This window comes from Microbulbifer maximicatervae (SeqCode) (assembly GCF_052467815.1).
Genome location: NZ_CP174326.1, coordinates 957672 through 1015342 on the forward strand (window position 1 = coordinate 957672; position 57671 = coordinate 1015342).

The 57671-nt window shown below is 51.1% G+C and carries 52 protein-coding genes and 1 tRNA gene (2 of these 53 cut by a window edge); 25 read left to right on the forward strand and 28 right to left on the reverse strand.

The features are described 5' to 3' along the window. Positions 1 to 297, reverse strand: the 5' portion of a protein-coding gene (locus ACJJIW_RS04135) for a helix-turn-helix domain-containing protein (RefSeq protein WP_282934458.1). Its footprint begins 276 nt before the window's first position; only the first 297 of its 573 coding nucleotides appear in the window; it begins with the start codon at positions 295 to 297; its stop codon lies off the left edge, out of view. A 532-nt stretch (positions 298 to 829) separates the two neighbouring features. Here ACJJIW_RS04135 and ACJJIW_RS04140 point away from each other — a divergent pair. The 5 genes from ACJJIW_RS04140 (at position 830) to ACJJIW_RS04160 (ending at position 6067) form a co-directional block, all read left to right on the forward strand. After that, positions 830 to 2050 (forward strand): multifunctional CCA addition/repair protein, encoded by a 1221-nt coding sequence (locus ACJJIW_RS04140; RefSeq protein ID WP_282934459.1) that lies wholly within the window; start codon positions 830 to 832, stop codon positions 2048 to 2050. After that, complete coding sequence (locus tag ACJJIW_RS04145) at positions 2034 to 2771, forward strand: pteridine reductase (RefSeq protein WP_353057061.1); 738 nt, start codon at positions 2034 to 2036, stop codon at positions 2769 to 2771. Before ACJJIW_RS04140 ends, ACJJIW_RS04145 begins: the two co-directional genes overlap by 17 nt. Positions 2772 to 2879: 108 nt before the next feature. Beyond that, positions 2880 to 3575 (forward strand): response regulator transcription factor, encoded by a 696-nt coding sequence (locus tag ACJJIW_RS04150; protein ID WP_282934461.1) that lies wholly within the window; start codon positions 2880 to 2882, stop codon positions 3573 to 3575. Continuing rightward, the gene (locus ACJJIW_RS04155) at positions 3559 to 4806 is read left to right on the forward strand and encodes a sensor histidine kinase (protein WP_282934462.1); all 1248 of its coding nucleotides are present in this window, start codon (positions 3559 to 3561) and stop codon (positions 4804 to 4806) included. The genes ACJJIW_RS04150 and ACJJIW_RS04155 overlap by 17 nt, the downstream gene beginning before the upstream one ends. A gap of 202 nt (positions 4807 to 5008) precedes the next feature. After that, on the forward strand, positions 5009 to 6067 hold the full coding sequence (locus tag ACJJIW_RS04160) for a type 1 glutamine amidotransferase domain-containing protein (protein WP_444936742.1): 1059 nt from the start codon (positions 5009 to 5011) through the stop codon (positions 6065 to 6067). A gap of 21 nt (positions 6068 to 6088) precedes the next feature. Here ACJJIW_RS04160 and ACJJIW_RS04165 read toward each other — a convergent pair whose 3' ends face one another. Next, positions 6089 to 6550 carry a winged helix-turn-helix transcriptional regulator gene (locus ACJJIW_RS04165; protein WP_444936743.1) on the reverse strand — a complete coding sequence of 154 codons (462 nt, stop codon included), beginning with the start codon at positions 6548 to 6550 and terminating at the stop codon, positions 6089 to 6091. Between the two features lie 414 nt (positions 6551 to 6964). On the opposite strand from ACJJIW_RS04165, the gene ACJJIW_RS04170 reads away from it, so the two are divergent. Further along, positions 6965 to 8077 (forward strand): NADH:flavin oxidoreductase, encoded by a 1113-nt coding sequence (locus tag ACJJIW_RS04170; RefSeq protein WP_444936744.1) that lies wholly within the window; start codon positions 6965 to 6967, stop codon positions 8075 to 8077. Between the two features lie 69 nt (positions 8078 to 8146). On the opposite strand, the gene folK is transcribed toward ACJJIW_RS04170, so the two are convergent. Genes folK through tsaD form a run of 3 tightly spaced genes read right to left on the reverse strand, consistent with a single transcriptional unit; the run spans position 8147 to position 10109 of the window. Further along, the gene (gene folK / locus ACJJIW_RS04175) at positions 8147 to 8638 is read right to left on the reverse strand and encodes a 2-amino-4-hydroxy-6-hydroxymethyldihydropteridine diphosphokinase (protein WP_444895330.1); all 492 of its coding nucleotides are present in this window, start codon (positions 8636 to 8638) and stop codon (positions 8147 to 8149) included. Between the two features lie 2 nt (positions 8639 to 8640). Further along, positions 8641 to 9030 carry a dihydroneopterin aldolase gene (gene folB, locus ACJJIW_RS04180; protein WP_020411528.1) on the reverse strand — a complete coding sequence of 130 codons (390 nt, stop codon included), beginning with the start codon at positions 9028 to 9030 and terminating at the stop codon, positions 8641 to 8643. A gap of 44 nt (positions 9031 to 9074) precedes the next feature. Continuing rightward, positions 9075 to 10109, reverse strand: a complete 1035-nt coding sequence (tsaD, locus tag ACJJIW_RS04185; RefSeq protein ID WP_444936745.1) for a tRNA (adenosine(37)-N6)-threonylcarbamoyltransferase complex transferase subunit TsaD — start codon at positions 10107 to 10109, stop codon at positions 9075 to 9077. Positions 10110 to 10282: 173 nt separating this feature from the next. Here tsaD and rpsU point away from each other — a divergent pair, with 173 nt between their 5' ends. From rpsU to ACJJIW_RS04215, 6 genes are all read left to right on the forward strand, one after another. Continuing rightward, entirely contained in the window at positions 10283 to 10498 is a 216-nt protein-coding gene (gene rpsU, locus ACJJIW_RS04190; RefSeq protein WP_020411530.1) for a 30S ribosomal protein S21, read from the forward strand. A gap of 197 nt (positions 10499 to 10695) precedes the next feature. Beyond that, complete coding sequence (locus tag ACJJIW_RS04195) at positions 10696 to 11142, forward strand: GatB/YqeY domain-containing protein (RefSeq protein ID WP_108731584.1); 447 nt, start codon at positions 10696 to 10698, stop codon at positions 11140 to 11142. A gap of 15 nt (positions 11143 to 11157) precedes the next feature. Continuing rightward, positions 11158 to 13122, forward strand: a complete 1965-nt coding sequence (dnaG, locus tag ACJJIW_RS04200; RefSeq protein WP_444936746.1) for a DNA primase — start codon at positions 11158 to 11160, stop codon at positions 13120 to 13122. A gap of 196 nt (positions 13123 to 13318) precedes the next feature. Then, complete coding sequence (gene rpoD / locus ACJJIW_RS04205) at positions 13319 to 15184, forward strand: RNA polymerase sigma factor RpoD (protein ID WP_444936747.1); 1866 nt, start codon at positions 13319 to 13321, stop codon at positions 15182 to 15184. A gap of 90 nt (positions 15185 to 15274) precedes the next feature. Then, complete coding sequence (locus tag ACJJIW_RS04210; RefSeq protein ID WP_282934471.1) at positions 15275 to 15694, forward strand: diacylglycerol kinase; 420 nt, start codon at positions 15275 to 15277, stop codon at positions 15692 to 15694. A 285-nt stretch (positions 15695 to 15979) separates the two neighbouring features. Beyond that, positions 15980 to 16056, forward strand: a tRNA-Ile gene (locus ACJJIW_RS04215). Between the two features lie 368 nt (positions 16057 to 16424). Here the strand turns inward: ACJJIW_RS04215 and ACJJIW_RS04220 are convergent. Next, positions 16425 to 17591 (reverse strand): DUF4268 domain-containing protein, encoded by a 1167-nt coding sequence (locus ACJJIW_RS04220; protein ID WP_282934494.1) that lies wholly within the window; start codon positions 17589 to 17591, stop codon positions 16425 to 16427. 259 nt (positions 17592 to 17850) lie between these two features. On the opposite strand from ACJJIW_RS04220, the gene ACJJIW_RS04225 reads away from it, so the two are divergent. Then, a complete protein-coding gene (locus tag ACJJIW_RS04225) occupies positions 17851 to 18864 on the forward strand; it encodes a zinc-dependent alcohol dehydrogenase family protein (RefSeq protein WP_444936748.1) in 1014 nt (337 codons plus the stop codon). A gap of 58 nt (positions 18865 to 18922) precedes the next feature. Here ACJJIW_RS04225 and ACJJIW_RS04230 read toward each other — a convergent pair whose 3' ends face one another. After that, complete coding sequence (locus ACJJIW_RS04230; protein ID WP_444936749.1) at positions 18923 to 19867, reverse strand: GlxA family transcriptional regulator; 945 nt, start codon at positions 19865 to 19867, stop codon at positions 18923 to 18925. 507 nt (positions 19868 to 20374) lie between these two features. On the opposite strand from ACJJIW_RS04230, the gene ACJJIW_RS04235 reads away from it, so the two are divergent. Then, positions 20375 to 21463: a hypothetical protein gene (locus tag ACJJIW_RS04235; protein ID WP_444936750.1), complete on the forward strand. Its 1089-nt coding sequence runs from the start codon at positions 20375 to 20377 to the stop codon at positions 21461 to 21463. Between the two features lie 128 nt (positions 21464 to 21591). Continuing rightward, a complete protein-coding gene (locus tag ACJJIW_RS04240; RefSeq protein WP_444936751.1) occupies positions 21592 to 21867 on the forward strand; it encodes a hypothetical protein in 276 nt (91 codons plus the stop codon). Between the two features lie 61 nt (positions 21868 to 21928). Here ACJJIW_RS04240 and ACJJIW_RS04245 read toward each other — a convergent pair whose 3' ends face one another. The 4 genes from ACJJIW_RS04245 to pepB form a co-directional block, all read right to left on the reverse strand. Beyond that, entirely contained in the window at positions 21929 to 22654 is a 726-nt protein-coding gene (locus ACJJIW_RS04245) for a CARDB domain-containing protein (protein ID WP_444936752.1), read from the reverse strand. A gap of 446 nt (positions 22655 to 23100) precedes the next feature. After that, positions 23101 to 24267, reverse strand: a complete 1167-nt coding sequence (locus ACJJIW_RS04250; RefSeq protein WP_444936753.1) for a DUF3667 domain-containing protein — start codon at positions 24265 to 24267, stop codon at positions 23101 to 23103. Between the two features lie 233 nt (positions 24268 to 24500). Further along, positions 24501 to 25655 (reverse strand): DUF3667 domain-containing protein, encoded by a 1155-nt coding sequence (locus tag ACJJIW_RS04255; protein WP_444936754.1) that lies wholly within the window; start codon positions 25653 to 25655, stop codon positions 24501 to 24503. A gap of 232 nt (positions 25656 to 25887) precedes the next feature. Further along, on the reverse strand, positions 25888 to 27177 hold the full coding sequence (pepB, locus tag ACJJIW_RS04260) for an aminopeptidase PepB (RefSeq protein WP_282934502.1): 1290 nt from the start codon (positions 27175 to 27177) through the stop codon (positions 25888 to 25890). A 165-nt stretch (positions 27178 to 27342) separates the two neighbouring features. Here pepB and ACJJIW_RS04265 point away from each other — a divergent pair, with 165 nt between their 5' ends. Beyond that, entirely contained in the window at positions 27343 to 28761 is a 1419-nt protein-coding gene (locus ACJJIW_RS04265; protein ID WP_282934503.1) for a hypothetical protein, read from the forward strand. Between the two features lie 57 nt (positions 28762 to 28818). Here the strand turns inward: ACJJIW_RS04265 and ACJJIW_RS04270 are convergent, their stop codons facing one another. The 9 genes from ACJJIW_RS04270 to ACJJIW_RS04310 all read right to left on the reverse strand — a co-directional run bounded on the left by ACJJIW_RS04270 (position 28819) and on the right by ACJJIW_RS04310 (position 40596). Beyond that, positions 28819 to 29184, reverse strand: a complete 366-nt coding sequence (locus ACJJIW_RS04270) for a thiol-disulfide oxidoreductase DCC family protein (protein ID WP_282934504.1) — start codon at positions 29182 to 29184, stop codon at positions 28819 to 28821. Positions 29185 to 29271: 87 nt separating this feature from the next. Next, positions 29272 to 29688 (reverse strand): cupin domain-containing protein, encoded by a 417-nt coding sequence (locus tag ACJJIW_RS04275; protein ID WP_444936755.1) that lies wholly within the window; start codon positions 29686 to 29688, stop codon positions 29272 to 29274. 53 nt (positions 29689 to 29741) lie between these two features. Continuing rightward, entirely contained in the window at positions 29742 to 31145 is a 1404-nt protein-coding gene (locus ACJJIW_RS04280) for a rhomboid family intramembrane serine protease (protein ID WP_444936756.1), read from the reverse strand. Between the two features lie 138 nt (positions 31146 to 31283). Then, positions 31284 to 33446, reverse strand: coding sequence for a mechanosensitive ion channel family protein (locus ACJJIW_RS04285; protein WP_444912014.1), 2163 nt, complete (start codon positions 33444 to 33446; stop codon positions 31284 to 31286). 99 nt (positions 33447 to 33545) lie between these two features. Continuing rightward, positions 33546 to 34118, reverse strand: coding sequence for a DUF6515 family protein (locus ACJJIW_RS04290; protein ID WP_444936757.1), 573 nt, complete (start codon positions 34116 to 34118; stop codon positions 33546 to 33548). 126 nt (positions 34119 to 34244) lie between these two features. Next, on the reverse strand, positions 34245 to 35363 hold the full coding sequence (locus ACJJIW_RS04295; protein ID WP_282934509.1) for an efflux RND transporter periplasmic adaptor subunit: 1119 nt from the start codon (positions 35361 to 35363) through the stop codon (positions 34245 to 34247). Continuing rightward, entirely contained in the window at positions 35360 to 38455 is a 3096-nt protein-coding gene (locus tag ACJJIW_RS04300) for an efflux RND transporter permease subunit (RefSeq protein ID WP_444936758.1), read from the reverse strand. The genes ACJJIW_RS04295 and ACJJIW_RS04300 overlap by 4 nt, the downstream gene beginning before the upstream one ends. A 232-nt stretch (positions 38456 to 38687) precedes the next feature. Then, positions 38688 to 39503, reverse strand: coding sequence for a LytR/AlgR family response regulator transcription factor (locus ACJJIW_RS04305; RefSeq protein ID WP_413664204.1), 816 nt, complete (start codon positions 39501 to 39503; stop codon positions 38688 to 38690). Positions 39504 to 39507: 4 nt separating this feature from the next. Beyond that, complete coding sequence (locus ACJJIW_RS04310; protein WP_282934512.1) at positions 39508 to 40596, reverse strand: sensor histidine kinase; 1089 nt, start codon at positions 40594 to 40596, stop codon at positions 39508 to 39510. A 121-nt stretch (positions 40597 to 40717) separates the two neighbouring features. On the opposite strand from ACJJIW_RS04310, the gene ACJJIW_RS04315 reads away from it, so the two are divergent. Further along, positions 40718 to 41188 carry an EVE domain-containing protein gene (locus tag ACJJIW_RS04315; RefSeq protein ID WP_282934513.1) on the forward strand — a complete coding sequence of 157 codons (471 nt, stop codon included), beginning with the start codon at positions 40718 to 40720 and terminating at the stop codon, positions 41186 to 41188. On the opposite strand, the gene ACJJIW_RS04320 is transcribed toward ACJJIW_RS04315, so the two are convergent. The 3 genes from ACJJIW_RS04320 to bioD all read right to left on the reverse strand — a co-directional run bounded on the left by ACJJIW_RS04320 (position 41185) and on the right by bioD (position 44059). Then, positions 41185 to 41376, reverse strand: coding sequence for a DUF3094 family protein (locus tag ACJJIW_RS04320; protein WP_282934514.1), 192 nt, complete (start codon positions 41374 to 41376; stop codon positions 41185 to 41187). The two genes, ACJJIW_RS04315 and ACJJIW_RS04320, sit on opposite strands and share 4 nt — an antisense overlap. Positions 41377 to 41485: 109 nt before the next feature. Further along, positions 41486 to 43267 (reverse strand): acyl-CoA dehydrogenase C-terminal domain-containing protein, encoded by a 1782-nt coding sequence (locus ACJJIW_RS04325; protein ID WP_413664200.1) that lies wholly within the window; start codon positions 43265 to 43267, stop codon positions 41486 to 41488. Between the two features lie 105 nt (positions 43268 to 43372). Continuing rightward, positions 43373 to 44059 (reverse strand): dethiobiotin synthase, encoded by a 687-nt coding sequence (gene bioD / locus ACJJIW_RS04330; RefSeq protein ID WP_444936759.1) that lies wholly within the window; start codon positions 44057 to 44059, stop codon positions 43373 to 43375. 181 nt (positions 44060 to 44240) lie between these two features. Here bioD and ACJJIW_RS04335 point away from each other — a divergent pair, with 181 nt between their 5' ends. Beyond that, positions 44241 to 44780, forward strand: coding sequence for a L,D-transpeptidase family protein (locus tag ACJJIW_RS04335; RefSeq protein ID WP_413664192.1), 540 nt, complete (start codon positions 44241 to 44243; stop codon positions 44778 to 44780). Between the two features lie 46 nt (positions 44781 to 44826). Here the strand turns inward: ACJJIW_RS04335 and bioC are convergent, their stop codons facing one another. The 3 genes from bioC to bioB are packed head-to-tail and all read right to left on the reverse strand — an operon-like array spanning position 44827 to position 48607. Then, positions 44827 to 46371 carry a malonyl-ACP O-methyltransferase BioC gene (gene bioC / locus ACJJIW_RS04340; RefSeq protein WP_444936760.1) on the reverse strand — a complete coding sequence of 515 codons (1545 nt, stop codon included), beginning with the start codon at positions 46369 to 46371 and terminating at the stop codon, positions 44827 to 44829. Beyond that, positions 46368 to 47561 carry an 8-amino-7-oxononanoate synthase gene (bioF, locus tag ACJJIW_RS04345; RefSeq protein ID WP_444936761.1) on the reverse strand — a complete coding sequence of 398 codons (1194 nt, stop codon included), beginning with the start codon at positions 47559 to 47561 and terminating at the stop codon, positions 46368 to 46370. Before bioF ends, bioC begins: the two co-directional genes overlap by 4 nt. Beyond that, positions 47558 to 48607, reverse strand: a complete 1050-nt coding sequence (gene bioB / locus ACJJIW_RS04350) for a biotin synthase BioB (RefSeq protein WP_444937347.1) — start codon at positions 48605 to 48607, stop codon at positions 47558 to 47560. The genes bioF and bioB overlap by 4 nt, the downstream gene beginning before the upstream one ends. A 180-nt stretch (positions 48608 to 48787) precedes the next feature. Between bioB and ACJJIW_RS04355 the strand changes: the two genes are divergently transcribed. Together ACJJIW_RS04355 and ACJJIW_RS04360 are read left to right on the forward strand one after the other, a co-directional pair. Next, positions 48788 to 49480: a ComFC family protein gene (locus ACJJIW_RS04355; RefSeq protein ID WP_444936762.1), complete on the forward strand. Its 693-nt coding sequence runs from the start codon at positions 48788 to 48790 to the stop codon at positions 49478 to 49480. Between the two features lie 159 nt (positions 49481 to 49639). Further along, positions 49640 to 50785, forward strand: a complete 1146-nt coding sequence (locus ACJJIW_RS04360) for a beta-ketoacyl-ACP synthase III (RefSeq protein ID WP_444936763.1) — start codon at positions 49640 to 49642, stop codon at positions 50783 to 50785. Positions 50786 to 50920: 135 nt separating this feature from the next. Here ACJJIW_RS04360 and ACJJIW_RS04365 read toward each other — a convergent pair whose 3' ends face one another. Continuing rightward, positions 50921 to 51409, reverse strand: a complete 489-nt coding sequence (locus tag ACJJIW_RS04365) for a DUF1203 domain-containing protein (RefSeq protein WP_444936764.1) — start codon at positions 51407 to 51409, stop codon at positions 50921 to 50923. 96 nt (positions 51410 to 51505) lie between these two features. Beyond that, positions 51506 to 52051, reverse strand: coding sequence for a PadR family transcriptional regulator (locus tag ACJJIW_RS04370; protein WP_282934523.1), 546 nt, complete (start codon positions 52049 to 52051; stop codon positions 51506 to 51508). Between the two features lie 242 nt (positions 52052 to 52293). Between ACJJIW_RS04370 and alaE the strand changes: the two genes are divergently transcribed. From alaE to ppc, 5 genes are all read left to right on the forward strand, one after another. Beyond that, positions 52294 to 52791: an L-alanine exporter AlaE gene (gene alaE, locus ACJJIW_RS04375; protein ID WP_282934524.1), complete on the forward strand. Its 498-nt coding sequence runs from the start codon at positions 52294 to 52296 to the stop codon at positions 52789 to 52791. 38 nt (positions 52792 to 52829) lie between these two features. Beyond that, positions 52830 to 53531 carry an aspartate/glutamate racemase family protein gene (locus ACJJIW_RS04380; RefSeq protein ID WP_282934525.1) on the forward strand — a complete coding sequence of 234 codons (702 nt, stop codon included), beginning with the start codon at positions 52830 to 52832 and terminating at the stop codon, positions 53529 to 53531. A gap of 586 nt (positions 53532 to 54117) precedes the next feature. Next, positions 54118 to 55278 (forward strand): response regulator, encoded by a 1161-nt coding sequence (locus ACJJIW_RS04385; RefSeq protein WP_282934526.1) that lies wholly within the window; start codon positions 54118 to 54120, stop codon positions 55276 to 55278. Between the two features lie 169 nt (positions 55279 to 55447). Further along, the gene (locus tag ACJJIW_RS04390; protein ID WP_444895364.1) at positions 55448 to 55801 is read left to right on the forward strand and encodes a DUF4870 family protein; all 354 of its coding nucleotides are present in this window, start codon (positions 55448 to 55450) and stop codon (positions 55799 to 55801) included. 282 nt (positions 55802 to 56083) lie between these two features. Continuing rightward, positions 56084 to 57671 carry the 5' portion of a phosphoenolpyruvate carboxylase gene (ppc, locus tag ACJJIW_RS04395; RefSeq protein ID WP_444936765.1) on the forward strand. 1076 nt of this gene lie beyond the right edge of the window, so 1588 of the gene's 2664 nt are visible here — the first part of the coding sequence; its start codon is at positions 56084 to 56086; its stop codon lies off the right edge, out of view.

The following is a 57671-nucleotide window of genomic DNA, read 5'->3' on the forward strand; positions in this document are numbered from 1 at the left end:
GGCCACTTCAACCTCACACCCCATTTGTTGAAGCGCCTGGCGTCCACCTGAAGTCAGCTCAGGATCGGTCGTTAATAAAAGTACTTTGCGACTGGGAACTGCCAAATCGTTCGGAACTGGCATTGAGTTATCCCGTAGAAACCCCACGAAGTCCTCAACACAGATACGGTGATCACCACGCCCCGGAAGCTTGTATGCCTTGAGTTGCCCACGCTCAATCCAGCGAATCACCGTTCGGAAGTTAACACCGCAGTACCTGGCTGCTTCCCCGGTGGTTAGCACATGTAATTCGCTCATCTTTATTCTCCCCAACAACTGCGATTAAAAGAAGAACAGTTCTATTTCACAAAAGCATCCTCTGCCCCACAGAGTTACACGTGAAATTATCCTGCCCAGCTGAACCGCCCCTATAAATTATGCTGTTTAATGCTGCAAACCCAGCCCGAAATTCGGTCCATGTAGTTTATTAACGAACAGCAGAACAACCCCCTCAAAAAATACTAATAGATATAGTTGACAGGTATGACAGGTTTCTTAGAATGGCACTAGATTCGTGACTCGGGACTTGTCACGGGATCCCTCCCACTGGTGTGGCCCTCAAGTCAGAGACCCCGCAGTTGGCAGAGAAATGTTTGCTAAGCGAATACCCTAAGACCCTGGGCCCCCTTGTTTTTTCGGGGCCTTTTTTTTATCTTGCCGAAGCTTCTTACACTCCTACCGCTCATCCTCCGTCCAGCAGACAAACCTGGAACAACGCCGGAACAAATGGACTTATGGCAGTACAATCACCTATCAGATCACTGGACCCTCCAGCTCTGGAGCAAATGTTTTGAAGATCTACCTTGTTGGCGGCGCAGTGCGCGACAGACTTTTGAATCGTCCAGTCACCGAGCGCGACTGGGTAGTAGTTGGAGCAAGTGCAGATAGAATGCAGGACCTCGGATACAGCCCAGTAGGCAAAGATTTTCCAGTATTCCTACACCCTGAGACCGGAGAAGAATACGCTCTCGCTCGAACTGAAAGAAAGAGCGGCCACGGCTATGGCGGTTTTACCGTTAACGCCGATGCCAATATCACTCTGGAAGAGGATCTCCTGCGGCGAGACCTCACTATTAATGCCATTGCAGAAGACATCGACGGCAAGCTAATAGACCCCTACGGCGGGCAGAAAGATCTGGAGGCACGGCTTTTGCGCCATGTTTCTCCTGCGTTTGCCGAAGACCCCTTAAGAGTACTGCGAGTAGCCCGCTTTGCCGCCCGCTACCATCACCTTGGCTTTAGCGTTGCCCCTGAGACCATGATACTCATGCGCCAGATGGTAGAAGCGGGTGAAGTGGAATATCTGGTGGCCGAGAGGGTCTGGAAAGAGGTAAGCCGGGCACTTACCGAGCCAGACCCCGATATTTTTATTCGGGTACTGCGAGACTGCGGCGCCCTATCAGTACTTTTACCAGAGTTAGAGAATTTGTTTGGTGTTCCTCAGCCGCCCAAACACCATCCCGAAGTGGACACTGGAGAACACGTACTACTAGCCCTGCGCGCCTCACCGGCAGAGCTCCCATTGCGTTTTGCAGTACTGCTACACGACCTGGGCAAAGGACTGACTCCCGAGGAGATTCTCCCCAGCCACCACGGCCACGAGGCCGCAGGCGTACCTCTTGTAAAGGCCGTCTGTGAGCGCTGGCGTACCCCAAAAGACCTGACAGCACTAGCTGTCGGGGTCTGCGAATATCACCTGCATTGCCACAGAGCCTTCGAATTGCGCCCACAGACCATTATGAAGATGATCCGCAGTCTGGATGCCTTGCGACGTCCCGAGCGATTTGAAAACTTTCTTCGCGCCTGTGAGGCTGATGCCCGAGGTCGTGAAGGACTGGAGAATCGAGATTATCCACAGGTGGACTTTTTGCGCGCCGCTCGAAATGGGGCAGCGGCATTAACTGCTGAGGAGTTGATTAAACAGGGCTACCAGGGTGCGAAACTCGGGCAAGCACTGGACCGGGAGCGTATCAAGGCAATCGCCAAAGTAAAGGATGACTACATTGCGTAATGTGCTAATTACCGGTGCCGCTGCACGCCTGGGTCGTGCTATTGCTGAAGAACTACATAGAGATCACAGAGTTGTTATTCACTATCGCAACTCGGCTGATGCTGCCAAGGCCCTGGCAAACGAGCTGAACCAACGTCGTCCCAACTCTGCCATAGCGTTGCACAGTGAGTTGAATAGCGCCGAAGCCTGTTCCAATCTGGCCCAACGTGCACAAGAGGCCTGGGGCGGTATTGATGTTCTGGTCAACAATGCCTCAGCATTTCACCCCACATCTGTGGGAAATGCGACCGAGGAGGACTGGGATCGGCTGGTAGGCAGCAACCTCAAAGCCCCCTTCTTTCTCACTCAGGCCCTGAAAGAAACACTCAGCCAACAGCTGGGTTGCGTTGTTAATATGGCGGATATTCACGCCGAGCGCCCAATGCCCAAGCATACTATCTACTGCGCCGCCAAGGCTGGGCTGGTAATGCTGACAAAAAGCCTCGCTCTGGAGCTGTCTCCCCAGGTCCGGGTCAATGCAGTCGCCCCCGGTGCCATTCTTTGGCCAGAGCAAGAGGCAACTAACGAAGCCAAGAAAGCACAAATCACCCAGCGCATTCCTTTGGCCCGAACCGGTGACCCCAGTGATATCGCCAAGACCGTGCGCTTCCTTGCCTGTGATGCCCCCTATATCAACGGTCAGGTTATTGCCGTTGACGGCGGCCGCAACCTCAATATCTAGAGCAGTCCAACCAATATCTAAAACAGTCCAACAACGGGGCTTCACTTCAATTTCACCGGCACTCTGTCAGAATGTTTTGTAACTTCCTCTGCCACAAGAGATTTGCCGGTGCGCTCACTGAAGATATTGTTGATTGAAGATAACCCCACTATCGCCCGCCAGCTTGCCGAATTCCTACATGCTGAGGGCTGGCAGATAGATTATGCCCACCGGGGTCGCCAGGGCTTACAGCTGGCCCTGGAACAAATCTTCGACCTGATTATTCTCGACCTGGGCCTGCCGGATATGGACGGCTTAGAGGTCTGCGAAAAGATCAAGGCACAAGCGCCAGTTAACATGCCAATTCTGATGTTAACTGCCCGAGATGCTCTCGCAGATAAAGAACGCGGATTTGGTATCGGTGCCGATGACTATTTATGTAAGCCCTTCGAACCAAGGGAACTAATACTGAGATGCCGCGCCCTGGCCCGCAGACACCAGCTGCATACCAGTGAAGAAATTAAGGTCGGTGATTTACAGATAAACCAGCGCCAGCAAACGGCCTACCGGGATAAACAACCTCTGCCCCTGACAACTATCGGTTTTCGCATTCTCACTATGCTCGCCCAGGCGTCGCCAGCACCAGTAAGCCGCTCGGCAATAATCCACCATATTTGGGGTGATGAACCCCCAGAAACAGACGCCTTAAAATCCCACATTTATAGTCTTCGCCAAACACTGGATAAGCCTTTCCAGGCCCCTATGTTGAAAACCATCACCAATCTCGGTTATCAGTTGGAAACTCCCAATGCGCGAAACCAGTAATTTACAGAGGAAGGTCTTCGCTATTTTTGGCAGTTTTACCCTGCTACTTTGCTTGGTGTTTTTTGCCATTTGTATGATGGTGGCCTATGTAGTTGAAGACCATTTACTCGATAACTTATTGGCCGGAGAAGTCCGCTACCTCGAACAGCAGGCAAGACTGACTAATACGACCCCAGAGCCACGCCTACCCTATTTAACGCTATACACTGAAAACAAAATAATACCGGCCGAACTGCGCACTGCCTTACCAAGCTATGCGGAAAAGGCTGAGTGGTTTAGTGATACTGAACATCACTTCCATTTACGCAGAGTACATTTTCCGGACAACCATTCCGCCGTTCTCGTAGCTGAAGTCAGTGAATTGCTCACTGTTACCCGACAATCTTCAAAGCTTCTCTGGCTCTTTGCCAGCGCCTGTATCTTGACCCTACTCTTAGCCCTCTATTGTGCTTTTCGTATTTCCCGTAAAACCATCGCTCCTGTAGTAACCCTTGCTAAAGCAGTTCAGCAGCAGAGAAACTGCGATTCTCAAATTTCCCTGCCCTATAACAATGAACAAGATGAAATCGGTTATCTTGCAAGTACGTTGCAAGATACACTTAACCAGCTCAAGCTAACATTGCGCAGGGAAACTGAGTTTACCCGGGATACGAGCCATGAGTTGCGCACCGGGCTAACCATTCTGAAAAGCACACTGGCTCTCAGTCAAAATCGGGAGATGACTTTAGCTGAGAAAAATGAGCTATTAGAAACTGTTACCGGTATGGAAAAAACCGTTAAGACACTATTAGCCCTCGCCCGCTCTGAGTCTCTACAGTCGGAAGATATCCCATTGTGCGCTTTACTAGAGGAACGTCTTTTAGCTCAACACCAGTTAATTGTACAAAAGCATTTTAATGTTGATTTAAAGTTAGGGCACAAAGTCAGAGTCCTGGCCAATCGACACCTGGTAAGTCTGCTCTTCGACAACTTGATCAGCAATGCATTACAGCACGCTACCAGCCCTGAATTGGTTATTACCTATAAGGGGGACACACTCTTTTTTGAGAACGCCACAGACAACCAATTAGATCTAGAAACCTCCCTCTTACCCGGCCAAAAGAGGGAAGGCAGTGACGGCATTGGTCAAGGCCTTTTCCTGGCCAAGAGAATCTGTGAAGCCTTAAATTGGACCATCTCTATCCAGTGTAAAAAAAATATTTATCAGTGCGCTCTATCTTTTACACAGTAGCGTTCTAAGATTCAAATTTTTACCGTATGCGCTCGAGATGCACAGTGAATCAGCATCCATACCTTATACGATCTCGAGCGCAGCTTTTTCCTTCTTCCTAAATAGCAATTGCAATCTCACCTGAATTTCACCTTCCATCCCTTATTCTCCTACGAACTCACTAGAAGATTTTCCGTCTGCTACTGCAATTTTGGAGATTAATATGTTGAAGAAAATTGTTATTTCCCTGGCACTGACTTTGTCCGTCTTTTTTGGTTTTATTATTTGGATTAAGGGCCTAATTCCACCCCAAGAGCAGGACTTTTCCACTACGACAGTAAGTGACCTGCCGTATTTACAACAATTACCCAGAGAAAGCCGAGGAAAAATCTTAGCTGTTGTCACCAGTACTGAAACGATGGGAGATAGTGACAAGGCCACGGGTTATGAATTAACTGAACTGGCACGCCCCTATTACATCTTTTCAGCCAACGGATTTATTGTCGATATTGCCAGTCCCAAAGGCGGCAAACCGCCAGCGGTAATCGATAAAGATGATCTGGGGCCTTTCGACTATGCCTTTCTCAATGACCCGGAGGCACAACAAAAGGTCAACAACAGTATTCCTATCGATCGGGTATCCGCAGAGGATTATCAGGCAGTATTTTTTGTCGGCGGTAAAGGTACCATGTTCGATTTCCCCGACAATCCCTATATCCAGTCCCTGGTGCGGGAAATCTATAGCAGCGGCAAAATTATCGGAGCGGTATGCCACGGGCCAGCAGCCCTTGCCAATGTCACCCTGGATAATGGCAAGCCCTTAATCGCCGATCGGCAGATCAGTGCTTTTACTAACGAAGAGGAGCTTTTTCTTATCCCTGACGCCGAGCAACAATTTCCATTCCTGCTTGAGGATCGCTTACGTGAGCAAGGCGCGTTTTTTCAGGCTGGGCCCACTTACCTGGAACAAGTCAGCGTGGATGGCCAGCTTATTACCGGGCAAAACCCCTGGTCCACCTGGCTGGCGGCTGAGAGTATAGTAAGCGCGATGGGATACACCCCTGTTCCACGCCAAATCACTCCGGCGGAGCAGACCGTCAAATTACTACTCACTTATGAGCAGCGCGGCTTTACCGAGGCCACAGAGAAATTACAAAAGCTTCAGGAGAAAGGGAAAATAGACCAGCGTCTACTAGCCATGCACGGCGTTGTCTCTGTTATGCGTTGGGAGCCGGGCAGGGCTCTGGACATAATCAGACTGCTGTCCAAGAGCCAGGATTGATAGAGCCCCTCAAAAAGCCAGCTAGCCAGCCTGCTCTAGGGGCTGGCCATTTTCATCCACAAATAATACATCGCGAATACTGAGTTTTTGTCCCTGGGCATTCTGAACAGCCACTTCGGAGATAGGCTCACCACTGTTTTTATCGACCAGATGCATCCCATCTTTATTGCCGTTCCAGCGCAGATTCCACTGGCGCAGGGCGATTACCACCGTAAACAGGTCCCGACCTTTTTCCGTTAAGCGGTACTCGTAGCGAGTGCCGTGTTCACCCGCATCAAAGCGTAACAACACCTCGTTATCCACCAAACGTGATAACCGATCCACAAGGATATTTTTGGCAATTCCCAGGTTTCTTTGGAAATCCACAAAACGGCGGGTACCCAGCATCGCCTGCTTAATTATCAGCAGGGACCACCAGTCTCCCACCTCATTCAGGGCGCAAGCCAGGGAGCAATCAAGATCATCAAAGCGTTTACGTGACATATAGGGAGCCTCTAAATAACTCCGTGATACCTCTGGCATGCAGAGCGGTTCACAATCAAGGCGCGGCTTCGCAGGAATGTCTAGACCTTTCAAGAAGTCGCAACGCGGAGTGTGAATCGCTCTGCAAGCCCCGAAGGGCGGGCCTTGAAGGCCACAGCTGCTGCGTTGCAGCTCTTGCAAAGGACTGAGCCATTCGCGGCGAGCTGCGCCTAACATCTGCAGCCTTCATGGCCCGCAGAGGCATTACGAAGTTATTCAGAGGCTCCCTAGCCAGTATACCGGCAAAAGAGTTGCAATACGAAACCAGATATTGAACTCAACTTTAAAATAAGGTCTTATAACGCAACCGTTTTAATTGTGACCTAGTGGGACCAGTGAGTCCCAGTGTTGAATCGAGACATTCAGGAGAGAAATATGAGTGGTTCCCTGGACAACCTACTGCGTCCTTTCGAGCATAAATCCCTAAAGCTGCGCAACCGGGTCGCAATGGCCCCCATGACCCGCACTATGTCACCGGGCTATTCAGCCAATGACCAAGTGGCCGGCTATTACCGCCGCCGAGCTGAAGGTGAAGTGGGACTAATTATTACCGAAGGCACCTTCGTTAATCATAAAGCCGCAAACGGCTACGAGAATGTTCCGGCAATCTACGGTGAGGCCGCTCTCGCCGGCTGGAAAAAAGTGGTAGACGAAGTACACGCTGCCGGTGGCCAGATTATCCCGCAGTTATGGCACGTAGGCTCTGTGCGCAAAGAGGGCATAGGCCCGGATAAATCAGTGCCCGGCTATTCCCCCTCAGGCTTGTTCAAACCCGGCAAACCCAATGGCCAGGCGATGAGCAAAAAGGACATCCAGGAAGTTGTACAAGCTTTTGCAGACGCAGCCAAAGCAGCCAAGGAAATTGGGTTTGACGGTGTAGAGATTCACGGCGCCCACGGCTACCTGATCGACCAGTTTTTCTGGGAAGGTACCAACCAACGCGATGACGAGTACGGTGGCTCCATCGAAAATCGCACCCGCTTTGCAGTGGAAATTATCAAAGCGGTACGTGAAGCCGTAGGCGAAGATTTCGCCATAGTGTTGCGCTACTCCCAATGGAAGCAGCAGGATTACGAAGCCAAGTTGGCGCAAAACCCGGAAGAACTGAAACGCTTCCTAACACCGCTAGTTGAAGCCGGCGTTGATATTTTCCACGCCTCTACAAGACGCTTCTGGGTGCCAGAATTTGAGGGTTCTGATCTCAACCTGGCAGGCTGGACCAAGGAATTGACGGGAAAACCGGTAATTTCTGTCGGCAGTGTCGGCCTTGACGATGATTTTATCGGCGGCAATAACCAGGGCATGGGCGGTACTGCCAATCCTACCGATTTAGGCGAACTGACCCGCCGTATGGACAACCAGGAGTTTGACCTGATTGCCGTTGGCCGCGCGCTATTACAAGACCCACACTGGTTTGCCAAGGTGCGTGAAGATCGCGCGGAGGAAATCACTCCGTTCACTAAAGAAGCGCTAATGAGCCTAAGTTAATTACTCCTAATAAAAAAGCAGCCTCAAAGGGCTGCTTTTTTATCTACTTTTTTTAGAAATTTATCGGAATCACGGCCAAATAAATTCCACCGGCCACAATTTTTGTGAAGCCTGGTCGTACTCATCCCACAGCTGACGGTAAGTTTTCTGCTCGACCGGGTGCAATTCTTCTGGAGCAATCTCTGCCAGAGGCTGTAAAACAAAGGCATTTTTTACAATCTCACCTCTAGGCAATTTTACCCCATCGACAGTTCCGGTCAGGTGATCATAGGTGAGAATATCAATATCCAGAGTGCGCGCGCTGAACTTGGGCCCGGAACGCAGGCGGCCGTTGGCATCTTCAATACCGCGCAGACACAGGGCCAGCTGTCCTACCGGCAAGTCAGTTTGCAGCCCCACCACCAGGTTGTAAAAGTTATCGCCCTGGAAACCCACCGCTTCACTTTCGAAGACCCGGGACACCTGTAATTCGCCAAACCGCCCGGTCAAGGCATCCAGCGCTGCGCGGATATATTGCGCACGATTGATATTACTACCGAGGCTGAGATACACCTGAGCCACGTTTACACTCCCGCAGACATCGCTGCTGCACCTTTTGCCGGCCTCTCGCCGCGCTCAATAATGACACCCACATCCCTGGACCCTCTGACCGCACCCGGCTTGGACAACCGCAGTCGCAGCCAGCTTACAGAAAACTCTTCCCTGACAATTGCCGCAGCCTGCTCTGCCATGGTCTCCACCAACAGAAACTCACTGCTTTCAATAAAAGCGATCAAGCGCTTGGCCACCGCTTTATAGTTAAGTGTGTACTCGATATTGTCTGTGCGCGCCGCCTCACTGATATCGAAAGCCATCTCCAAATCGAGACTAACCGTCTGGCGAACTTCCCGCTCCCAATCGTAAATACCAATAATGGTATTCACCTTTAAATCCCGTATATAAACAATATCCATTTATCGGCTCTTTTCTTTTTAATGCCAGGCTATCCCTGGGATTTTTAAAGTTCGGTCTTGGGCAACTCTGTCATGGGCCAGCGCGGACGCACATCTACCGCAAGGCTCGTCTGCTCCCCTGCTTTTAAACGCAAACTACCGGCGTAGGCGATCATGGCGCCGTTATCAGTGCAGAATTCATGGCGCGGATAGTAGACGCTGGCCTTATCCTTTCGCAGGCTCGTTTCCAAACGCTCACGCAATAATTTATTTGCAGAAACTCCACCGGCAATCACCAGGGTTTTATAGCCGGAAGCCTTAATAGCGCGACGACATTTAATCACCAGGGTATCCACTACCGCCTCCTGGAAAGCCGCAGCAATATCTGCGCAAGTTTGCTCGTCCGGTAAACCATCCTCGAGGGCGTACTTTCGCACTGTTGTCAAAGTGAAGGTTTTAAGGCCTGAAAAACTGAAATCCAACCCCGGTCGATCCGTCATAGGCCGCGGGAAAGTAAAGCGCTTGGGGTCTCCTTTCTCCGCCAGGGCAGCCAAACGCGGACCACCGGGATAATCCAGGTCGAGCATTTTGGCGGCCTTATCAAAGGCTTCGCCGGCGGCGTCATCCAGGGATTCACCCATCAGTTCGTAATCGCCGAGCCCCCGCACCTCCACCAGCTGGGTGTGTCCGCCTGAAACCAGCAGGGCCACGAAAGGAAAGGCGGGCGGATTATCCTCCAGCATTGGGGCCAGCAGGTGGCCCTCCATATGGTGCACCGCCACCGCCGGGATATCCCAACCATAGGCCAGTGCACGGGCCGCGCAGGCCCCGACCATCAGCGCTCCCACCAGACCGGGGCCTGCGGTATAGGCGATACCATTGAGTTCTGAAGGGCTGGTATCGGCCTTCTTCATTACCTGTCGAATCAGCGGCAAGAGTTTGCGCACATGATCGCGGCTCGCCAGCTCGGGGACTACTCCGCCATAATCGGCATGCAGGTCCACTTGACTGAACAGGGCATGGCTGAGCAAACCGGACTCAGAATCGTAAATAGCGACGCCAGTTTCATCGCAGGAAGTTTCTATACCAAGGACGCGCACTTGATCTCATTCTCGTGACTACTTCGAGGGGTGGTTATCATACTGGAAAATGGGGTTGCGATCCCGTATAGGAGTGTTTAGAATTTGCGCCCTCGCTGTGAACCGGCCACCGGATGCAACTGCGAGAGCATTGCCGGAATGGCCGAGAGAAACGAATTTTAACAGGTATCCTAATGCCCTCTGTACGAATCAAAGACAACGAACCTTTCGATATCGCCCTGCGCCGTTTCAAGCGCTCCTGTGAAAAAGCAGGCGTACTGTCTGAAGTACGTCGTCGCGAGTTCTACGAGAAGCCCACCGCTGTTCGTAAGCGCAAAGCTGCTGCCGCTGTAAAGCGTCACGCTAAAAAGCTTCAGCGCGAAAACCGCAAGTTCCAGCGTCTCTACTAAGAGCCGCAGGCTGCATAAGCCTGTCGCAGCGAGGCGGCCGGACGGGCTTAGCCCGTAGCGGAGCTATAAAGAACGGCGTGCGAGCCATACTCGCGCGCCGTTTTTCGTTTGGGCTAACGCATTTCCCCCGCCCTGCAGACAAGCTATCCTAAGCCCCTGATCCAAAATTCATTGCCAACAATCCCGGAACACTCACTATGAGCACTCTCAAGGAAACCCTGACCCAAGCCACTAAAGACGCAATGAAAGCGCGAGACAAAGAGCGCCTGGCCACCCTCCGCCTGATCAACGCCGAGATCAAACGCGTTGAAGTCGACGAGCGCATCGACCTGGATGACGCCCGTATCCTCGCCCTGCTGGACAAAATGACCAAGCAGCGCCGCGACTCCATTACCCAGTACGAGAAAGCTGGCCGGGCTGAACTGGCAGCAGTAGAGCAGGCTGAAATTGAAGTTATCCAGGAATTCCTGCCGAAGCAGCTGAGCGAAGCCGAGATTACCGATATCGTTGCCTCCGCCGTCAAAGACACCGGTGCCAACAGCATGGCGGATATGGGCAAAGTCATCGCCCAGGTTAAACCCCAGGTGCAGGGCCGTGCAGATATGGGCGCGGTGAGCAAACTGGTGAAGGCCCAACTGGCCTAAGCTGAGCGAATCCCCATGGCCGGCAAGATACCCCAGCACTTTATTGACGATCTGCTCGCAAGGGCAGATATCGTCGAGCTGGTGGACAGCCGGGTCAAGCTGCGTAAAACCGGCAAAAACTACTCTGCCTGCTGCCCCTTCCACGACGAGAAAACCCCATCGTTTACCGTGAGTGCGGACAAGCAGTTTTATTACTGCTTCGGCTGCGGTGCCAATGGCAATGCCATCGGCTTCCTCATGGAGTACGACCGCCTGCCCTTCCCAGAAGCGGTGGAAAAACTCGCGGCCACCCGTGGACTGGAAGTTCCCAGGGAACAACTGGCACCGGGGCAAGAAAAGCGCCAGCGGGAGAGTCAATCTCTCTACCAGCTCACAGAGAAAGCCGCCGACTACTACCGTGAACAACTGCGCAACCACCCCGCCGCAGGCAATGCGGTGGCCTACTTGCGCAATCGCGGCCTCTCCGGTGAGATTGCCCGGGACTTTGGTATCGGCCTTGCGCCCCCAGGCTGGGACAACCTGCTCAATGCATTAGCCGATACCCCCGAGAAAGCGGATCAACTGGAACTGGCAGGCCTGGCCATTCGCCGCCAGGACAGTGATGGCAACACCAAGCCCAACGCGCGCCACCACTACGACCGCTTCCGCAGCCGTATTATTTTCCCGATCCGCGACCAGCGCGGGCGCGCCATCGCCTTTGGCGGGCGGGTACTGGGCGACGACAAACCCAAGTACCTGAACTCTCCGGAAACCCCAATTTTCCACAAGAGCCGCGAACTCTACGGCCTGTGGGAAGCGCTCCAGGCCAACCGCAATTTAGAGCGCCTGATTGTGGTTGAAGGCTATATGGATGTGGTGGCCCTGGCCCAGTTCGATATCCGCTGCGCCGTCGCCACCCTGGGCACCGCTTGTGGCGAAGACCACATTCAACTCGCCTTCCGCCACACCACGGAACTGCTGTTTTGCTTCGACGGCGACCGCGCAGGCCGCGCTGCCGCCCGCCGCGCTCTGGAGTCGGCCCTGCCGCAGATGCAGGACGGGCGCAGCCTGCGCTTCCTGCTGCTGCCGGAAGGCGAGGACCCGGACACCCTGGTACGCCAACTGGGCGGTGAACGTTTCCAGCAGTTAATTAAGGAGCAGTCCCTACCGCTGGAAGATTTTCTCTTCGACCTACTGAGCGAAGATATCAACCTGCAGACCATGGACGGCCGCGCGCGCCTGTCCAAGCTCGCCGCTCCCCTGCTGGACCTGCTGCCCGATGGCGTCTACCGCCAGCTGATGTTCCAACAACTGGCCTCGCGCACCGGGCTCGATAAGGAAACCCTGCAAGAGGTTATCCGCACAGAAAAAGCTCGCACGCCGCAGCAGCCCCACCCGCAACCTACAGCTGCACCGGGAGAGCCAAACCAAGCACCCTCCCCTCACGAAGAGCTGGAGCACCGCACACCGCCGGAACCTTGGCAGCGCGACAGCAACTTCAGCGAAAGTGCAGCACCGAGTTACAACAGTCCGCGCCGCCAGAGCCAATATCTCCTGCCACCGGAGCGCATGCTGATCGCCCTGCTATTGCACCACCCGGAGCTGGCAGCACAAATCGAAAATCCACAGCAATTCCCCATCGAGGGCAATGCAGACCTGGCATTGTTTATCCAGCTGGTAGAGCTGTACAAAAGCCGCCCCCAATTAAATTTCTATCAGTTGATCGGCCACTGGCGTGCACACCACAGCGCAGAATCTTGCGATACCCTGGCCAAGCTCGCTATTTCTCCACTGGTATCGGTCGCGCGACAACTCGCCCAGGATGACAGCAACCTGGAATACGATCCGCACACGGAATTTAACGACTGCCTGCGGCGCCTGAAGCAGACTGCGGACAAACAGCGCAACCGCGATTTACTCGATCAACTCAGGAACAGCTCCCAGTTGAGCCCCGAAGAACAACTGGCTCTATTAGCCAATTGGCGAAAAAAGCAGAATTAATAAGCGCCAGCCCCTTGAAAACTGCGGGCTCAGCACTATATTCACTCACCCCCGCCGGGCGGGATCGGGAACCCCAGCACCCTAAACATCGCACCTACGCCGTTACTTGACAGCTAGAGTGGTTATTGCTAGTGCAAATACGCTATAATCCCGCGTCTTTGTCCCGTATTTTCATTCCCAGAATTCAGGGTTGTGCATGACCGACAAAACCCAGCAACAGTCCCGCATTAAGGAACTGATCGCCCGCGGTAAAGAGCAGGGCTATCTGACCTATGCCGAGGTAAATGACCACCTACCGGAAGATATTTCCGATCCCGATCAGGTGGAAGACATTATTGGCATGATCAACGACATGGGCATCAAGGTGTTTGAAACCGCACCGGATGCCGAAGAGTTGTTGATGGCTGAAGGCGACAGCTCCGCTGATGAAATCGCCGCAGCCGAAGCTGCCGCTGCCCTGGCAGCCGTAGAGTCCGACGTAGGCCGAACCACCGATCCAGTACGCATGTATATGCGCGAAATGGGCACCGTAGAGCTGCTCACGCGCGAAGGCGAGATCGCCATTGCCAAGCGTATCGAAGAGGGCCTGCGCGAACTGATGGCCGCCCTGGCCTACTGGCCGGGTGCAGTGCAGCAGATCATCGATGAGTACGCTCTGATCGAGAAAGAAGAGCGCCGCATCCCCGATATTATCTCCGGTTGGCTCGACCCCGCCGACGAGGTTCCGCCCGGAGCCCAGGCCGGCCAAGCCGCCGCCGCTGCCAGCGCGCCGGAGTCATCAGATTCCGATGATGATGACGACGACGACAGCGATGACGACAGCAGCGACGAGGAAGAGGAAGCTACCGGCGGTATCGACCCCGAAGAGCTCGCCGAGCGCATGAACGCGCTGATCGCCGCACAGAAAGCTGCCGACGAAGCCATCGCCGCCCACGGCCGCGACTCCAAAGAAGCTGGCCAGGCGCTCGAAGCCGTTGGCGATGTATTCCGCTTCTTTAAACTGGCTCCCCGCCAGTTCGAACCACTCTATGGTGAAGTTCGTTACGTACTCGACAGCGTACGCGAGCAAGAACGCGTGGTTATGGCCATGTGTATCAAACGCGCCCGCATGCCGCGCAAGACCTTTATCAAGGAATTCCCCGGCAACGAAACCAATGATGATTGGATCCCCGCGATCATCAAGAAAAAGCGCGATTACTCCGATGCCCTGCGCCACGTCGTAGACGAAGTTGTTCGTGCCCAGCGCAAACTGGCTCAGTTCCAGGAACGCGCTAAGTTAGAAGTCGGCCAGATCAAAGAGATCAACCGCCGTATGTCCATTGGCGAGGCCCGCTCCCGCCGCGCCAAGAAAGAGATGGTCGAGGCCAACCTGCGGCTGGTTATCTCTATTGCCAAGAAGTACACCAACCGAGGCCTGCAGTTCCTGGACCTGATCCAGGAGGGCAACATCGGCTTGATGAAGGCTGTGGACAAGTTCGAATACCGCCGTGGTTACAAGTTCTCCACATACGCCACCTGGTGGATTCGCCAGGCCATTACCCGCTCTATTGCGGACCAGGCCCGCACCATCCGTATCCCGGTGCATATGATTGAGACCATCAACAAGCTCAACCGTATCAGCCGCCAGATGCTGCAGGAAATGGGTCGCGAACCCACTCCGGAAGAGCTGGGCGAGCGCATGGAAATGCCGGAAGACAAGGTGCGTAAAGTCCTCAAAATCGCCAAAGAGCCGATCTCCATGGAGACGCCTATCGGCGACGACGAAGACTCCCATCTGGGTGACTTTATCGAGGACCAAAATCAATCCTCGCCGGTGGATACCGCCACTCAAACTGGCCTGCACGACGCTACCCGCTCCGTACTCTCCGGCCTCACCGCCCGTGAAGCCAAGGTACTGCGTATGCGTTTCGGTATTGATATGAATACCGACCACACTCTGGAAGAGGTGGGCAAACAGTTTGACGTAACCCGCGAGCGTATCCGTCAGATCGAAGCGAAAGCATTGCGCAAACTGCGACACCCCTCCAGGTCGGAGCATTTACGCAGCTTCCTCGACGAGTAAGCGCTAGACTAAAGCCCGGTTCAACCGGGCTTTTTTTTGTGACATAAAGATGACCTCCCCGCGCAGGCTTAGTGAAAGCAGGAGATAAGCATGCAAAAAGAAATGGCGAATAAGCAGGAAAAATCTGAAGAGCTTGCCAACAAGCCCGGCAAGAAAGGGTTTGCGCGCCTCCTGGCTGCCACTAGCTACTCCAGTCAGGGGCTCGTCGCTGCATGGCGCAATGAGGAAGCTTTTCGCCAGGAAGTGATTGCCGCCTGCCTAATGGTGCCTCTCGCACTCTGGGCCGGGGAGACACCTACTGAACGCGCCATATTGATTGCAGCCGTGATGTTTGTCCTCCCAATCGAACTTATCAACAGCGCTATTGAGGCGACCGTGGACCGCATCGGTCCCGAGAAACACCCGCTGGCCAAGATTGCCAAAGACACAGGCTCCGCCGCCGTGGCCGTCGCCCTCTTCGCTGCATTCCTGGTTTGGTGCTGTATTCTTATCCCCAAACTGCCGATTTAAATACTTTAGTATGGGATTTTGACCTCCATTTCACATAAACAAGACAGCTGTACCAATTACAGCTTCTAGTTAAGACTATCGAACCAGTTAAGGTGTTTGGCAGCTTTCATAAGGTGGAGGTCTACCCCATAAAGATTCAGTTGTTGGCGAAAGCTTGAGCAACAGGGAAAGAAGATTTCTTGAATTTGCCCATATCAGCCTTGAGCGCTAACAAAGGCATTGATTTGCAAGGGAAAATCTTGTATTTTTCCCAACCGCTTGCAACGATCCTCGCAAGCAATGTGTGGGCCCTTAGCTCAGTTGGTTAGAGCATCCGACTCATAATCGGCAGGTCCTGGGTTCGAGTCCCGGAGGGCCCACCACCTTCTTATGTTCACAATACGTTGTGATTTTTGCTTAAGACCTAGTGAAAAAATCAAACCACTGGGTACCAATCCCATTTCGCATCAAAAATACGTGATTTATCGTTGCTCGAGCAACTTTACTCGTTAAAAAATATATATTTAAAGTTTTGCCGATAAGCTGCGAAAGATCAGCTTCTTTTCTGGTGTAGTAACATCCACTCCTAATTTTGGAAATGAGTGCTCACTTTTTGCATCCCAAAGTTACAGTGAGGTCTTAATATATTTATCTCAAATGAAACTGACTTTTGAACTCATAAACCAAATTTAAAGGAGGCAATAAGCTTAAAATTTTATGCACGTCTTAAGGAGTATAAGTCCGCCATGTTTCACTCTAGTACTTCATTAAATTGTGACAGATTATTTTGCATTGTAGTCAGAAGCTCTCTGCAATGCCCAATCTCCGGAGAAAATGCTTCTTCCAAACTTGTAATTTTCTGGCATAACCAACTGTTCAGCGTCGGCCATTCTTCTTTATTGTGGCCATTTGCTGAAATTTCTGTAAATACCCTGGAGCCGATATAACTATCCAGACGGTCCCACACCAAAGTATCACCAAAGCGCGACTCAATTTTATTCTTTTTAGAAAACAAAGAATCAAACAAATATTTATTTTCATCACGCTCTGAACGTCCTATGACAAATTCAGCCCGGATAGAGTCTTGATTCAATACAACTTGATAAGTCACCTTAGTCAAACCAGATCGCCCTCGGAGACTGTTCTGAGTCATGGCATTTGCATTATCAAATAACCTACAGTCACTTTCACGCATAATTTCAATGAACTGCTTCCAGAACTCTCGCCGTGTATGGTGGCGCTGAGCTAGCTCACGAGCATTGGTCTGCTCTTCCTGCTTCTTTTCTGCCAGACCGATCACATATTCCTCGACCTCTTTCATTGGTAATATCTGCTCTAGACTCAGGAATAATTGATCTCCTTTCGCGTAAGGCACAGCCTTAATACACTGAAGACGCAGGTTATGACGCATCAACCAGTGTGCGGTAGAAGTTACTTCACGACGAAAATGCGCAGCAACAAGAATGATGCGCTGCTCAGCATCAGGGTTCAAAATCAGCTCATCGAAATCCCTATCAGCAAAGAATTCCACTAATCGTTCCCGCGCACTTTGATTCTGCTCGCAACCTCTTTTATCAAGAAAACGCTGATAGATTTCTATGATCTGACTTTTTGTTAGGCTGGCGCAGTAGGACGCGTACTTTAGTGCTTGCCATACTACATCACGTCCAGAATCATCGAGTTTATTTTCAATAATTACTAAATGACCATGTTTATCCAGGGCAAGCAGGTCTAAGCGTTCACGAGTCTCATTAAAACCATCAAATTCTTTTTGAATAATAAGCAATTCCTCACCCAGTACTTCAGGATTGGCTGCTAACCACTCTTGCAGATGTTCGCGTTCACGGAAGCCTAAATCAGAAAACTTTTTCAACTTAAGTGGCTCGAGTCGATTAGTATTCCTGTCAATTTGATACATTGATAGACCTCGGTTTTGGATACTTAAGAAATATAAATGTGCTTATTACGCCTGGTAGCTGGTTACCTACGTATATGCCACTACAATTAACCCCAGTCTATCTAAGACTTATGAATCGCGGAAGTGATTGACATAGATAATTGCCATCGCAGCTTAATGACCTCATTCATAGACATCAATTTAGGTCTGTTAAACTCGATGATTAACTTCCATACACTTGGGTATAGGGAACTATCACTCAACGCATAGGGAAGAAATAATGAAAGTAATAGCGCTAAAAACACCAGGCGGACTAGAAAATATTTCGGTTAGCGACATCGCTGACCCGGGAGCACCCGGCCCAGGCCAAATCCGTGTTGCAATTAAAGCCTCCTCCCTCAACTTCCACGATCTTTTGGTTGCCAACGGCGGTATTCCCACAGAAGACGGCCGTATTCTGATGTCTGATGGCGGCGGTATCGTGGATGCAGTTGGTGAGGATGTTACCGATTTTCAGGTCGGCGATTCTGTTGTGTCGTGCTTTTTCCCACAGTGGCCAGCAGGTACGCCTATGGCTTCCGTGGGTAACTTTGCCAATACGCCTGGTGACGGTATCGATGGGATGGCCGCTGAGTTTGTTGTGCGCGATCAGAGCGCCTTTACCCTTGCCCCAAAAGGCTGGAGCCACGCTCAGGCGGCAACCATTACTACCGCAGGCCTTACTGCTTGGCGGGCATTGGTAGTAGACGGCAAGGTAAAACCTGGCGACACAATATTGACACTAGGCACTGGTGGAGTATCTATTACGGTAATTCAGATTGCCAAAATACTGGGGGCCAAAGTTATTGTAACTTCTTCTTCCGACGAGAAACTGGAGCGCGCTAAAAAATTAGGCGCCAATCATGGCGTCAACTATCGCACCCATACACAGTGGTCAAAGAAGGTTATGGAGCTGACGGAAGGCAAAGGTGCGGACCATATTATTGAGCTCGGTGGCCCCGGTACACTAGAGCAATCGATCCATTCAGTCAGAGTTGGCGGCCATATTTCATTGATTGGTGTTTTAACGGGCCGCTCGGGAGAAGTGCCCACAGCACTGTTGATGGCCAAGCAGGCCCGGTTACAGGGCTTGATCGTTGGAAGCCGTAGGGATCAACAGGAATATGTCACTGCATTGGAATCCAACCAGATACAGCCAGTGATTGATAAGACTTACCCTATGGAGGAACTGGCTGCGGCATTTGAGTACCAGGCCAGCGGGTCGCACTTTGGCAAGATCTGCGTCGAGTGGTAATGAAATAGCTCTCAATCTCGCCGCACTCTTAAAGCTAAGACACTTGTGAGAGCGCGGCTTAACGATTCCTACTGAAATATGAGGGGGAAACTCCAAATTGGCCATAAAAAGCCCGGCGAAAGCTATCATAGCTTGCAAACCCTACCTGCCGAGCCACCTCAACAAGGCTTGCTGATTCACAGGTGATTAAATCCCGCGCCCGGTTTAAACGGAGTTGGTTTAGATAATGTCCGGGGGTACTATTAAGATGTTGCTTGAACAAGCGAGTTAACTGGCGATCGCTGACGGAAATACGCTCCGCCATATCGGAAACACTGATTGATTTCTGGTAATTCTCCGACAGCCACTCCAATAGAGGATTGAGCCTCATACTGTCGCTGGATTGCACTTTAAGCAGATCAGAGTACTGGGACTGCCCTCCCCTGCGTTGCAGATAAACCACCAAGTCTTTAGCCACACTGGCCGCAATAGTATTGCCATAATCCTGGCGAATCACTTCCAGGGCCAAGTCGACTCCAGATAGAATTCCCGCTGAAGACCACAGTTTTCCGCTTTCAATAAACAGGGGGTCCTGCTCAACCTGATAATTGACTGCTTGCTCGGCAAGCTGCCGGCAATGCCGCCAGTGAGTGGTAATACGGTGCTTTTGTTCCGGAAATATATCTGTTAGTAAGAATGCACCTGTACAGATACTCAAGACACGCTCTGCTTTGTGTGCGATTGCACGCAGCGCATTTACCTGCTTAGGACTTAAGCGCAGCTGCCGCATCCCAGTACCGCCAGTAATGACCAGGTAATCAATTTCCCTATCCTGGTAAATATCAAAATCCACTGATAGGGCTTGGCCGTACGCGGTTTTAACTGATGCATTGGTTAAACCTATCAAACGACTTGTATAGGCCTCACTAACGAAACTATTAGTCTCCATAAAGGCATCCAAGGGGCCAAAAAGGTCTAATGCCTGGAATCCATCAGCAACAAAAAAACCTATCTTTTTGGTCATAGCATCTCCTCCACACAGGGAATTGTACTCTAATGGGTACGTCTGCTATGACACATTTACGACATAAAACGACACTGGTACTTCACCTGAACTAGTTCAACATAGAACTACCTCCATGAAACTGAACCACCCAACCTCATAAGGCTGGCAAAAGATTAGCTAGTCAGTCCAAATTCCAAAGCAATTAAAACTCTACCATTCAGCTGCTCAATATTTGTAAGGCTCTTATTATTCAAACTGTTCGTACCAAGTTGGTCAGCTCTTATCCTAAATAGGAAGTTTTACTCAATAACAAATAAGCATTATAAAAATACTCAAGATGCAACTGAACCAACCATGACGCCGGTCAAGTAATAAAAATTAATTTAGAGTTAACCTTCAGTTTTATTCACCAAACAAACTGCAGTTGTATTGTGCATCCACACCAAGTTTCCACTCTATAAAAAAAATTATTACTCCAAAAGTACCACTACCTAAAGCACAAGAAATACAGTAAGGATGTATTAAATGGCGTTACAAAAGTCCCCCGGACAAAAAAGAAAATCAATGGTACGTACAGTATGTATTTTAGTTTTCCTTATTCTGACTTACTTTCTGTCAAACTATTACTCTCGTGCCAACAATGAATCATTAAGTTGGGTCGAAAATCACCAAACTCTAGATGCTGAAGTAGTAGCGTTAAGAGAGGAGGAAGAAGAGTACCGGGGCCGAAAAGGTAAAAAGCGCTATCGTACAAATTACTATATTGACTACCAGTTTAACTATGAAGATGAGGACTTTGAATCCTCCGCAGAGGTTTCAAAAGGAATTTATAATCAATATGAACAAGGTCAACCTATCGAAGTATGGTTTCCAGAGGGCGACATCTACGGGCATGTATTAGCGCAAAATGCTCAAAGAGATGTCGAAAATAACACACCTGTAGGAAACCTGATTCAAGCAGCACCTATCACTATAGGTATCTGCCTCGTCTTATATTGGATTTTAAGCTTCTTGTTTGTAAGGGAGTCAAAAAAAGCACTACCCGAGGGCTTTTATACTGAGACGTCCTGGCTTGATATTGATGATAACTACCTCGTCGCCTTAGAAGGAGATGAACTCGTCTATTTTGATATCCCGAAAAAACAGGCTTTAACTGCTCAATCCGCCTATCAATCGGGGAAATCCCCTGAAGAAATATATCATTTGTGTAAACCTGACACCGCAGCACGAATCCCTCTCAATGAAATAAGTTCACTTAGCAGTGACCACAATTCAGATGTAATAACGATCAAGCACGGGGATAAGACCCATTCTGTTGAGTTCTTAAACCAAACAGTAAAAGCGCACGCATTAGAGCGTATCGAGAAACAGCTACCTGAGACAATGGATTATCAGCATATTCAGCGGTCTCGTTTGCAAGCCACTCTACCGTTACTTGTGATAGCAATACTGTTAATAGGCCTTATCTACTGGCTTGACTCATTTATTTTCCGTGCGATAGTTGGTTTTATTGGGCTAACCTCTGTGGCCCCTAACCTTTTGTCCAAATTAATTAGTCCGACAGAGACACGCCTCTGGGAGAAAGTCGAAGAAACCTCTGTAGAGCACGCATAGTGCAGAAGATGGCCAGCTTCGGCTGGCCGCTTTAATAGAGCTATCTGTTGCTCATAATCAAGCTCAGCTATACTGTCCCCAGAATAAACATAACGTCAGTCTGAAGACCCATTGGGATAGCAGAGATTATGAACTTCTCTTCATTAGCTTTTGCCATGCTCACCACAGCTACTACTCCAAATAGTTGTACAGATGGTATCGCTTTACTCCGTGGAATAACAGCCATTGCCGCTGAATACCCTTGGCTGAGTGCAGATAAAAAAGATTATATAGTCCGAGACTATCCACGAATGTATCTCGTGCTACCTAAAATACCAGGGGAGCAAACAGTCGGTAATGAAAAGCCTAATGCTGCGGTGGATAAAGAAAGCTGCCAGGTTATTAATGTGTTTCTTTCGAGCTGATCTTATTTAGTATCTCAAAGCTCCCTACGGCTTAGTTCCGGGAGCTCTCCCCTATCTACTACTACCCTTGCTCGGCATAAGTCAGTGTATTGTTATTTTCGTTACACTCATCGACGAGATTGGTAAAATCAGCAGTTACCTCTAAAACCGCATCCGGATCAAAAACCCAATAGCCCAAAGTAAATACAATACTTACAGTACCACCTGCTGGAATTGCAGGCGTCGCCTGTACATCGTTGGCTAGTGTATCAAGATCTAATAGGCGAGCCTGGCTGATTGGTGCTGCAACAGCACCTATATTAGCGATATCGACCACGATAATGGATTGCCCGGTTCCAGGATTCCAGATCGGATCATAGATTTGGCTCACTATCAGGTCAGGTTTATTACATACACACAGACACATATAGTGATCATCTTCTTTGACACCATAAGGGGTTCCGACATAGCAAACCGGCTTATCGTCAAACTGATTACCGTAGAGCCAGTGAGATGATGGGTCATTGACAGGTTTCTCGATTATTTCAGGGTCGCGAGTTACCTTACAAACACTGGTAGATTCAAAATCATCTATCAAGTCAGTAGCAACCTCTGACTCAGGCACCCCTCCAACCCAAATTGCGCAAGTCCGACGACATGTCAGTGGACCCTGCCCCTGCCAATAATTTGGAAACCAACCCGCTTCATAGTTTTGCATACTTAAATCTTGAATTGGATCTGCATAACTGGCAACCGTGAAGAAATAAGTAGTAACTACAATGAATATACGCAAAATAAATTTAGACATAACTCCCTCCTTTGAATTAAAAATACATATTGAATTTACCCAATATAGTGCACCTGCACATTTAAAACAGAATTTATGGGCAGGGCGATTGTAAGCAGACTTTACAGCAGATCTATTAAGATTGATAAAATTATGGCGGGCATTTTACTAGCGTGTAAAAAATTCAATAACAAATCAAATAATACCAATCTATAAATTTCTAAAAACAATTAGAGCTACTAAAACAACCTTCCAAAGGTTATTAACGTCAGAAGGTTAAAAGTAGCTAAAATAATTCACAAGTGGAATAACCAACCACCTATAATTCTCCCAGGCTATAAAATACAGCCATCATCCTACCGAACAGAGTCAGAAGCAGGTAAAGCTAGAATCCCTGGAGATAGCAATAAGGCCTGCAGAGCTCTCCATATACGTGAATCGCAGGCCACAAGGGCACCCAACTATCGCTACAGTTCAGCCAAGCTCCAAACTATGGTGAGTGCTACGCTAATAGATAACAAACATAAGTAGGCCATACCAACAAATGAATATTTACAAAGCGTCATGAACCAACCCTGCTGATATATTCGCTTCTGCATCCAAAATAAATATATCAGCACCCAAATAGACAGTGACACCAAAGCATTCTCATAAAGAGAAGACATTATTGAGTGACTGATTAACTTCCTGCTTATCATGTATAAGATATTGGCAATCAGGATACTTAAAAATATAAATGCATGACTGTGCAAAGCTACAATAAAATGCTCCATATAGAGCCTGCGCTTAAAAATATATAGCACCCACAACATTAAAGCGAATATAGGCAGCATTATTATTAGTGCATAGGGGAGTACTTTAAGAAAGGCCTTCTTTAAACGGTTTGGATCCTCAGTTACCTGCTTGATATTTTGATTAGCACTTTGAACCTTACCATCAATCCAATCTTGAAAAGACTTCGGCAGCCCCTCAATATCCACCCTAATAAATCTGCTCTTTTTATCATCGGCAATGGTATTTCCTTCAGGTTGAATTTCAGGTGCCAAACCCTCTCTGGAGGCTATTTGCGCATCGCGATAACCTCTTTCAACCTCATTCTCAATAGCCTCTTTAAGCCCCTTTTCAGTTTCCTCTTTGGCTTTAATCAAACTGGCATCAATGTCATTAAGTTCAGCTAGTAAACCTTTCCGCTGAATCTCTTCAGCTCGTACTAATTCAGTCTCATGTGAAGAGGGGGCGATTCCCAATATCTCTGACCGGGAGCTTTCATGAGGTATATCAACGCCAGCAAGGGTAATATCCCAGTCTCCACTCAAACGAGTTACAAAAAGACTGGTGATACAGAGAAAAATAAATAGCCGTACAGGGCTTACATATCGAACACGACGACCAGAAAAATACTCTGTTGTTAAAAATCCTGGTCGGAAGAATAGCGCAGGTATGGTTTTCCATGTTCTGGAGTCAAACGTCAATAAGGTATCTAAGAAATCACCGATTACAGATGAAAAATGCCGCACCATACCTTTAACGGGCTGACCACAAGCATAACAATGGGGACCTAACAACTGTGTACAGCAGTTTGCGCACTTATTATCTTCATTACAAACACTTGCTATTGATGTCGTACTACTCAAGACCTACTTCCTTCGACATTCCCTTTAACTACTTACCACCAGTAATCAGAAAGTCCCATTTTCTGAACTGAATTACGGATATAAAAATTTACAATACAATATTCTGAATATAGATGGTGCTGCGAGCGAACTCTTTAGCTTGAATAACTTAACATCTAAACAGCACAGTTTCACCAACACCAACCATTAAACGCTTATGCGTTTAATGGTTGGAATCCTATTAGGATATATCCTTATAACTCTGCCAAACTCCAAAATACAGTAAGAGCCGCACCAACAGATAATAAAACTAGATAGGCTAAACCCAAAAAAGAATACTTAAATAGGGTCATGATCCAACCCTGCTGATATACACGCTTTTGCATCCAAAAAAGATATATAGGAACCCAAAGAACTAATAGTGCCATCGAGCTGTTAAGAGATGAGGATATAAATGCGTATCCTTCCAGTTGGCTACTAATACTATAAAACAGGTTGCCAATCAGAATACTCAGGCAGATAAAAGCCTGGCTGTGTAACGCTACAATCAGGTGCTCCATATAAAGTCTGCGTTTAAAGACGTAAAGCACCCACAGCATCATGGCAAATATTGGCAGTATGACTATAAGAGTTGACGGAAGAGCTCCCAAGAATGCCTTTTTGAAACGATTTGGATCATCGGTCACCCTTTCTACATTTTTATGGGCACTCTCTACTTTGCGATTAATCCAATCTTCTACTGGATTAGGAAGCCACCCAATTTGCAAGAATTCTCTATCTAGCTCACTAATAGTCTCATTCAATCCTAAGGCCAGTTCCTCTTTAGAAAAATTCTCGGATCCATTCTGACCTCCATCAATCTCGCTTAAGCTTTCATTGAGCTCATGCAATTCACCGGTAAGGTTCGTATGACCGCTAATGAGATCTTTTTCAACATCTTCCAAGATAGCGATAGCATAACTATTATCAGCGTGCTTTTTTTTGCCTTCTCGAATATTTTCAATAGCATCGTTATAACCTTGGCTCGCTTTTTCAACATCTACTGACTCAGCCTTTACATTTCCGAAATTAATAGCCCAATCACTATTTATCTGGGTTACAAAGAAACTGGTGATACATAGAAAGATAAACAAGCGCACAGGGCTGACATAACGCACCCGTCGACCGGAGAAATACTCAGCGGTAAGAAACCCCGGCCTAAAAAACAGAGAGGGTATTGTTTTCCATGTGCGGGAATCAAAAGCAAGCAGGGTATCAAAAAAATCTCCAATTACTGAAGAGAAATGACGAACCATGCCTTTAACCGGCTGACCACAGGCATAGCAATGGGGCCCCAATAGCTCTGCATGACAATTGGCACAATGGTTTGGATTATAATCCGAATTATTTGTAGAGGTTGCAGTGCTCATTACCGCTCACCGAATCACTGATTATCTTATTCACCTGGCAAAAGCTTCCAGGCCCAAGTATCTGCTAACGAACCAGAACCGAAATACCTCAATTAGCAGAACTCTACTAATATCCCGATTATCAGCTGGAGTACAATTTTTTTAATGACTTATAGGTATTAAGGGAGAGGTAAAAGAAACGCGCCGACTATTAGGCGCGTTTCGAAGGGAAATTGGCATAAATTGCCGGTTGCTAATTATCCAAAAGGAAGCGTGCAATTGTACGCAGGCCGTGCCCTTTAGCACCTGGCGCCCACTGATCATTGCCACTGGGCTGGTAAGAGCCGGAAAGGTCCATATGCACCCAATTGCGCCCTTCATCCCGTACAAAGCGCGCCAGGAAGGAGGCTGCCGTAGATGCACCGGGACTTCCCTCAATACCAACATTGGCGATATCAGCAAAGTTGGATGGGGTTTGCTCAAGGTGGAAACGCTCTAAAGGAAGTCTCCACGCCTTTTCATTTTCCTCAGAAGCTGCAGACAATACCTTTTGAGCTGCTTCATCTTCAAAACTAAAGACAGAGTTGAAATCCCGACCTACAGCCATCTTTGCTGCACCGGTCAGAGTAGCGGCATCCAATAACCAGCGAGGATCTTCTTCCGAAGCTGCAATTAAACCATCGGCCAGCACCAGGCGCCCTTCAGCATCGGTATTCAGTATTTCTACACTCACTCCGTTTTTATATTTAATAATATCGCCCAATTTAAAGGCATGACCGGAGATCAGATTTTCTGCGCAGCAGAGATAGAGTTTGACCCGCTTGTTGAGACCTCTGGCTATTGCAAGAGCCAAGCCTCCAGTTACCATGGCCGCGCCACCCATATCGGATTTCATTGTGGCCATGTTGTTGGAAGGCTTAATGCTGTAGCCGCCGGAGTCAAAAGTAATTCCTTTACCCACCAAACACATATCAACCGGCGCCTGGTCATCACCCGTCGGGTTGAAGTCCACTTGTAACATCACCGGCTCACGTACACTACCACGCCCAACGTTATGGATACCGACAAACCCTTCACGCAGCAGGTCATCCCCGGCAACTATACGGTAAGTTACCGCACTGGGAGCCAGCTTTTGCAGCATTTCTGCAGCGCTCTCCGCCAATACACGCGGAGACACATCATCAGGAGTACCATTAGTAATTTCACGAACCCAACGACTGGCATTTTCACGGGCGGCGAGTTCTTTTAACTCGGCGCTGTCATCAGTCCCCCAGTCAATTTTGTTGGATTTACGCGGGTTAAAAAAACCTGCCCAGAATGCCCAGCGGCTTTCAATGCTCCAGCTTTCTCCTTTGAGGACAACATCGTTGACCCCCATACCATCGAGCTTTCGGGCAGCTCGCTGCGCTGCAACCAACACAGCGCCTTTCGCAGCGCTAATATGAATATTGGCAGCGCTACCATCAAAGCTCAGCAGTGCTGATTCTCCCCAGGGTTCCGGCGCAAAGCCCTCAACCAAATGAATATGCATAGCCTTTGTCATACAACACCTATTTTGAAACTTGTGTACCAATTTTATCGGTATTTCTCCTGCATTCTAACAGGACATTAAAAATACTTGATGATTGCACCGCCACCGAGTCGACAGATAAACTGTGAACCAAGACAAAATAACTATTAAGTAGAGAAATTCGTTAGGGAAGAATAAATGGCTGATTCCTGCCACTATCACACTAGCAAGACTGCATCCTGGCAGTGCCAGCCCTGCAACCGTCAGTTCTGTGGCGAGTGTATTCCGGGTTCGAGTACCAATTACCATGGGCAGGGTCCCGAATGCCCGCTCTGCCGCGATAGCCTGGAATATATTGGAGCCAGTAACAACGCCAAGCCTTTTTGGCAAATGGGGCTATTTTACTTTCTCTATGCTTTTAAGCCTGGCCCTCTAACAATCATGGCTGTTGCAGCAGCGGGCAGTATGGCAATAACGTCAATGGGTCTTCTGGCTCTTGTCGCTTTGGTAGCCATTGTAGCTGTTGTATCCCGCTACAATCTCTTGGTCATCGAAAGACTCGCAGGAGGCCAACTGGAAGCCCCTCCACTGGCAGATGCACTTGATGGCAATGGTGCAATGTTATTTCTGAAAGTCATTGGAATGACATTGATCGCCGGTTTCGTTGGCTACAAGCTTGTACAATTTACTGGAAGCCTCAATGTCATAATGATTTATGCAGCCGCCCTGTCATTTTTAGCGCCGGCTGCAATGATTGCCTTAGCGCTTACCCATAGTTTGAGGTCCGCAATCAACCCTCTCAAATTATTGGAATTTACCCTAATCATTGGCTGGCCCTATTGGTTGCTGTTAATTATTACCAATATCATTTCTTTCGCACCCAATATACTAATGGCCGTGGTCAGCGATAAACTGCCGGCTTGGGCAATTTTCCCGACCACAGCAGCCATTGTCTCTTACTTTTCCATCGTCTCAAGTGCTGTGATGGGGTATATCTGCTTAACTCGACAGCAAAAACTGGGAATAGCCTCAATACAAGAAGATGATGAAAATTACTTAGAGGAAAATGAATTCCTGTGTAAGCGCGCTCGGGCTGAAGCGCAAATATTTTTACGCGAAGGGGACTTCAAGGGCGCTCGCCAGGCTTTGGTTGAAGGGTTGCGCCGCTTCCCTAACGACGAAACTCTTAATGAGCGCTACTACCGCCTTTTACTTGCTACTGACGATAAAAAAGCCCTTCAGGAGCTGGGGCCACATCTATTAGAAAAATTTGTACAGATAAATCGCCCACATAAGGCAGCTGAACTGTATTTGGCCACAGAGCCCAGCCCGCCTGTGGCTAAGCCCGAGATACGCCATGCACTTGCCAAAGTGCTATACCAACAGCATAAGTACCAATTGGCAGCACAGCTGCTCAATAATTTACATAAAGAGGCCTATCCACAACTCGATGCTGCCTATCTGTTATTGGCACAAGTATATATGGATGGATTGGGTAGAGAAGACTTGGCAAAAAAACTACTGCACTTTGTCCGACAGAAATTTCCAGAGAGTGCTTTGCGTTCTGAAATCGATACCCTGTGGAAAGTACTTAACAGCACTGCCGAAATTCACTAAATAGCAAAATATGGGCAGCCATCTATGGTGGCTACCCTAAACCTAGCCCGATATTCACTACCAATGCTTTAGCGCCCGATTCCATAGATACAAACCTCGCGCAAAAACGTTGTAACCTTTATTCAAAAACCACCTAATGCCGGGTAGCTTCGACACCCTGGCCTTCCATTGCTCCTTGGGAGAGTTCTCCCAAATTGTAATAAAAGCTTCATAGCCTACTTTCAGATTTCCATCCGCATCCAATACATGCAACCGCTCACGGACAAACTCTAAATCTGTATTCAGTTCCTTCGCTTTATCTTCATCAATATGAACATCCTCCCAATCCACTTGGCAGGAGACGGACTTTTTCTTTTGTGCTGAAATTCCTGCGTTACAGACTGGACAAGCAGAATTATAAAAAACCCGAATCTTTTCAGGCATAAGCTAAAAATCCATTCTTTTTCTACCAGCGAAAACTACTTAGGGTGGTCAATATTATCGCGGTTCACCAACTCCCAGGGTAAACCATTATTTCGGTAGATCCGCTGATTTTTTTTCTGGGTAGTCGGCAACATCATGTTGTAGTCGCTGGCCTACAACTATGCAACGCAAGGTCACTTCTCCCACATTGCGCATCACATGAGCTGGGCCACCAGCGGGGTAGCCAATAAAATCCCCTGCAGAAACCTGGTGGTGATCGTCACCAATACGCACATCGGCCCTACCCTCCAGGACATAAACACATTCGTCTTCAAAATAGTGACAATGGAATTCTGTGGATTCATAACCTGGCTCGATTTCGATCATATGGAAACCAAAGCCGGATATGCCGATAAGATCACCCAGGGACTTGTTTTTACGCACCGCATTGGCATTGAGGAAATGTACCTTGCGCTCCCCCTCCATCCCTGCAATTTCGGTCCCGGTCAAAATATAGCGACTCACTCTGCCCCCAATACATTACTTAATTATTTATAAGACATACCGAATTATGTTCTTCAACTTGAGGCAGCCATATCTTGGGTCATCTCTTTCACCTCGCGCGCGCGGCCTTCCTCACCCAGGCGACGATAGTAATTGACCAGAACCATTCCCAGCTTGGGAATCAAGGGGTGATTCACTCGCTGCTGTTTCAAGTGGCGCAGTAATTCCTCTAGCCATGGCCAGTCCTTTTCTTCCGCTGCACGCCGTGCCATCAGTAAGTTTGCCTTTCCGGTGAGCGCCTTTGGACTTTTTGTTGCCGCCAAGTAGCGGCGATAGCCACTTGCCAGGGTATGGCCATCGATCTCCAGATTTCCTGCCTGGGCAAATAAAGCGAGATTGGCCCGGTGGTAACCTTCACTCTCTGGCGCCGCTGAGGTCAGTTCTATATAGCGCTCAATCAGTGTTAAAGCCTGTGGATATTGCCGCACCGCTGAGGCTGCCGCTTCAGTGGCTTCCAGGATTTTTCCCTCTTCCAAAAAACGATCAATCCGCGCCAGGGCTACCCTTTGGGGGGACGGGGCCTCCTCTTCCTCCGGCATAGGTTCCACCATCGGGCGCCAGTACAACACCGCCAAAGTCAGGGCAAAACCCGCAAGTAAACCACCAGTATGAGCCCAGTAGGCAATGCTGGCACCTCCATACAAATAACCGAAAATCTCCTTACCCAACCACAGCGGTAACACCAGCAGCGCCGGTGCACTGAATTCGCCAAACATAAAACCAATGGTGTAAAAGAAACGTAGCCGGCGCACACCGTAAACCGCGACGAACATGCCCATAATTGCCGAGACCGCACCGGAGGCACCCACCATCGGTACATGGCTGCCGGATTCCACCAGCACATGCAGACCTGCTGCCGCCAATCCTCCCACCAGGTAGAGCCCTATAAACCACGCCCCACCCAGGGCTAGTTCAACAGACAAGCCAAACAACAGCAGAAACACCATATTGCCGATAAGGTGATCCCAGCTTCCGTGTAGAAACATATGGCCAAAGGCCCCAGCAATACTCGGGTCTGCCGGTATCAGCCCTAGTGCGTTGCTACTGACCCTATCCCGCAGTTGGGCAAACTCCTGCCTCTGTCGTAACCACTCGGTCTCACCCTCTGCTTCGAGCTTCGGCAACAGCCAGTGGTGGAATTCAGGGTTACCGAGGGATTCCCGGTAAAAAAACTCTTCCCCTTCCACACCCATCTGCGCTCTCCACTCTGGGTGCATTTCATTGACATACACAAGAAAGCGTTGCTCTTCGAGGTCCGGTAAGTCACTCTCAAAATAGTAATCTTCAGCTTCCTGCCAGCGAGCTTCATCCCCCCCTTGATAGAAAACAAACATCAGCAAGTTAAGGGCAATCAACGCAAAACACATTAATGGCGGCCGGCGCCAGTCGGGTTTGTTTTGGATGGGGATGATCAGCACGGGCTTCCCTTATTGTGATTTCATCAGCGCCCTGTGAGAAAACGCAGTAACACCGGTAAATGAACTTGCACCGACACAAAGGCCAGTGGGCTGAAAATACTATGAAATCCCGGAGGTGTCATGCCAGCCGGACCTCACTTACTTCCTGGCGGTACGGCCAATGATCGCCGGAACATCCCAACTGCGCAGATGCAGATCTCTCTGAGGGAAAGGTACCTCTATACCCTTATCGCGAAATTCCCGCAACAACTCCAAGTTGTACAGGGCATAGGAGTCTCCCAGGGAAGTCACCATATTGCTGTTGACCCACACCACCAACTTGAAGTCGAGGGCATTATCCCCGAACCCCATCAGCCACACCTCGGTTTTTCGCTTCCAGTCGGTATGGGTGATATTGACTCGAGCGGCAGCTTCCAGGGCAGCTTCCCGCACCAAGTCTGGGTCCGAGGCATAAGACACACCAAAGGGTACGTGAATACGGCGCACTGGGTCATCCAGTGTGTGGTTAATAACCCGGCCCGCAACAAACTCAGTGTTGGGCACCAAGATATCCACATTGTCCCGCGTGGTAATACGGGTTGAGCGCACGCTGATATCGCGGATGCGGCCAAAAACGCCCGACTCCAGCTCCACCAGATCACCCACTTTGAGAGGGCGCTCAAACAGCAAAATCAAACCGGAGATAAAATTCGAGAAGATCGCCTGAAGCCCAAAGCCAATACCTACCGACAGGGCTCCAGCAACCAGGGCCAACTTGGAGGTATCCAGGCCCAACATGCTGAGCACCACAATCAGGGCCGCAGAAATAAAGATGTAGTGCAACACCCGCCCAAGATTGTACATGGAGGATTCACTGGCATGCTCCCTGCGCACAAGCCGGCGCAGGAAGGCCTGGGTGAGTCCAGACAATAGCCAGGCCCCCACCAAGACCACAATCATCTTGGCGATCAACCGCAGGGTTATCGGGTTCTGGGCAACAGTAAATAGCTGATAATCCGCCAACTTACGCCAGCGGTTATAAGCTTGTCTTGCGCCCAGTGCGACTCGTTCGCGCACTGTTGCCCACCAACCCTGGCGCTCCTTGTAAACCTCCAGCTGGGCCTTTTCATAGCGCTGAATATCCTGCTCGAGGTCATTGGCGCGGGCCAGGCCACTGCCAATACGCTCAAAGTAAGACCACCAGCGACTCAGGTCTTCGTTCTCTTCATCCTCGCGCCAGGCCACCACCTGACGCTGGCGCACCGCCAGCTCCCGCGACGCACTTTCAATCACAGAGTTGGCATTTTCCAATAAATCCCGACTGATAATCAGGGGGCGCTCTTCGCCCTCTTCATTCAGGACCTCATTGATGGATTGCAGCAACTCACTTTTGCGTTTTTCCAGCTGCTCCTCCAACAAGTCCACTTCAAGCTGCATCAGGGTGAGGTCTTTCTGCATATTGATGGTGGGGTCAGTGGAGGGTTCTGTAGTGCTTTGAATACTGGTGCGGGTCGCAGAAATACGTTCGATTTTCTTTTCGTTCGCGGCAATATCCTTATCTATTTCCTCTGCATCTTTACTGGAGTAGACGAGGGTATCCAGAAGTCTCCGCAATTTAATTTCTGCGCTGTTAATCTTTTCCCGCCAGGTTCCCAGGAAAGTATTAACGGTACTCAGCTGCTCAATAATATTTAGGTGATTTATTTGAGCTAAAAGTAGAGCCTGCGCCGCCTCATCCTCCTCTCGTCCACTGGAATCGCGCAGTACAATCACTTGTTTACGCAGTAAAGATAGAGACTGGGACTGGGTTGATTTAAGTTGGCGAGCCTCCAGTTCTACGCCTTTCAACCTACGTCGGCCACGGCTGATGGCAGAATCGGCCTTGGCCCAATTCAATACCGTTGGGTTCTCTGGAAAATCCACATCCGGCATTAAAGGGACTTTCAGGTACTCCTCTCGTTTTTTCCAGGTAATTGCGATCCCTTGTAAACTTTGGCTAATCTTTTCTGCGCCTTCCTGTAAGGCCTCATCCTCCGGCAAATCCTTTTCCCACTCCTCCCAGCTCTTTGTGACCAAGCTAAGCCATTCTCGTCGCTCTTCGGGAGAAGCACTGGTCCATCCAGTCCACCAATCTGCAGAGGGGTCAGCAAAATCTGGAACCTCCGGCTTAAACTCCTTGGGTTTACTACCGGGAAGCTGGGCGACACTGGAAACAGAGAGACAGGCGACACTAAAGAAAAGGAGAAATGAAAGGGCGAGGTGAAGAAAAGAAAATTCTTTGCCGGCACTACAACGAGGGATGAAAAGGCTGGCACCCGGCATAAAATACTTCTATCCGTGAAAAAATCCGGCACTAATAAAATAGGCGCCTACTGGGCCATATTGTTCAGTGTAGCCCAGGGACTTCCCTGCCCCATGCATTTACCTGAAGCGGCGACTTTGACGCAAACATTTCCTGTATACTTTGCGATATTCACGCATAGCCCGCCTTGCTGTTTTTCCAGGCTCCCCCGTACTGCGCAACAAATTTGCCGCCCGGGCTTCACAGTAAATACCCCAATCCTTACGATCGACTCGTTTACTCTCTGAGCGGTGCCGCAAATGGCGGGGCGGATACGCTCGGGGGTATATTTTCTTTTTCGGAGCTAGGGGATTGCGATTAACATGCTGCCAATTGGGAGGGGGCGTGACCACCACATATTGATTGTCCCTGGGGTCTAATAAGAAAAAGGTACCATTACCCGCAAGCATATAATGCTTGTTACCCAAGGTAATGGGGGTTCCAAAAGGTACTCGGGAGACCCGAGCTCCCAAAGGCGGCTCAATCCGGGTATAGGCGTCGGGGCCTTTGCGGTAGAAATAACCATTTTTATAAAAAACTGTCTGGTTATTCACTTCGATAGGCTCAGCTCCGGGAGGCAGGTGGTCCGATCGAACCTGAGACTCCGAAACAGAACAGAAGAATACAAGAAATAGGGTAAGCAGGGATCGCATGGCTAATATCATCACCAAATTGCAATCCGCTAAGGGTATTGTGCGAGTTTGGCAATCCCAAGCTTATCAACTTAACCTATCAACACAGCGATATGTGACTTCACGAAATTTTGGTCGGGTTGGAAATTAACCGCTCCCCGCCTGTAATGGCTCTTTATCTCGCACCACTTCCGACAGCACTTTAACTTCCTGTCCAGGCTGCAAGCGCTCAGCACCACGCACTATCACACGATCGCCCTTGGTGAGATCACCGCTTACCGACACCCATTCACCATCGCCACTACCGATACGCACAGATAATCGCTCTGCCTTATCCCCCTCACCCACTCGATATACGAAGGTATCGCCATTTCTTAAAACCAAGGCATCCCTTGGCACAGACATGGTGGCCTGCGCCTGCGCAATGGGCACAGAGACCTGTACCGGCATACCGACAATCCAGTCCCACTGCTCCGGCGCACTCTGTGGCAAAGTTACCATCAGCTTAACTCGCCGGGAGCGATCGCTGGCCACAGGCACAAATTGACGTACCCGTCCGCTAAATAATTGATCATCCACCCGAGCCTCTCCCGGCAGAGAGACAGAATCACTGCGCAGCGCCACTGTGTCACCGATGCGAATCAGCGGCAGGGCCGTCAGGGGAATATCCGCCTCCACTTCCATCTGTGACATATCCAGGGCTCGCAGTAATTCCGAACCGGTGCGCACATATTCTCCCGCCTGTAATTCGCGGCTCACCACTAGAGTGTCAAAGGGCGCGTCAATGGCTGTTTTAGATAATTCATAGGCCCGTCGGTCGCGCTCAATTTGAGCCGCAATCAGGTCCTGAGCCATTGCCTCACGCTCAGCCTGCTGCTCTTCCAATGCGGCTCGGGAGGTACTATTGGTTTCCGCCAACTTACTCAGTCGATTTAACTGAGCATCCATATAAGTCAACCGCGCACGCAATTGTGCGATACGACTGTCACTGTTGCGCAGCTGTAATCGCCAATGAGTACTGTCCAACTCGGCCAGGCGCTCACCCTTTTTAATAAAGCTGCCGGGTTCAGCGACAAATTCCAACACACCATCCAGTTCAGAAGAAACTAGGATATCCCGTCGGCTCACCACCTCACCTGCAGACCACTGGCTCGGAGCAATTTCCCGAACTTGGGCCCGATCCACCAATACCGCAATAGGGTCGCCCTGCGCCCATACGCCATTGGCACCCAGAGATAAAACGATTCCTGCGAGCAATTTCTTCATTGTGAACTCCTCAGGGCAAACCTTTCGCGCATAGCCGTAAATTTGGGTAGTGGCAGGCTGCCGGTTTGCAGTAATGCCGGCAATAAAACCAGGGTAAAGAGCGTGCTCACTGCCATGCCGCCCACAATCACTGCGGCCAGGCCGCGGTAGATAACACTGCCCTCACCGGGAGCAACCAACAGTGGCAACATGCCAAATACACTGGTCAGGGTACTCATAAAAATAGGGCGCAAACGCAGGCGCAAGGCCTGCTCTACAGCGTCGACCCGAGTGCTACCCGCCATTTCTGCCGCTCGCGTCTGGTGTACCAGCAAAATAGCATTATTCACCACCAGGCCTAGCAGTATCACAAAGCCAATCATGGTGAGCAGATCCAGTGGTTGGAAATCGATCAAGTTTAAAATTTGTAGCGCCAACACGCCGCCCACTGTCGCTAAGGGCACGGTGAGTAATACCAGAGAGGCATCCCGCAAGGAGCGGAACAGTGCACTCATCAGCAGGAATAAAATTAGCAGCGCTAACAGGAAATTCTTGGAAAGCGAGGCCAACGCCTTATCCAGGTCACTGGCATTCCCTCCCACCAAAATACTCCCATCAGCGGGCAGAGCTTCACGAATTTTTGGCAAGACATCCGCCTCCAGCTGTGCACGCACTTCTTCGAGGGACACATCTTCCGGCGGGACTATATTGAGTGTAATAGTGCGCCGACCATCGACCCGGCGCAAACTGCCCGGCCCCACAGTCCGCTCCACACTGGCCAGTTGACTGAGCGGCACCACTTCCCCACGGGGCGTTACCAGCGGCGTATTTTGCAATTGCTCCGGGGTACTCCAGGGCTGCGCTTTAAAAATAATATCCAGGCGCTTTTCACCGTCAAAATACTCGCCGACATAGAGACCATTGCCCAGCGTTCGAACCAGTCCGCCCATATCCTGGCGATTCCAGCCCTGCTCCAACATTGCGCGATCATTGGGGCGCACTGTCAATTCAGGTTCTGATAAAGATAAGCCCGGGTTGGTCTGCACCGGCGTTCCCGGCATCACCTCTTCAACAACCTCTACCCCAAGGGCAGCCGCACGCATCAATGCTTCGGCATCACGGGATTGCAGATGTAAAGCAATGTTGCGGTCACCACCGAATTGGCCAAACAGATTACCCCGCGCAGCAAATCCCTGGAAATCAGGAATATCCACCAGGATTTCTTCCCGCAGGATTCTCTCCATCTCCTTGGCTTGATCCATATCCTTGACCCGCACTCCCATAGTGCCGCCATTGGGCCAGGTGATCACGTAGTAGTTCTTCAGGGCTGGTTCGCGCTCACCACTCATGTAGGGTGCCATGCGCTTATCCAACTCGTTGACGATTTCTGTTTCTAAAGTTTTGGTATTAGTGGATGCGGGGAAATTCATCCACACATCGACTGCATCCCTTTTTACCGGCGGTAAATAATCCAGGTTTGGTAAGAATAAATAAGTCGCAACCATGGGCATTAATAAAAGCCCCCCGATCACCTGCCAACGGCGAGTCCTGGTACTCGTCAAAGCCATTACCCGCGCAGTTATTTTTTCCCACACTCGGGAGAGACGGTCTTCAGTAGAGATAGAGGGTAGCCACAGACGCGCAGCCAGGGGAACCACAGCCACCGCAACCAACAGGGAAAACACCACAGCCACGGCAATAGTCAGGGCCAGGTCACCGAAGACCTGCCCTTCGACACTGTTAAGGAAAAATACCGGTAGGAATATCGCAACGGTTGTCGCAGTACTGGCCAACAGTGCACCCCACACCTGGCCCGCACCCTGCTCCGCAGCCTCCTCTGCCCCCCGACCTTTTTCTCTCAGGCGCACAATATTTTCCAACACTACGATCGCAGCATCGAGCACCATACCGGTAGCAAAGGCCAGTCCCGCCAGAGAAATTACATTCACGCTGCGGCCTGCGGCCGACAGCACCACAAAGGTCGAAAGTAATGAAATTGGAATCGCTGCGGCAACGATCAAAGTCGCACGCATGCGTCGCATAAACCACCAGAGCACTCCGACAGCTAATACGATACCCAAAATCATATTACCGCCGAGCAAGTTTAAAGCCCGATAAACAAATACCGATGCATCAAATGATTGCACCAGCACAAGCTGCTCAGCTTTTAATTTAGTTTCATTCAGCTCAGCGACTTTTTGCTTAACCCGCTCCAAAGTAGCCAGCATATTGGCATTGTTGGTACGGTTAATACGGAGAGAAACTGCCGGATTGCCATTTTGCGTGGTGACACCGCGGGATTCAGAAGGCCCCACCTTGACCTCGGCAATATCGCCCAAGCGCACCGGCTGTCCATTGCGCCACTCCAACACCAATTCAGATAAGTCTTTGGGCTCATACTCGCCGACAAAGCGCAGGGTATAGCGACGCCGCCCCACGTCGGTAAATCCGCCGGATACATCCCTGGCAGACGCCAGCTGCCGACTCACTGTAGGCAGCTCTACTCCCAGTTCAGCTGCTTTCCAGGGATCAAAAATAATCTGTAACTCTTCCTGTGCCGCACTCCCAGACTGGGCCTGGACACTGGCAACTCCGGGCACCGACTCCAACTCCGGGCGCAGTACATCTTCAATCAGGCCGGCGTAGTCATCCAGGTTATTCTGGTTATCAGGTAATTTTTGTAGAAAGAAATAGGTCAGTGCTGTGGCATCGCCACCCCAGCCACCCAGCATTACTCGCGGTGGCTCCGCATCCCTAGGCAGTGGCGGCAGGCTGCTCATACGGCTGATAACGTCAATTAGCACCTTATTCATATCGGTGCCCATGGCAAATTCCAGATTTGCCCAGGCGCCGCCGCGACCGGCGTTGACTTGTATCATTTCCAGACCGGTGAGGCCCTGTAATACGGATTCGATCGGCTCGACAATTTCCGCCTCCACCTCTTTCGGTGCGGCCGCTCTCCAGCCTGCCTGGATAGCGATACGAGGATTGTCGATATCGGGGAAAAGTTGAACCGGCAGCTGGCTGGCGAGGAAAGCTCCAAGCAGAACAGCCATAACCACTGCGACCCCCGCAGCAGCGGGATTTTTTAAAGCGGCGCGTGTTAATGCCATTACTTCAGCCCCAGTTTTTTATTGGGACTGAAGGCTAGCGGAATATGAATTCCTTACAAGGCAATTGCGACTAGTTGCCAGGAAAATTCGATCAGGCCATGAAGAGCCCGTTTATTCGCCGGAAAGAAAAAACAAATTCACAAAATGAAATCCATGTCTTTAGAGGCAGCGCTATAGCTGAAAAACCCAGCTGCTTTGCTGCCTCAACCGAGAGCCATAAAAAATTTATGAATCAGAGGAAGTGCTGGACTTTATTTTTATAGCTGCGGCTCATTTTTAAACACTCGCCGCTATCTAATACCAGATGGTATTCGCCATTAATATGGGCACGAATCTCCCTTACCCGACTTAAATTGACGATGGTTGACCTGTGTATACGCTGGAAAAGTTTCGGGTCCAACTGCTGCTCCAGCTCTTTCATGGTAATACGCATCACATGGGTCTCACCCCGAGCGTGCACACACATATAATCACCGGCAGCATCGATCCAGTCGATTTCACTGGAGGGCACCAAAGTTATTTTGCCCGCATCTTTCACTGCAATTTTGTCCGGATAGGCACTGCCGGCAAATTGCCCGCTAACCAGCTTCTGCTCCAGCACCTCAGGGGATTCCTTGGTCAGATCGGCAACAGCTTCGAGTAATTGCTCTCGTTGGTTAGCGATATCAGCGTTGGCTCTCTGCTCCCTGACTCGGGTAAGAGCCAACTCCAAGCGCTCTTCTTCGATGGGTTTTAATACGTAATCCACCGCATTGATTTCAAAAGCCTCTACCGCATACTGGTCGTAGGCCGTGACAAAAACGACATGAGGTAGAGAGTCCACCGGAATCAGCTGGACCAGTTGCAAACCGTTTACGCCGGGCATCTGGATATCCACAAATGCTACATCGGGCTTCAGCTCCAGTATTTTGTCTAACGCATCGCGACCATTGCCGCTCTCTGCAACCACCTCGATATTGGCCATCTGTTCCAGGCGCAGCCGCAAGCCGCGACGAGCCAGGGGTTCATCATCGACAACGATCGCCCTCAGGGTCTCTACTCCACTCATCTCTTTATTCCTGTTCAAAGGGAATACGAATATTTACCGACAAGCCCCCTTCTGGGCGGTTGCGGAAACGCACTCTCTGGTCATCGCCATAAAGGGCCTTAAGGCGCTCACAGGTATTGCGAATGCCCACTCCGTAGCCTTTGCCAATCAGGCGCAGCTCCTCTTCCGACATGCCGGGGCCGTTATCGCTGACTTCCAATAATAATTCGCCGGCGAAAACCCGTGACTTGATGCCAATCTCACCGCCCCACTCCAGCTGTGAAATCCCGTATTTGATCGCGTTTTCAACCAGCGGCTGCAACAGCAGGCTCGGCACCAAGGCCTGGGGGGACTCCCCCTGTAAATCCAGATTCACCCCTAAGCGATCGGCGAAGCGCACCTTTTCAATGTCCAGATACAACATCAGCGCCTCAACTTCCTTCGCCAGGGTGACCTTCTGCATAGGGTCATTATCCAGAGAGTGGCGCAAGAATTGGGACAGGCGCGTCACCATATTGTTGGCCGTACGCCCGTCATTATCGAGGATCAAAGTAGAAATTGCGTTGAGCGTATTAAACAGGAAGTGCGGATTTAACTGGTAGCGCAGCATTTTCAATTGAGCCTGGTGCGCCATTGATTCAGCCCGCAGCGCCTTCTCCTGCTGGGCCTGAGAGGAGCGGTAATATTTGATGCCGTAATAGAGCGCCGCCCAAGTCATCAGAATCAGAAATGAATAGGTGAACCAGTAGATAGCCAGGAGTGCCGGGTGCTCATCACCATCGTGACCATAAAGCCACAGGGAGCCGGCGAATTTTATTGCTGCCCAAATCACCGCCGCCATGACCACCAGCAGTAAAGAGCCTAGCAATCGCATTGCTGGAGGCTTGCTCCACAGGCGGTGAAAACCCAAGCGCATGCTCTCGCTGAGAACAACCCCCGCTGTAGTGGCAACTATGATGTAGCCAGAGTGAATCCAGTGATCATTCACCCAGAAAAAACTGCCTACAAAGGTCAACAGCGTATAGCCCCCCCAACCAGAAAGCTGCAAGGCCCAGTACTGTGAGCGACGACTGGCCAGCTTCTGTGAGAGCCACTGAAGTGTTTTGCTTCCCATAATCTCCCGCTTATTGGGTAAAAATCTATGCGCCGATTTGACACTAATCGGCAGCTTCATACTAAATGGCGTCGAAAGCCGGCGAAACACCAACCGGCGCAGCAAAGAGACAAACTGCCGCATGACCTACTGGTTATTTAAATCTGAACCCGATGAATACAGCCTCCAGGACCTCGCTGCCGAATCCGGCGGTTGCGGTCGCTGGGATGGTATCCGCAATTACCAGGCACGCAATTTTTTGCGCGATAAGGTGAAGGAAGGAGATGGCGTGCTGTTTTATCACAGTGCCTGTAAGGTGCCGGCAGTTGTGGGCACCGCTGAAGTGGTTCGCTCTGCCTACCCCGATCCGGCCCAGTTCGACCCGGAAAGCAAGTACTTTGACCCCAAGGCCAGCGAGGATAAACCGCGCTGGTACTGCGTGGATATTCGCTGGCGAAGTGAGTTCCAACGGCCGGTGCCCCTCGCAGAAATCAAGGGCATCCCCCAATTGGCTGAGATGGTGCTGGTAAAACAGGGGCGCCTGTCTATCCAGCCAGTTTCCGGTGACGAGTGGCAGCTACTCCAGCAATTGGGAAGCTCCACGCCGCGCTAAACGATACCTTTTGTCTGGGCGATATACAGGCTCAGCAACGATAGCAGGGTCAATAACGCTAACAAGCCGAGTAACAGTATCCAGGGGCGGAAAGGCTTGCGCTCGACACTGTTGATGCCGGACTGCAGGTATTTATCGACCTTGGCCTGGTCTTCATCGGAGAGTTTCTTTTCAGACGGATCTAACATGGGCACTTTCGCTCGTTATTTTTGTGCCCTGAGTTTAGGAGAAAGCTATCTACAGCTCCACAAAAAAGCCCCGCGATGCGGGGCTTTTTAACACTTTCTTTGGGAGCTGTTAGAACAACTCTTCCTCCAAGTCCATCAAGCTAGCGCTACCTGCATTGACACTGCCGGCCAATGCCTGGGTGCGTGGCAACAGGCGAGCGAAGTAGAAGCGCGCTGTCTTTATCTGGCCGTTGTAGAAGCTATCCGCTTCCGCTTTCGGCAGCGCCGCAGACACAATTTTCGCCCACATAAAGGCGTAAGCGACGTAGCCGAACAGGTGCAGGTACTCTACAGAGGCAGCACCCGGTGCGTGGGGGTCTTGCTGAGTGGCGGCAACCATATTCTCAGTTGCTTCACGCAGGCGTTGCATCTCTGCGATGAGCGGCTGGATAAACTCTGCCATTTCCTCGCGATCAATCTGGGCATCGATAAAGCCCTGTACATCTGCAGCAAACAATTCGAATAGAGCACCGCCAGTGGCTACAGTTTTGCGGCCCACCAGATCCAGAGCCTGGATACCATTGGTTCCTTCATAGATCTGGGTAATACGCACATCGCGCACCAGCTGTTCCTGGCCCCATTCGCGGATATAACCGTGGCCACCAAAGACCTGCTGACCGAGGATGGTGCAATCCAATCCCATATCAGTAGTAAAGGCTTTGGCTACCGGGGTCAGCAAGGCAACCATATTCTCCGCGTTCTTTTTCTCTTCACCCTCGCCGAACTTGGAAATATCCAACCACTTGGCCACGTAAGTGGACAGAGCGCGGCCGCCGTTCACCAAGGCTTTTTGGGTGAGCAGCATACGGCGCACATCCGGGTGCACAATGATGGGATCTGCGGCTTTCTCCGGCTGCTTGGCGCCCGCTGGAGAGCGGCTTTGGATACGGTCGCGAGCGTATTCAACAGCATTTTGATAGGAGCGATCTGAAGCGCCGAGGCCCTGGATACCGACACCCAGACGCTCGTAGTTCATCATGGTAAACATGGCCGCGAGTCCTTTGTTCTCCTCGCCGACCAGCCAGCCCTGGGCGCCGTCGAAGTTCATCGCACAGGTAGCGGAGGCCTTAATGCCCATTTTGTGCTCGATCGAGCCACAGTTCACATCGTTGTGTTCGCCGATGCTGTTGTCTTCGTTCACCTTGTATTTAGGCACCAAGAACAGCGAGATGCCTCTCGGCCCCTTGGGTGCGTCTGGCAATTTTGCCAATACCAGGTGAATTATGTTTTCGGACAGATCCTGGTCACCGCCGGTGATAAAGATCTTGCTGCCGCTAATGCTAAAGCTGCCATCGCCACGGGGCTCGGCCTTGGTGCGGATAATACCCAGGTCTGTACCAGCGTGAGGCTCGGTAAGGCCCATGGCACCAGCCCAGGTACCTTCATACATCTTGGGCAGGTATTTTTCTTTCAGCGCATCACTGGCGTGGGCATCAATTGCCAGGCAGGCGCCGTTAGTCAGAACCGGGTAGAGTGCAAAAGAGATATTTGAAGCATTGATCATCTCCTCAACCTGAGCGCCCAGCATTTTCGGCATACCCATGCCGCCGTATTCCGGGTTGCCCAGCAGTCCACCCCAACCGCCTTCACAGAAGGTGGCATAGGCTTCTTTAAAGCCTTTCGGCGTGGTCACCACACCGTCATTCCACTGGCAACCCTCTTCGTCGCCAGTGCGATTGATCGGATCCAGGGTGTTGGCAGCCAGCTTGGCCATCTCTTCGAGAATCGCATCTGCGGTCTCACGATCTACCGCCCCAGCCAACCCGGGCAATTCCGCCCAGAGTTTTTCCGCAGCAAATACCTCGTGAAGTAGGAAGTTCATCTCCCTTAGTGGCGCCTTATAGTCGGCCATGCTCCCGGTCCTCATTCAAGTGTTTCAAACGCTCGTTTGAATCTAGGGCCGAAGCGCCCTAATGTCAACAGTCTCGGGCCCTTGCGAGCCCGACAACTGCAGCGATCAGTGAGGTAGAAGCGGTGTTATATCCAGATATTGGGCACCATTGCGATAGTCCGCAGCGGTGTCGAATGGAAGCGTACCTAGCAGGGGGGCGGGCAATAGGGCCTTCAATGTCTGCAGATTCTCATCGGCTCGAGCCATCCCATCACGGGCGAAATTAGCTACCCAACCCGCCAGCGGCAGACCGTCGCGACGGATCGCTTCAGCGGTGAGCAGTGCGTGGTTGATACAACCGAGCTGCATACCCACCACCAGTATCACCGGTAAATTCAGCTCCCGAGGCAATTGTGACAGAAAGCTTCTTGGGCCCAACGGGGTGCGCCAGCCACCAGCACCTTCAATCAAAACCAGGTCGGCCCCTGCAGACATCACTCCCCGACAGACGCCAGCCATCCGCGCAACATTTAACTGCTTACCCACCTCTGCGGCCGCTATATGCGGAGCAATAGCGGGCTCCAGGGCAAAGGGGTTTACTTGCTGGTAAGGCAGCTTCAGAGTCATCGCTTCCTGGAGCAAAAGGGCATCTTCATTGCGCAGGCCATCATCCGTGTGCTCACATCCAGATGCCACAGGCTTCACTGCCGCCGTTTGCAAGCCTGCCTCCGCCGCTGCCGATAGCAGTGCGGCGCTCACATATGTCTTGCCGACCTCGGTGTCAGTACCGGCGATAAAATAGGTTTTTGCCAAGGCCTAACCCCCTCCTCCAATAAAAGTTAACTTTTTTCATGACGTGACTTTTCACGCCACCTAGATGGTGATAAATTAACCCGGTAGCGCAAATTTTGAACAAATCAAGCCGTACATCGATAAGAAGGCACGGGGTTGCGCTCACACAATAACCCCCTTTTAAAAGGGACAGACAGCAGGGATGCGGTGTCATTGCGAAATAACCGACAACTACCCGAACTGCTTAAAGACCATGCGATACCTGACCTTTGCCCTGCTCCTGCTGGTGCCAATCTTTGCTTCAGCGAAAGTTGATCCCGTTGACCACGTCGTAGTTTATAAGTCCAAGAAACTCATGCAGCTGATACGGGACGGCCGTGTCGTGAAAAGCTATACCGTGTCTTTTGGCGATAACCCCAGGGGACACAAGGTTCGCCAGGGGGACGAGCGCACCCCTGAAGGCCGCTACACACTGGACTGGAAGAATCCCAACAGCCGCTTTTATCGTTCAATCCACGTGTCCTATCCCAACAAGCAGGACCGTGCACGGGCAGCCAAAATGGGGGTCAGTCCCGGCGGTGACATTATGATCCACGGTATCAAGCCCCAGTGGTCCTACATGGAAAGGCACCTGCGCCGCACCAACTGGACCGATGGTTGTATCGCGGTGGCCTCCAACCGTGAAATGGACGAAATCTGGGCTCTGGTGAAGACGCCAATCCCTATCGACATCTACCCCTGATCTCTTCAATCTTGCACCCGGCTCCCTGCGTTGCGATAGGCGCAGGTCAGCCGGATTTTTTTGCCCTGCAAGCGGTGAGATTCATATAGATCACCTCGTAAGTTACCGGCAATCCTCGCTCTTCCCGCTTATTTTCATAGGCTACGGACAAGCGCTGCAGTTTGCGGCGACCTGTCATACCTTTATCCGCCGCCCGGTTAATATTGTGTGCACCCACTCCCTTAAGCTCCCGCATCAACTGCCGGAGGCTATCAAAGTGCAGCAGGCGCAACTCATCCGTAACCAATCCGCTGAGACCACTGTGCAGCGCCGCTTCACGCCATTGCTCGGCGGGCAGAAACTGATTGACATGTACCCCCCCATCCACTTGAGCCCAACTCTGTTTCAATTCCACCAGGGTTTTAGGGCCAAGGGTGGCAACCAGGCACCGTCCTTCAGGGGCCAGTATTCGCTGCAACTCAGCAAATAATTGTGGCAGGCGGTAGCACCATTGCAGCGCCATACTTGAAAACACCAAATCAATACTACCCGCCGCGAGGGGTAACTGTTCGGCATCGGCCGCAACGTAACCATCAGCTTCGGGTCTTTGCGTCCGGGCAAATTTCAGCATCCCCTCCGCCAGATCCAAGGCAATAATTTGCGCCTGAGGAAAATGCCGCCGCAACAGTTCAGTACCGAATCCGGTGCCACTGCCCAAATCGAGGATCGTACGGGGTGCCCAGCTGTCATCGGCTTGGGCCAACAGTTGCCGGCAGACTGCCCGCTGCAGATGGGCGCAATCATCGTAGCCTTGTGCTGCCCGGGTAAAAGAGCGAGCTACCGCAGCCTTATCAAACGGCTCAGCCGGGGGATTCCCAATAGACTCGAGAAGCTCGAATAGATATTCAGCGACGATGTCAGCCTTGGTGCAATGGGGTAAATGGCCCGTCTCGGGTATGACTTTGACGGTGCCCCCACACGCTTCAATGGACCGAGCAGCTTCAATGGGAACCAGGGCATCCCTGCTGCCAAACAGATGCTGTGCCGGCACGGACAGATTTTCCAGGTATTGGCGGTTATCCAACTCTGCCAGACAGCACAATGCTCCCTGCCAGGCATCAGTATTTATTTGAGGTTTTTGTGCCTTAAGGTCTTTAAGCAAAGAGCGCATGGCGCTATCACCCCGTGCCTGCAGCGAGCAAAATCGCTCCCAGGTACTCTCCGGAGATGATGTAAAAGCATCGAAAAATGCCTTGAAAGTGCTCTCGGCCATGCCCGGCCAGCCATCTCGTTCCACAAAGCGGGCATTGGCAGCTATGGTCACTAACCCCAGAACTTTGTCCTGCTTCGCTATAGAAGCCAGGCGAACGGCAAGCATACCGCCGAGGGAGTGTCCAACCAGGATACAGCGAGGGGGAAGTTGCTGGTAAAGCTTCTGCAGCAAAGCTTCTAGTGGAGGCCAGTCTTCAGCACCTTGTGTAGCAAATCCAGGTAACTCAATACAGTGGAGTTGCACTTCTGTACGACGCGCCAGGGATTCTATAAGCGGCTGCCAAAGGTCTGCACTCCCGCCCCACCCGTGCAGGAAAACCAAGTGTTCAACCCGTGTCACTTATCCAGTACCCCTGCGTCCTGCAAAATCTGCTGCAGCGCGCCTAGTAGCTCATCAATATCCTCGGCCCGGTGAGCCGCGCTCAGGGTAATGCGCAAGCGTGCAGTGCCCAGCGGCACTGTAGGCGGGCGAATGGCACCCACCAGGAACCCGCGCTCCTGCAATTCTCTGGCAACCGCCATCACAGTGTTTTCACAGCCCAACACCAGCGGCTGTATCGCACTGGCTGACGCCTGAAGAGGTAGACCGAGCTGTAGTGCCCTGCGGCGGAAATAAGCGATATTTACCCGCAACCGCCCTTGCAACTGAGGCTCATCGCGAATCAGTTCGATTGCAGCCAAGGCACCGGCAGCCACTGCTGGCGTCATTCCGGTGGTATAGATATAGGGCCGCGCAAACTGGGTGAGGAAATCTATCAGTGCCCGGGAGCCCGCAATAAAGGCACCGGCATTGCCAACCGCTTTACCCAAGGTACCCATCACAACCGGGGCTTGTTCCTGGGACAGCCCCGTCAGGGCACAGCTGCCCGCCAGTGGGTATGCTTCACTACCCATTACGCCAAAGCCGTGGGCCTCATCAACCATTAACCAGGCGTTGTATTGCTTACACAGAGTGGCAATCTCAGCCAGAGGGGCCAAATCACCATCCATGCTGTAAACGCCATCCACCGCTACTAAAGTAGCGCCACCCCGGCTAGTAGCGCGCTGCAATTGGCGTTCAAGGCCAGCGAGATCGTTATGGGCAAAGCGCAGACTGTTGGCGCCACTCAAGCGAGCACCGTCAATCAGTGAGGCGTGATTAAGCCTGTCCGAAACAATATTGTCGGCTCGCCCCAACAGGGCACAAATAGTGCCGATATTCGCCATGTAGCCACTCGAGAATATCAGCGCCGCTTCTCGCCCACTTACTTCGGCGATGCACTGCTGCAAGCGGTGATGAATATCCAGGTGACCATTAACCAGGTGAGAGGCTGTGGCGCCTGCACCACACTCTGCTCCCGCCTTCTGTGCTGCGATGACTTCCTCGCGGCTGGCAAGCCCCAAGTAGTCATTACTGCTAAATACCAGTAGCTCCTGCCCATCGACCCGGGCTCGCGGTCCGGGTGCGCGATCGAGGGTTTTTAGTTCCCGGTACAGATTCTGCTGGCGGCGCTCGGCGAGGCGCTGTTGCAGGACTTCATTCAGGGTCATTTGGCCGCATCGTAGAAGAAAGCATCATTTTGCTGTTCGGTGATCTGCGCGTTCAATTCCGCTTCCACCTCAGCCTCATTGGCGTACTGCTGATACTCTTCTGGCTTAATTCCCAGGCGACTGAACAACTGCATATCTTCATTAGCTTCCGGATTCGCGGTCGTCAGCAGTTTTTCACCGTAGAAAATAGAGTTGGCGCCGGCAAGGAAAGCCATTGCCTGCATCTCATCACTCATCTGCTCGCGACCGGCGGACAGGCGCACATGGGATTTCGGCATCATGATACGGGCCACAGCAATGCAGCGAATAAATTCGAAGGGATCCAGGTCCTTTTGTTCTTCCAGCGGGGTACCTGCGACTTTTACCAGCATATTGATGGGCACTGATTCGGGGTGCTCCGGCAGGTTCGCCAATTGCATCAATAACCCGGCGCGATCTTTATCGCCTTCACCCATTCCCACAATGCCACCAGCACAGACCTTCATTCCCGCCGAGCGCACTCGCCCCAAGGTTTCCAGGCGATCCTGGTAAGTGCGAGTGGTAATAATCTCACCGTAATATTCCGGCGAAGTATCCAAATTGTGGTTGTAGTAATCGAGGCCTGCATCCGCCAATTCCTGGGCCTGATCATCATTTAGCATGCCCAGGGTCATACAGGTTTCCATACCCAACGCCTTTACTTCTCGTACCATCTGGGTCACGTAAGGCATGTCTTTTTTCTTGGGGGAGCGCCAGGCGGCCCCCATGCAGAAGCGGGTAGCACCGCCGGCCTTAGCCGCCCTTGCCTCCTGCAACACCTTTTCAACCTTCATCAGTTTTTCCCGATCCAGCCCGGTGTCATAGCGGGCACTTTGGGGACAGTAGGCACAATCCTCAGGGCAAGCACCGGTCTTGATAGAGCAAAGGGTACTGACCTGTACCCGATTGGCATCAAAATAAGCTCTGTGCACTTGCTGCGCGGTAAACATCAAGTCGCTAAACGGCATGGCGAAGAGGTCCAGTACCTGCTGGCGGGTCCAGTCGTGGCGGATCTCTGCGGCGGGCATTTGCTGGGCGGCAGTCACAGGGCGTACTCTCTCTGTTGCTTATTAAAATCGGATACTCACAGCCTGTTAGCAGGCCCTAGCGGCATCGATCAGCGAGCTCTAATCCAGCGTCTGCCGTTCAATCCACCAGACTGGCCAGTTTAGCCACGGCCAAACCGCTGTCAACTCGGAAAAGACGACATGGTTTACAAGCTTTTCAGTAGAAAACTTGCCCAAAGTCTGGCCCGCTGCCTGCTGTGCGGCGGAGCATCGGGAAAGGTTGGAATCTGTTCTGCCTGCACTCAGGAGCTACCGGCGCTAGGCCGCGGCTGCCGCTACTGCGCCCTACCCTTGGCGGCGGCAAAAGATAATATTTGCGCGGCCTGTTTACAGAGGCCACCCGCCTTAAAGAAGATCAGTGCTGCCTGGCAATACGCTTACCCAATCAACCACTTAATCCAACATTTCAAATACCACCGGGACCTGGCCGCCGGACACAGCCTTATACAGCTAGCTGCCCGCCAATTGGGGCCTCCAGAGGATATGCCTGACATACTTACCCCGGTTCCTCTGCACTGGCGTCGCTATTGGCAACGCGGTTACAACCAGGCTCAACTTATTGCCAGTGGGCTGGGGCAATACTGGTGCCTGCCAGTAGATCTGCAACTACTGCGCAAAACAACATCCACCAAAACCCAGTCTCAACTCAGCCGCAACCAACGGCTGAAAAACCTGTCTGACAGCTTTACCGTGCGCGGAGAAATATCGGGTGCCCATATCGGCCTGGTAGACGATGTTGTGACCACGGGAGCGACCCTCGAAGCCATCACTCTCCAGCTACTCACAGCCGGGGCAAAACAGGTCAGCGCCTTCGTTTTGGCCAGAACGCCATGACTGTTCGGCGCGACTACAAATAGACCCATAGTCACCCCAACGTCACAATAGCTTACCTTGCCGTTCTGGCGCCTCAGTCCCCCACCTGCCAGCACTGCTAAGGTTCTAACAGCGACTAAATTGCCCGCATTTCTGTTGTCGCGGGCCAGGAATTCAGCGATGAGTGAATACAAGTTGCCACGGGGCATTGTCATCAGCGGCACAGGCCTGTGGACCCCACCGGAATCTATTAGCAATGAAGAGTTGGTAGATGCCTATAACACCCATGCCGAGCAGTACAATCTTGAGCATGCTCAAGAGATTGAGGCCGGTGAGCGCGCAGCAAAACCTTTCTCTTCTGCAGAATTTATCGAGAAGGCCTCAGGCATCAAGAGCCGCTATGTGGTGACCCGCGATGGCATCCTTGATCCGAAGCGTATGCGCCCCCTTATTCCCGAGCGCGCGGATGACGAGCTGAGTGTACAAGCCGAAATGGGCTTAAAGGCCGCCAGGCTAGCCCTGGAGAAAGCCGGTAAGCAGGCGTCTGACATTGATTTGGTCATTGTCGGTGCCTCCTATATGCAGCGCGCCTACCCCGCTATTGCTATTGAAATCCAAGGTGCACTGGATATCGATGGCTTTGCCTTTGATATGGAAGTGGCCTGCTCCTCAGCCACCTTCTCACTTCAGCGTGCGGTGGATGCGATCTGCTCTGGCTCAGCCAAAACTGTACTGGTTATCAATGCCGAGCTGGCCTCACCACAAGTGGATTACACCGACCGAGACAGCCACTTTATCTTTGGCGATGTAGCCGTAGCCAGCATTATCGAGCGCAGAGAAACCTGTACAGTCGAAAGTGCCTGGGAAATTCTCGGCACCAAAGCGAAAACCGTTTTCTCCAACAATATCCGTTCGAACTTTGGCTACACCGCTCGCGCCGCCGATGTGGACCCATTTGGTCCCGGTAAGTTGTTCCGCCAGAATGGCCGAAAGGTATTTAAAGAAGTTTGCCCCATGGCGGCCTCTCATATTGAAGTCCACCTGCAAGAGACGGACACCGATCCTCACAGCGTGCGCCGCTACTGGCTCCATCAGGCCAATATCAATATGAACAACCTGATCGCCAAGAAGCTAATGGGTGACAATGCAAGCGTTGAACGCGCGCCCATCGTTCTGGACCGCTATGCCAACACGGCAAGTGCCGGTTCAGTTATCGCGTTTAATTTACACAGCGATGACTTGCAGGTCGGAGACCGGGGAATTATCTGCTCCTTTGGTGCAGGCTATTCCATTGGCAGCTTGGTATTGGAAAAAATCTCCATTTAATTTTGAAATCTTTTCGGAGTTCGGGAATAAATACTGAACTCCGAAACAACCACTAAAAAGACCGGTGGTTCTCACTACCACAGACATCAGGATTTTATTAACCGGCGACCTGGCCTTCACAAATATCCATTAAAACTATGCGCGATCCAGCCGCAGCGCATAGCAACCATAAGCAGCGAAGCGCAGCAGAGCGAAATCAATCTCATCCTGCATGAAATATTCACTCACTTCTGTTTTTATTTGTTCGGGACCCACCAATTTCGCAGACACGATATGCTCTTCAGCGCTATAGGCGCGAAGCACTAGTGGCACATCACTCTTGAAATAATCTTCCGCATTATTATTTAGCGGGGGGAAGCTGTTCTGTGCTCTGAAGTTTTGTTCCGGCTGTGGCTGCGCCAGTACAAATACAGGCCCGTACTCCCGATAAGGACCGGCAAAAGAGAAAGGGCAGTAGCTGGCCAGGAGGATTTTCTCCCCGGGCCGTGCGCGCCGCCGCACATCACGACATGGCTCACCGCCCTGGGCGCTCAGCTGCCGTACCGGCTGCCCTAGATCATCTAGACCTGCTTGACGAACCTTTTCTAAAAAGTCTTCGCGGATAGGTGTTACGGTAAAAGTCATGGCTAAAGTCGCCCCACTTGCTAAAAGAGCGAGGTTACTGAACACCAAACAGCATCGCTGGCCAGATTCGGGCGCGTCATTCCAAGCGAGTAGCGGTTATTTTTTTACGGACTCTTCAAGCTCACTCAGCAGACCTTCCGCCCAACTGATCCAGGTCTTTTCCGCCTCAATACCCAAAAGCAGGGTTTGATGTGCCAACCAGTAGCGCTCCTGGAGCGCTGTATCACTCTTTAATACCCGCTCATTTTGCTCCTGGTAACTTTCCAGAGAGCTGCGATGTTGGCGCAGTTGGCCCTCCAGAGCATCTCGCATTTCATCCTTGCTCAGGTTGTGACCGGCGAACATGCGCACCAGAAAAGGCTCGCGAATCTTCTGCGGCGCACTGGGCTGAATGACCCAGTCACGCAGCTCGGCGCGGCCTAGATCCGTGAGGCTATAGACCTTCTTGTCCGGCTTGCCTTCTTGGGCCTGCTCCTCACAGTCCAGCAGGCCCTCCTCATGTAACTTGTGCAGCTCGCGATACATCTGCTGATGGCTGGCACTCCAGAAGTGGGAGACGCTGCGCTCAAAGCGCCGCTTAAGGTCATATCCACTGCCGGGCTCAATATCCAGCAAGGTGAGAACGGCAAAGCGCAGAGACATGAAAACTCCAACTCATCTTATGCAAAGAGTTGCATATTAACCGGAGCCAGCCATTTATGACCAGCTGCCGGGTTTTCATAACAAGATAATTAGATTAATAAAACATTAAAAAATAGGACAAATGTATCGACAGAAACTAACAGTCGAGATGTAAGGCTAGCTTTTATGCAAATTGGAGATATAATCGCCGGCTTGTCGCCAAAGTCGTTTAGGCGGCCACTGTCTACGAGGTTGTTTGCCCAATGTCCGCGCCCGCACTATCCCCATCCAGTCCAGATGCCCCAGATGAAAAGGCTTCTGGTGCGCGCCGGTGGGACTTTATGCTGGACATCTTCGCCATGAATAGCTTCTCTTGGGCTGTAGCGATCCCCATCGAGCTGGTTCTGGCGGGTATGAGTTGGAGCGAACACCTGAAAGTTCGCCTGATGGCCCTGGTATTCAATACCCTTATTGCCCGCCCATTCAGTATGTACCGCAACTGGATTGTGAACCGTTTCGGTGGTGGCGGTTTTATCAATGCCTACCTGGTAGACACCTTTGTATTTCTCAGCTTCCAGTTCCCACTTTATTTAGCCAATATGCGCCTCGGTGGCGTCAGCTGGGACGAAATAGCCACCGCCAGTATTACTTTTATACTAATCGCGGGGGCACTTGGACGACCCTATGGAATTTATCTCGACTGGGTGCGTCGAGTGTGGATTAATACGCTGGTGCCCCTGTGGAGCAAACGCGCAGCCTAGGGTTACCGAGACTCGATTAAGCATTACGAGAGAGGAACATGATTGTGTTGACCGATAACGCCATTGAAAACAGTTCCATGACCGTTGGCGTGGTCGCTGGCACTCCCACTGATACCCGCTTCGGATTGGATTTCCTCGCAGCACGCCAGCTTCGCGGAGTGGGTCTGTCCCTATCCTCGTCTCCCCAAGCTCAAACCCAATTACAGGCACTGGAGCGCGACGCCCTCACTCAGCAGCTGATCGAAGCTATAGAACAGCTTTATCAGGCTGGCGCCGAAGCGGCGATGATCTATTGCAACTCACTTTCCGGTGCAGTGGATATGTCGGCGGTGAAAGCTGCCTCCCCCATTGAGGTGGTATCCCCTCTCGAGGTGTATGCTGAACTTACCCAGCGCTACCGCAACTTTGGACTGCTCGCCGCCAACTGCCAGAGCTGCGCCAATATCGAGCGGGAAATACTCGAGCGCAATACAACCGCCAAAGTCATCGGTATTGGCAACTTGCAAATTGTGGAAGATATCGAGGACGGCCTCGCCGCAGAAATGATTGTTCGCCAACACGCTCTTGATGACTTGGTCGCGGCGCTGGTGAAAAGCGGCGTACAGATCCTGATTTTGGGCTGCACCCATTTCGATTATTTTTATCCGGAATTACTGGCTCACTGTGATGGTATTCGCCTATTCCTACCCTCTGAGCGTATGCTGCAATTACTGCAGGAACGTATTCCCCAGGCTGCCTGAATGCTAGATTCCGGCAGCAGTCCTGGCGCGATTTTCTCCAGGAGAGTTGCCGGACTACGCCCCCATCTAATAATTTGCCGCTAGATCCCTCTATGTAATCCGATGCAATCTGAGGATTACCTCTCCGCCAAATGCCACCCCGATCGAGCCCAGGGCAGAGTATCCGGGGCCGCCAAGCAACTCCTATATTGGTACAATCACTAAGGCGCCAACATTTACCACTTGGCAGAGAAAAAATTTCTCTTGTACCAAAAGCAGCCTTATTGCAGTATCAAAAATCTCCAATGTATCTGGATACCCATTACAGTAAGTCGTATTAAAACCCTTTTGGACTGCAGGATTTAGTCCAATTTAAATAACGTTGGTTACAAGGATGATAGAAACCACTTTATCTGGGGAAGCTCCCTCGTGTCACGTATTTTCGCGTGCCATCTATTTCGGTCTATTGGTATCGGGCTCAGTATTTTTATCAAGTACTGCACAAGCCGATGTTATCACCTCACTAAAAAGTCAGGTCCCGCTATTTTGGCTAGGAATTCCCACAGTACTTCTTTTACTAATTTGTGCAGTTGCAATAAATAGACATGTGAAATTTCGCCAGTTAGATCGCGACAGCAAAACCCAACTTAAAAATTTGAGTAAGGAAAATAGTAACCTTTTTCAACAAATGCACAGCCGAAATAGCGAATTTACCGCATTGGAAAAGCGGCTGTCCGATGCTCGCACTGAACTGGAACAATTGCGCCAAGAGAAATCAGACCTCCTGACCATAACCCGCCACCACTTACAGCACCCCTTGGATACGCTCCTGGGCACGTTAAATTTATTGGCTCGCAGTGAAGATAATAATACTCGCGCTCTGGTAGAGATCGGGAAAAGACAATTAAACAGTGCCCTAAAGTCCCTTGATAATTTACATCAATGCGGCGATGTCGAAACGGTGGAATTAAAACTACCCACTGAGAACCACCGCGTTCCCGGTAAGCAATTATCGGTTTTACTCATTGAGAACAATAAGCATGACACCCTTCAACCCACCTTGGAAACCATGGGGCATGAAGTGCAAAGGGAGTGCAATGGAATCGATGGAAGCAGCGCTGCGCTGCAAAAAGCATTCGATCTCATTTTAACTGATACTCACCTCCCACTAATGGATGGCGTTGAAGCAGTACGGGAAATCCGCCGAGAGAGAGGTGCAGAATTACCTATTTTTGCTCTATTACAAAATGCGAGCTCCGGCGACAAGGAGCGCTATCAAGCTAGAGGATTTACCGGCGTATTGACCCACCCCATCGGCGATCGACAATTAATGCAGTTATTGAGCTGGGCCGTTCGCCGGAGCCAGGGGGTCGCTGTTCCTCAAGGAGCGAAACCTACACGCCTTCTGAATACCAATACCCTATTCCGCTTGCGGGATACTCTGGATCACCATACGTTTGCTGAATTACTCAGTGAACGCACAGCCACCTTGCCCAAAAATATTACATCACTGACCAGTGCTATCACTGGTCGTCACTGGCTAGATGCTGAGCAGCAAGCACAAAAATTGGCTCGATCTTCTATTGAAGTCGGCCTCGAAACAATAGCAGCTCGCCTACGGACCCTGGCCGCAAACCTCTCTATCGATAGTGAGAGAGAGTACTGTCGCCAACAGCGCACAGAGCTACTTCAGTTGATGCGGGAATCCGTGCGCCAGCTAAAGTCCTGGCGCGAACGCAATGTACACACCGAATGGGCGCTGAAGTGACTAACCGAGCTGTGGCCCAATCGTGAGCCACAGTTCTACCTCAGAGCACTGGCACGATGGCAAGGGCAACTGCAACCCATCGCACAAATAAGCCATCCCAGCGCAGCTAAGTTGAAAAGCGCTATTTGCACCACACTATATTGAGGTGAATAGCGAAGAGAAAAAAATTATGTCAGAGCAGTATCCCGAACGCAGCCAGGAAGCCCGTGAACAAAGCGGGCGTGACCTGGCCATTATGGTTTACCTGATCCAGGCGATCAGCTTATTTACTGCAGTACCATTTTTTATCGGGGTATTAATCAACTACTTTAAGCGCAGCGATGTTCGCGGCACCCTGGCCGAATCCCATTTCCGCTGGCAGATTCGCACCTTCTGGTTCTGGCTGCTGTGGACCATTGTTGGCTCATTAACCATCTGGGTACTGGGGCTAGGCTACCTAATCCTTGCGATTAACTGGATATGGGTAATTTATCGGGTTATTCGCGGCTGGCTGACACTGGTCGACCGGCGCCCAGCTTATTAATGGCAAATATTTCATTTTATGGGCCCAGTATCTTGGGCCCATTTACTTCTCAGTAAGAAATGAACCCAAGGTTTCCTTACTGAAATTAGCGACTTTCACACCTTGAAAAAGACAAAAGCAGATTGACTAGCCATAAGGCTGTATCGACCTTTCCTCATTTACTTTCTCAAGCCCTTATTCGCCAAAAGTTGCAGCTGCAACATTGTATGCTCCAGCACAAAGTGTGCGAATATGCCTATCCGATTGACTTTCACCGCGTTGTTAACAGGGAGAAATAGATTCGTGAACCAGGACCAGAATGCCCCTTTGCGGGAAGATGTACGCCTGCTGGGTGACGAGCTCGGCGCAGTATTGCGAAACCAAGTTGGCGAGCCACTATTTGATACCGTTGAGAATATTCGTCAGGCGGCCGTTGAAAGCCGCAGCAAAGGGGCTATGCAGGCCGATCACTTGCGAGAGCTACTCGACCCCCTGGATGATGCGACCCTATTGGAAGTTGCCCGGGCATTCAGCCAGTTTCTAAACCTGGCCAATATTGCCGAACAGCGCCATCGCGAGAGACTGCACCGCCAGCACCAGCGCTTTCCCGGAGATCCCGATACAGACCGCGGCCTGCGACAGGTACTGGCAGAGTTAAGCAAAGCGGGGAAGTCTCCCGAGGAAATCCACGGGACACTAAAAGAGTTATCCGTAGAACTGGTCCTAACCGCTCATCCCACCGAAGTGACACGCCGTACCCTAATTCGCAAATACGATCGAGTTGCAGACCTACTCAACACACTGGACAGACCCGACCTGACCCCAGAAGAATCCCAGGATTTACGTCGCCACCTACAAGAGCAGATCCTTTCCGCCTGGAGCACCGACGAGATCCGCCGCTCCAGGCCCACCCCAGTGGATGAAGCCAGGTGGGGCTTTGCCACCATCGAACAATCCCTGTGGCAGGCGGTTCCCAGAAGTATGCGGGAAATAGACAGTGAATTAGCCCTGGCCAAGCTGCCCCCTCTGCCGGTGGATTGGGTTCCCATCCACTTTGCCTCCTGGATGGGGGGAGATCGGGACGGCAACCCCAATGTCACCGCCAGCGTCACCCGGGAAGTCCTGCACCTGGCCCGCTGGATGGCCGCCGACCTCTATCTGCGCGATGTGGAAAACCTGCTCGCAGATTTATCCATGCATCGCGCCAGCGAAGAACTGTTAAAGCGCACTGGCCCCAGCCACGAGCCCTACCGCTTGGTGCTGCGCCAGGTTCGCGACCGTCTTAAAATAACCCGGGAAAAAATGGAGGCCCGCATTGGTCGACGCGCAGAGCCTTCCGGCCTCGCGTTTACCAGCAGCGAGCAGCTGGCCGACGAGCTGCGACTGATCGACCGCTCCCTGCGCGCTGTGGGCCTCTCAGCCATCGCCGATGGCCAACTCAAAGATACCCTGAGGCGACTCAACTGCTTCGGCATCACTCTATTGCGTTTGGATATACGACAGGAGTCCACCCGCCACGCTGACACCCTGGATGCCATTACCCGCTATCTGGGTATGGGCAATTACAGCAGTTGGAGCGAAGAGGAGAAGCAGGAGTTCCTGGTGTCTGAGCTGGACAGCCGCCGCCCACTGGTGGACGAGAGCTTTTACCGCAGTGATTTCTGCGACGAAGAGGTAAGCGAAGTCTTACAGACCTGCAAGGTCATTGCCGAACAGGGTCCCGAGGGATTAGGTGCCTACGTTATCTCAATGGCGACCACACCTTCCGATGTTCTCGCTGTAATGCTGCTGCAAAAAATTGCCGGGGTGCAGGTGCCAATGCGAGTGGTTCCCCTGTTTGAAACCCTCGACGATCTCGATGGTGCAGCTACCACTATGAGTACCCTGCTGA

Coding starts and splice junctions, on each gene's coding strand:
- rpsU (WP_020411530.1), top strand. CDS start 10,283: ATGCCCTCTGTACGAATCAAAGACAACGAACCTTTCGATATCGCCCTG.
- ACJJIW_RS04145 (WP_353057061.1), top strand. CDS start 2,034: ATGACTACATTGCGTAATGTGCTAATTACCGGTGCCGCTGCACGCCTG.
- ACJJIW_RS04270 (WP_282934504.1), bottom strand. CDS start 29,184: ATGCCTGAAAAGATTCGGGTTTTTTATAATTCTGCTTGTCCAGTCTGT.
- ACJJIW_RS04165 (WP_444936743.1), bottom strand. CDS start 6,550: ATGTCACGTAAACGCTTTGATGATCTTGATTGCTCCCTGGCTTGCGCC.
- ACJJIW_RS04265 (WP_282934503.1), top strand. CDS start 27,343: ATGGCTGATTCCTGCCACTATCACACTAGCAAGACTGCATCCTGGCAG.
- bioF (WP_444936761.1), bottom strand. CDS start 47,561: ATGACCCTGAATGAAGTCCTGCAACAGCGCCTCGCCGAGCGCCGCCAG.
- ACJJIW_RS04220 (WP_282934494.1), bottom strand. CDS start 17,591: ATGTATCAAATTGACAGGAATACTAATCGACTCGAGCCACTTAAGTTG.
- ACJJIW_RS04315 (WP_282934513.1), top strand. CDS start 40,718: ATGACCTACTGGTTATTTAAATCTGAACCCGATGAATACAGCCTCCAG.
- ACJJIW_RS04245 (WP_444936752.1), bottom strand. CDS start 22,654: ATGTCTAAATTTATTTTGCGTATATTCATTGTAGTTACTACTTATTTC.
- ACJJIW_RS04335 (WP_413664192.1), top strand. CDS start 44,241: ATGCGGTGTCATTGCGAAATAACCGACAACTACCCGAACTGCTTAAAG.
- ACJJIW_RS04325 (WP_413664200.1), bottom strand. CDS start 43,267: ATGGCCGACTATAAGGCGCCACTAAGGGAGATGAACTTCCTACTTCAC.
- ACJJIW_RS04225 (WP_444936748.1), top strand. CDS start 17,851: ATGAAAGTAATAGCGCTAAAAACACCAGGCGGACTAGAAAATATTTCG.
- ACJJIW_RS04355 (WP_444936762.1), top strand. CDS start 48,788: ATGGTTTACAAGCTTTTCAGTAGAAAACTTGCCCAAAGTCTGGCCCGC.
- alaE (WP_282934524.1), top strand. CDS start 52,294: ATGTCCGCGCCCGCACTATCCCCATCCAGTCCAGATGCCCCAGATGAA.
- ACJJIW_RS04295 (WP_282934509.1), bottom strand. CDS start 35,363: ATGAAGAAATTGCTCGCAGGAATCGTTTTATCTCTGGGTGCCAATGGC.
- ACJJIW_RS04285 (WP_444912014.1), bottom strand. CDS start 33,446: ATGCCGGGTGCCAGCCTTTTCATCCCTCGTTGTAGTGCCGGCAAAGAA.
- ACJJIW_RS04365 (WP_444936764.1), bottom strand. CDS start 51,409: ATGACTTTTACCGTAACACCTATCCGCGAAGACTTTTTAGAAAAGGTT.
- ACJJIW_RS04305 (WP_413664204.1), bottom strand. CDS start 39,503: ATGAGTGGAGTAGAGACCCTGAGGGCGATCGTTGTCGATGATGAACCC.
- folB (WP_020411528.1), bottom strand. CDS start 9,030: ATGGATATTGTTTATATACGGGATTTAAAGGTGAATACCATTATTGGT.
- bioB (WP_444937347.1), bottom strand. CDS start 48,607: ATGCCCGCCGCAGAGATCCGCCACGACTGGACCCGCCAGCAGGTACTG.
- ACJJIW_RS04240 (WP_444936751.1), top strand. CDS start 21,592: ATGAACTTCTCTTCATTAGCTTTTGCCATGCTCACCACAGCTACTACT.
- ACJJIW_RS04210 (WP_282934471.1), top strand. CDS start 15,275: ATGCAAAAAGAAATGGCGAATAAGCAGGAAAAATCTGAAGAGCTTGCC.
- ACJJIW_RS04255 (WP_444936754.1), bottom strand. CDS start 25,655: ATGAGCACTGCAACCTCTACAAATAATTCGGATTATAATCCAAACCAT.
- ACJJIW_RS04235 (WP_444936750.1), top strand. CDS start 20,375: ATGGCGTTACAAAAGTCCCCCGGACAAAAAAGAAAATCAATGGTACGT.
- ACJJIW_RS04360 (WP_444936763.1), top strand. CDS start 49,640: ATGAGTGAATACAAGTTGCCACGGGGCATTGTCATCAGCGGCACAGGC.
- ACJJIW_RS04170 (WP_444936744.1), top strand. CDS start 6,965: ATGAGTGGTTCCCTGGACAACCTACTGCGTCCTTTCGAGCATAAATCC.
- ACJJIW_RS04390 (WP_444895364.1), top strand. CDS start 55,448: ATGTCAGAGCAGTATCCCGAACGCAGCCAGGAAGCCCGTGAACAAAGC.
- ACJJIW_RS04160 (WP_444936742.1), top strand. CDS start 5,009: ATGTTGAAGAAAATTGTTATTTCCCTGGCACTGACTTTGTCCGTCTTT.
- dnaG (WP_444936746.1), top strand. CDS start 11,158: ATGGCCGGCAAGATACCCCAGCACTTTATTGACGATCTGCTCGCAAGG.
- ACJJIW_RS04195 (WP_108731584.1), top strand. CDS start 10,696: ATGAGCACTCTCAAGGAAACCCTGACCCAAGCCACTAAAGACGCAATG.
- rpoD (WP_444936747.1), top strand. CDS start 13,319: ATGACCGACAAAACCCAGCAACAGTCCCGCATTAAGGAACTGATCGCC.
- ACJJIW_RS04300 (WP_444936758.1), bottom strand. CDS start 38,455: ATGGCATTAACACGCGCCGCTTTAAAAAATCCCGCTGCTGCGGGGGTC.
- ACJJIW_RS04320 (WP_282934514.1), bottom strand. CDS start 41,376: ATGTTAGATCCGTCTGAAAAGAAACTCTCCGATGAAGACCAGGCCAAG.
- ACJJIW_RS04310 (WP_282934512.1), bottom strand. CDS start 40,596: ATGGGAAGCAAAACACTTCAGTGGCTCTCACAGAAGCTGGCCAGTCGT.
- ACJJIW_RS04290 (WP_444936757.1), bottom strand. CDS start 34,118: ATGCGATCCCTGCTTACCCTATTTCTTGTATTCTTCTGTTCTGTTTCG.
- pepB (WP_282934502.1), bottom strand. CDS start 27,177: ATGACAAAGGCTATGCATATTCATTTGGTTGAGGGCTTTGCGCCGGAA.
- ACJJIW_RS04380 (WP_282934525.1), top strand. CDS start 52,830: ATGATTGTGTTGACCGATAACGCCATTGAAAACAGTTCCATGACCGTT.
- ACJJIW_RS04155 (WP_282934462.1), top strand. CDS start 3,559: ATGCGCGAAACCAGTAATTTACAGAGGAAGGTCTTCGCTATTTTTGGC.
- ACJJIW_RS04230 (WP_444936749.1), bottom strand. CDS start 19,867: ATGACCAAAAAGATAGGTTTTTTTGTTGCTGATGGATTCCAGGCATTA.
- ACJJIW_RS04370 (WP_282934523.1), bottom strand. CDS start 52,051: ATGTCTCTGCGCTTTGCCGTTCTCACCTTGCTGGATATTGAGCCCGGC.